Annotated in this window: 47 protein-coding genes, 1 tRNA gene and 2 pseudogenes (1 of these 50 cut by a window edge); 24 read left to right on the top strand and 26 right to left on the bottom strand. The window is 65.6% G+C overall.

The genetic code is table 11. The features are described from left to right. From MKI84_RS20455 to MKI84_RS20430, 6 genes are all read right to left on the bottom strand, one after another. Positions 1-703, bottom strand: partial view of an aspartate aminotransferase family protein gene (locus tag MKI84_RS20455; protein WP_241622119.1) — the 5' portion only. Its footprint begins 683 nt before the window's first position; 703 of the gene's 1,386 nt are visible here — the first part of the coding sequence; it begins with the start codon at positions 701-703; its stop codon lies beyond the left edge, outside the window. A 449-nt stretch (positions 704-1,152) separates the two neighbouring features. Further along, positions 1,153-1,716, bottom strand: a complete 564-nt coding sequence (locus MKI84_RS20450; protein ID WP_241622118.1) for a cytochrome b — start codon at positions 1,714-1,716, stop codon at positions 1,153-1,155. Beyond that, positions 1,713-2,798: a catalase family peroxidase gene (locus MKI84_RS20445; protein ID WP_241622117.1), complete on the bottom strand. Its 1,086-nt coding sequence runs from the start codon at positions 2,796-2,798 to the stop codon at positions 1,713-1,715. Before MKI84_RS20445 ends, MKI84_RS20450 begins: the two co-directional genes overlap by 4 nt. Positions 2,799-3,111: 313 nt before the next feature. Beyond that, positions 3,112-3,990 (bottom strand): choline kinase family protein, encoded by an 879-nt coding sequence (locus MKI84_RS20440; protein ID WP_241622116.1) that lies wholly within the window; start codon positions 3,988-3,990, stop codon positions 3,112-3,114. Positions 3,991-4,125: 135 nt separating this feature from the next. Then, positions 4,126-6,576, bottom strand: coding sequence for a GcvT family protein (locus MKI84_RS20435; RefSeq protein WP_241622115.1), 2,451 nt, complete (start codon positions 6,574-6,576; stop codon positions 4,126-4,128). Positions 6,577-6,688: 112 nt separating this feature from the next. Further along, positions 6,689-7,450 carry a DeoR/GlpR family DNA-binding transcription regulator gene (locus MKI84_RS20430; RefSeq protein ID WP_241622114.1) on the bottom strand — a complete coding sequence of 254 codons (762 nt, stop codon included), beginning with the start codon at positions 7,448-7,450 and terminating at the stop codon, positions 6,689-6,691. Positions 7,451-7,830: 380 nt separating this feature from the next. On the opposite strand from MKI84_RS20430, the gene MKI84_RS20425 reads away from it, so the two are divergent. After that, complete coding sequence (locus MKI84_RS20425) at positions 7,831-8,955, top strand: aminomethyl transferase family protein (protein ID WP_241622113.1); 1,125 nt, start codon at positions 7,831-7,833, stop codon at positions 8,953-8,955. Positions 8,956-9,186: 231 nt separating this feature from the next. Here MKI84_RS20425 and MKI84_RS20420 read toward each other — a convergent pair whose 3' ends face one another. Both MKI84_RS20420 and MKI84_RS20415 read right to left on the bottom strand, forming a co-directional pair. Then, positions 9,187-11,454 (bottom strand): trimethylamine N-oxide demethylase, encoded by a 2,268-nt coding sequence (locus MKI84_RS20420; RefSeq protein WP_241622112.1) that lies wholly within the window; start codon positions 11,452-11,454, stop codon positions 9,187-9,189. 28 nt (positions 11,455-11,482) lie between these two features. Beyond that, positions 11,483-12,841, bottom strand: a complete 1,359-nt coding sequence (locus MKI84_RS20415; RefSeq protein ID WP_241622111.1) for an NAD(P)-binding domain-containing protein — start codon at positions 12,839-12,841, stop codon at positions 11,483-11,485. A gap of 334 nt (positions 12,842-13,175) precedes the next feature. Here MKI84_RS20415 and MKI84_RS20410 point away from each other — a divergent pair, with 334 nt between their 5' ends. From MKI84_RS20410 to dmeF, 9 genes are all read left to right on the top strand, one after another. After that, a complete protein-coding gene (locus MKI84_RS20410) occupies positions 13,176-13,793 on the top strand; it encodes a dimethylamine monooxygenase subunit DmmA family protein (RefSeq protein ID WP_241622110.1) in 618 nt (205 codons plus the stop codon). Further along, on the top strand, positions 13,790-14,740 hold the full coding sequence (locus MKI84_RS20405; protein ID WP_241622109.1) for a PDR/VanB family oxidoreductase: 951 nt from the start codon (positions 13,790-13,792) through the stop codon (positions 14,738-14,740). Before MKI84_RS20410 ends, MKI84_RS20405 begins: the two co-directional genes overlap by 4 nt. Before the next feature lie 83 nt (positions 14,741-14,823). Further along, positions 14,824-15,891: a heme-dependent oxidative N-demethylase family protein gene (locus MKI84_RS20400; RefSeq protein WP_241622108.1), complete on the top strand. Its 1,068-nt coding sequence runs from the start codon at positions 14,824-14,826 to the stop codon at positions 15,889-15,891. Between the two features lie 7 nt (positions 15,892-15,898). Further along, on the top strand, positions 15,899-16,627 hold the full coding sequence (locus MKI84_RS20395) for a helix-turn-helix domain-containing protein (protein ID WP_241622107.1): 729 nt from the start codon (positions 15,899-15,901) through the stop codon (positions 16,625-16,627). Positions 16,628-16,774: 147 nt separating this feature from the next. Continuing rightward, on the top strand, positions 16,775-17,707 hold the full coding sequence (locus tag MKI84_RS20390; protein WP_241622106.1) for an ABC transporter substrate-binding protein: 933 nt from the start codon (positions 16,775-16,777) through the stop codon (positions 17,705-17,707). 157 nt (positions 17,708-17,864) lie between these two features. Beyond that, positions 17,865-18,941, top strand: coding sequence for a quaternary amine ABC transporter ATP-binding protein (locus tag MKI84_RS20385; RefSeq protein WP_241622129.1), 1,077 nt, complete (start codon positions 17,865-17,867; stop codon positions 18,939-18,941). Beyond that, positions 18,938-20,926 carry an ABC transporter permease gene (locus tag MKI84_RS20380; protein WP_241622105.1) on the top strand — a complete coding sequence of 663 codons (1,989 nt, stop codon included), beginning with the start codon at positions 18,938-18,940 and terminating at the stop codon, positions 20,924-20,926. The genes MKI84_RS20385 and MKI84_RS20380 overlap by 4 nt, the downstream gene beginning before the upstream one ends. An 80-nt stretch (positions 20,927-21,006) precedes the next feature. Next, positions 21,007-21,276, top strand: a complete 270-nt coding sequence (locus MKI84_RS20375; protein ID WP_241622104.1) for a metal/formaldehyde-sensitive transcriptional repressor — start codon at positions 21,007-21,009, stop codon at positions 21,274-21,276. Beyond that, the gene (gene dmeF / locus MKI84_RS20370) at positions 21,273-22,235 is read left to right on the top strand and encodes a CDF family Co(II)/Ni(II) efflux transporter DmeF (protein WP_241622103.1); all 963 of its coding nucleotides are present in this window, start codon (positions 21,273-21,275) and stop codon (positions 22,233-22,235) included. Before MKI84_RS20375 ends, dmeF begins: the two co-directional genes overlap by 4 nt. 25 nt (positions 22,236-22,260) lie before the next feature. Here the strand turns inward: dmeF and cysN are convergent, their stop codons facing one another. From cysN to MKI84_RS20335, 7 genes are all read right to left on the bottom strand, one after another. Continuing rightward, the gene (gene cysN, locus MKI84_RS20365) at positions 22,261-24,195 is read right to left on the bottom strand and encodes a sulfate adenylyltransferase subunit CysN (RefSeq protein ID WP_241622102.1); all 1,935 of its coding nucleotides are present in this window, start codon (positions 24,193-24,195) and stop codon (positions 22,261-22,263) included. Further along, a complete protein-coding gene (gene cysD / locus MKI84_RS20360; RefSeq protein WP_241622128.1) occupies positions 24,195-25,088 on the bottom strand; it encodes a sulfate adenylyltransferase subunit CysD in 894 nt (297 codons plus the stop codon). The genes cysN and cysD overlap by 1 nt, the downstream gene beginning before the upstream one ends. A gap of 20 nt (positions 25,089-25,108) precedes the next feature. Beyond that, a complete protein-coding gene (cysQ, locus tag MKI84_RS20355) occupies positions 25,109-25,945 on the bottom strand; it encodes a 3'(2'),5'-bisphosphate nucleotidase CysQ (RefSeq protein ID WP_241622101.1) in 837 nt (278 codons plus the stop codon). Between the two features lie 197 nt (positions 25,946-26,142). Further along, complete coding sequence (gene clcA, locus MKI84_RS20350; RefSeq protein ID WP_281063271.1) at positions 26,143-27,555, bottom strand: H(+)/Cl(-) exchange transporter ClcA; 1,413 nt, start codon at positions 27,553-27,555, stop codon at positions 26,143-26,145. 181 nt (positions 27,556-27,736) lie between these two features. Next, positions 27,737-28,942 carry an NAD-dependent formate dehydrogenase gene (locus MKI84_RS20345; RefSeq protein ID WP_241622099.1) on the bottom strand — a complete coding sequence of 402 codons (1,206 nt, stop codon included), beginning with the start codon at positions 28,940-28,942 and terminating at the stop codon, positions 27,737-27,739. A 293-nt stretch (positions 28,943-29,235) separates the two neighbouring features. Then, a complete protein-coding gene (locus MKI84_RS20340; protein WP_241622098.1) occupies positions 29,236-30,132 on the bottom strand; it encodes a LysR family transcriptional regulator in 897 nt (298 codons plus the stop codon). A 32-nt stretch (positions 30,133-30,164) separates the two neighbouring features. Continuing rightward, positions 30,165-31,085 (bottom strand): CHAD domain-containing protein, encoded by a 921-nt coding sequence (locus MKI84_RS20335; RefSeq protein WP_241622097.1) that lies wholly within the window; start codon positions 31,083-31,085, stop codon positions 30,165-30,167. Between the two features lie 157 nt (positions 31,086-31,242). On the opposite strand from MKI84_RS20335, the gene MKI84_RS20330 reads away from it, so the two are divergent. Beyond that, a tRNA-Met gene (locus MKI84_RS20330) sits at positions 31,243-31,319 on the top strand. Here the strand turns inward: MKI84_RS20330 and MKI84_RS20325 are convergent. The 5 genes from MKI84_RS20325 to MKI84_RS20305 form a co-directional block, all read right to left on the bottom strand. Next, positions 31,276-32,973: a recombinase family protein gene (locus tag MKI84_RS20325; protein WP_241622127.1), complete on the bottom strand. Its 1,698-nt coding sequence runs from the start codon at positions 32,971-32,973 to the stop codon at positions 31,276-31,278. The genes MKI84_RS20330 and MKI84_RS20325 overlap by 44 nt on opposite strands. Positions 32,974-32,998: 25 nt before the next feature. Beyond that, positions 32,999-33,424 (bottom strand): hypothetical protein, encoded by a 426-nt coding sequence (locus MKI84_RS20320; protein ID WP_241622096.1) that lies wholly within the window; start codon positions 33,422-33,424, stop codon positions 32,999-33,001. Between the two features lie 10 nt (positions 33,425-33,434). Continuing rightward, positions 33,435-33,689, bottom strand: a complete 255-nt coding sequence (locus MKI84_RS20315; protein WP_241622095.1) for a type II toxin-antitoxin system prevent-host-death family antitoxin — start codon at positions 33,687-33,689, stop codon at positions 33,435-33,437. 596 nt (positions 33,690-34,285) lie between these two features. After that, positions 34,286-36,547, bottom strand: coding sequence for a hypothetical protein (locus MKI84_RS20310; RefSeq protein WP_241622094.1), 2,262 nt, complete (start codon positions 36,545-36,547; stop codon positions 34,286-34,288). Between the two features lie 643 nt (positions 36,548-37,190). Then, positions 37,191-37,406, bottom strand: coding sequence for a transcriptional regulator (locus MKI84_RS20305; protein ID WP_241622093.1), 216 nt, complete (start codon positions 37,404-37,406; stop codon positions 37,191-37,193). Between the two features lie 157 nt (positions 37,407-37,563). Between MKI84_RS20305 and MKI84_RS20300 the strand changes: the two genes are divergently transcribed. Then, positions 37,564-38,229, top strand: a complete 666-nt coding sequence (locus MKI84_RS20300) for a hypothetical protein (protein ID WP_241622092.1) — start codon at positions 37,564-37,566, stop codon at positions 38,227-38,229. Here MKI84_RS20300 and MKI84_RS20295 read toward each other — a convergent pair. Next, positions 38,219-39,118 carry an HNH endonuclease gene (locus tag MKI84_RS20295; protein WP_241622091.1) on the bottom strand — a complete coding sequence of 300 codons (900 nt, stop codon included), beginning with the start codon at positions 39,116-39,118 and terminating at the stop codon, positions 38,219-38,221. The genes MKI84_RS20300 and MKI84_RS20295 overlap by 11 nt on opposite strands. Before the next feature lie 178 nt (positions 39,119-39,296). On the opposite strand from MKI84_RS20295, the pseudogene MKI84_RS20290 reads away from it, so the two are divergent. Then, positions 39,297-40,175 (top strand): annotated as a pseudogene (locus MKI84_RS20290) (tyrosine-type recombinase/integrase). Positions 40,176-40,187: 12 nt separating this feature from the next. Next, entirely contained in the window at positions 40,188-41,408 is a 1,221-nt protein-coding gene (locus MKI84_RS20285) for an IS91 family transposase (protein WP_241622090.1), read from the top strand. A 490-nt stretch (positions 41,409-41,898) separates the two neighbouring features. Here MKI84_RS20285 and MKI84_RS20280 read toward each other — a convergent pair whose 3' ends face one another. Continuing rightward, positions 41,899-43,338: an NAD-dependent succinate-semialdehyde dehydrogenase gene (locus MKI84_RS20280; protein WP_241622089.1), complete on the bottom strand. Its 1,440-nt coding sequence runs from the start codon at positions 43,336-43,338 to the stop codon at positions 41,899-41,901. A gap of 138 nt (positions 43,339-43,476) precedes the next feature. On the opposite strand from MKI84_RS20280, the gene MKI84_RS20275 reads away from it, so the two are divergent. The 10 genes from MKI84_RS20275 to MKI84_RS20230 all read left to right on the top strand — a co-directional run bounded on the left by MKI84_RS20275 (position 43,477) and on the right by MKI84_RS20230 (position 53,914). Continuing rightward, complete coding sequence (locus tag MKI84_RS20275; protein WP_241622088.1) at positions 43,477-44,241, top strand: IclR family transcriptional regulator; 765 nt, start codon at positions 43,477-43,479, stop codon at positions 44,239-44,241. 19 nt (positions 44,242-44,260) lie between these two features. After that, positions 44,261-44,638 carry a nuclear transport factor 2 family protein gene (locus tag MKI84_RS20270; protein ID WP_241622087.1) on the top strand — a complete coding sequence of 126 codons (378 nt, stop codon included), beginning with the start codon at positions 44,261-44,263 and terminating at the stop codon, positions 44,636-44,638. Positions 44,639-44,709: 71 nt separating this feature from the next. Further along, on the top strand, positions 44,710-46,305 hold the full coding sequence (locus tag MKI84_RS20265) for a phytoene desaturase family protein (RefSeq protein ID WP_241622086.1): 1,596 nt from the start codon (positions 44,710-44,712) through the stop codon (positions 46,303-46,305). Positions 46,306-46,360: 55 nt separating this feature from the next. Continuing rightward, the gene (locus tag MKI84_RS20260; protein WP_241622085.1) at positions 46,361-46,741 is read left to right on the top strand and encodes a cupin domain-containing protein; all 381 of its coding nucleotides are present in this window, start codon (positions 46,361-46,363) and stop codon (positions 46,739-46,741) included. 39 nt (positions 46,742-46,780) lie between these two features. Next, the gene (locus tag MKI84_RS20255) at positions 46,781-47,911 is read left to right on the top strand and encodes an extracellular solute-binding protein (protein ID WP_241622084.1); all 1,131 of its coding nucleotides are present in this window, start codon (positions 46,781-46,783) and stop codon (positions 47,909-47,911) included. Between the two features lie 134 nt (positions 47,912-48,045). Beyond that, positions 48,046-49,122 (top strand): ABC transporter ATP-binding protein, encoded by a 1,077-nt coding sequence (locus tag MKI84_RS20250; protein WP_241622083.1) that lies wholly within the window; start codon positions 48,046-48,048, stop codon positions 49,120-49,122. Continuing rightward, the gene (locus MKI84_RS20245) at positions 49,119-49,982 is read left to right on the top strand and encodes an ABC transporter permease (protein WP_241622082.1); all 864 of its coding nucleotides are present in this window, start codon (positions 49,119-49,121) and stop codon (positions 49,980-49,982) included. Before MKI84_RS20250 ends, MKI84_RS20245 begins: the two co-directional genes overlap by 4 nt. Further along, positions 49,979-50,806, top strand: a complete 828-nt coding sequence (locus MKI84_RS20240) for an ABC transporter permease (RefSeq protein ID WP_241622081.1) — start codon at positions 49,979-49,981, stop codon at positions 50,804-50,806. The genes MKI84_RS20245 and MKI84_RS20240 overlap by 4 nt, the downstream gene beginning before the upstream one ends. 102 nt (positions 50,807-50,908) lie before the next feature. Continuing rightward, the gene (locus tag MKI84_RS20235) at positions 50,909-52,612 is read left to right on the top strand and encodes an amidohydrolase (RefSeq protein ID WP_241622080.1); all 1,704 of its coding nucleotides are present in this window, start codon (positions 50,909-50,911) and stop codon (positions 52,610-52,612) included. Positions 52,613-52,795: 183 nt separating this feature from the next. Beyond that, complete coding sequence (locus MKI84_RS20230) at positions 52,796-53,914, top strand: PLP-dependent cysteine synthase family protein (protein ID WP_241622079.1); 1,119 nt, start codon at positions 52,796-52,798, stop codon at positions 53,912-53,914. A 295-nt stretch (positions 53,915-54,209) separates the two neighbouring features. On the opposite strand, the gene bhcD is transcribed toward MKI84_RS20230, so the two are convergent. The 4 genes and pseudogenes from bhcD to MKI84_RS20210 form a co-directional block, all read right to left on the bottom strand. Then, positions 54,210-55,172: an iminosuccinate reductase BhcD gene (bhcD, locus tag MKI84_RS20225; protein WP_241622078.1), complete on the bottom strand. Its 963-nt coding sequence runs from the start codon at positions 55,170-55,172 to the stop codon at positions 54,210-54,212. Further along, positions 55,172-56,347, bottom strand: a complete 1,176-nt coding sequence (gene bhcC / locus MKI84_RS20220; protein ID WP_241622077.1) for a 3-hydroxy-D-aspartate aldolase BhcC — start codon at positions 56,345-56,347, stop codon at positions 55,172-55,174. The genes bhcD and bhcC overlap by 1 nt, the downstream gene beginning before the upstream one ends. A gap of 25 nt (positions 56,348-56,372) precedes the next feature. Next, positions 56,373-57,320, bottom strand: coding sequence for a beta-hydroxyaspartate dehydratase BhcB (gene bhcB / locus MKI84_RS20215; protein ID WP_241622076.1), 948 nt, complete (start codon positions 57,318-57,320; stop codon positions 56,373-56,375). 21 nt (positions 57,321-57,341) lie between these two features. Further along, positions 57,342-57,445: pseudogene (locus tag MKI84_RS20210) on the bottom strand (2-hydroxy-3-oxopropionate reductase); the annotation flags it as partial.

Below are 57,445 nucleotides of genomic sequence, written 5' to 3'. Positions count from 1 at the left end.
GAACGATCACCCCGCCGCCGCCCATGACCGGCTCGCCGATGAACGCCGCGATGGTCTCCGGCCCTTCAGCGAGGATCAGCGCCTCCAGTTCCTCGGCGAGGCGGGTGGCGAATGCGCTTTCGCTCTCTCCCGGCAGGGCGTTGCGATAATGATCCGGCGCGGTGACGCGCAGCACGCCATCGAACACCAGATCGAAGCCGCGATGGTTGCCCGGCAGGCCTGTCAGGCACGAGGCCGCGGCGGTGAGACCGTGGAAGGCGCGCTCGCGGGCGATGAACTTCTTCTTCTCCGGCTGACCCATGGCGTTGGAGCGGTACCAGACCAGCTTCATCACCGTGTCGACCGCCTCGGAGCCGGAATTCGTGAAGAACACCTTGCTCATCGGCACAGGTGCCATTGCGATCAGCTTTTCGGCGAGGTCCACCACCGGTCCGTGCGAGCGATGGGCGAAGGTGTGATAATAGGGCAGCGTCTTCATCTGCTTGTAGACCGCATCGGCGACGCGATCGTCGCTGAAGCCCAGCCCCGCGCACCACAGGCCCGCCAGCGCCTCGATATATTTCCGACCCGAGGCATCAAAGACATGGATGCCCTCGCCCCGCTCGATGACGAGCGGCCCGGCCTCCAGATGCTTCTTGGCATTGGTCGCCGGATGCAGATGAAAGGCGATATCACGCGCCTCGACCGAGTTGGGGATAGGCATATTGGCTCCTCGACGGATTGCCCTGCAAAGCGGCAGACGCAGCATGCAGAGCGGTTAAATTGTGATCACAGCAATCTGAAATGACTGAAATACCAACGAAATTTCCTGAAAGCCGGCGTCGGTTTTCATTTATTTCACGCAGATAGTCGGATTTAAGAGATAATGTGATCACAGATTATAGCGTTAATCTCCAGTAGCTTGTGCTCGTGTTCGAGCTAAGAACATTCCTCGCAAAAGCCGTTCCACTTCGCCCGGATCGCGATCCGTCTTTCGTCTCGATGGCGGAAAATGATTGCGGCAAAGGTCTAACCCGGGGGCAGACAGCGGGGCGCGGGGCGCCGGCACGTCACTGGACGCAAACGCAAAATCGCCGCGCCCAGCCATGAACCGGGCGCAGCGCAGCGTTAGAAGGTCGCAGATCGGAAAGGCGGGTCCGGCCGCCCTACGGGCTATTCGCCGGGGGCGATCCCCCGGTCGGAGCGCACCGAGGCCATGCTCTCAAGCACGCCGTCGCGCCGTACCAGGCCGTGGAACAGCGCCGCAGACAGGTGCACCAGCACCAGCGCGAACAGGGCGAAGGCCAGATAGACATGTGCGCTCCACAGCAGTGTGTGCAGTGCATCGCTTTGGGGCACGATCGCCGGCAGCCGGAAGCCCCCGAGCAGCACGATCGGGTAGCCGCCAGCGGACAGCATCGCCCAACCGATCAGCGGCATGCTGATCATCAGGGCATAAAGCGCGTAATGTGACAGATGGGCGGCGAGTTTCATCGGCACGGGCAGGTCGGCCGGCAGCGAGGGCGCGCCCTGTACGAAACGCACCGCAAGCCGGACCACCGCAAGTAGCAGAATGGCGATGCCGAGAGTCTTATGGGTCGCGAGCAGCGGCACATAGGCCGGCATCACTGTCGAGACCATGCCGACCCCGATGAACAGCATCGCCAGTATCGCCACGGCCATCAGCCAGTGAAGCGTGCGCTGCAGAAGGGTGAACCGGCTCGCATCCTGGCTCATGGCGTGGCAGCTCCGGACTGGGAGGAGGCGGCGGCCGCAGCCGGCTGACGGGGGTAGTCCTTCGCTTCGGCCGTGCGCAGATTGAAGGAGCGCGCATAGGCTGCCGAGCGGGCGGCGGGGAACGGGTCATCCGAGACCGCGATGCCGTCCGGCAGGATGGTCGGGTCGAAATTGACGTCGCGGCACGGTCCGTCGGCCTCGGCCTCGATCCGATCGACCACCAGCGTTCCGGCCTCGACTGTGCGACGTTCCGCCGGCCAGGCCTTGCTCGGGTCACTGGTGGGATCGCCGGGCTCGGCGACCGTTAACAACAGCTTCCAGCTCTGCGGCGCGGCCGTGACGCGCGTGGCGATCTCGTTTTCCAGATGATCGGGTCCAAGCGCGGCGAGTTGCGCGTCGGTGAGCGGGGTCACCAGCGCGTCCGGCACAAGCGCCCAGCGCACGGCATGGGTCTGGCCCTGCGCATTGCTGAACAGGAAGGCGTTCAGGCTGTGAAACGCATCCTCGGCATAGCTGGCCGTGTAGGGCGCGCTCTTGGCCCAGGCCACGAAGTTGGGAAATTCCGGGTGGGCGGCGATAAAGGCCGGCATCGCGCCCGCATCCTTGCTGTGCGACGCGGTCAGCAGGGCATAGAAGGCCTCCGGTGTCGCCACCGGAAACACGGGCGGGTCGATCATCGCCGCCCGCCACACCTGCCCGTCCGGCGCGGTGATCTGCAATCCCATGCCGCGCACCCGCACCGTGGCGTCGGGCGCGTTCGGATCCGGCGTGCCCAGATTGAAGCGGCCGAGCACCGGAAAAGTCCCGCTTGCCAGCATCGGCGCCCGCGACAACGAGGCTGCATCTCCGGTCGAGCGGAACTCGCCGGTGAAGCAGATACCCTTGGCATGATTGCGCCGGTGGCCGAGCGCGGGACCTCCGGGCGGCGCCAGCGCCCCGACCAATCGCGTCGGGGTCAACCGGTCCGGCGACAGGAAGCCACCGGTATAGGCGAAGGCGCCAGCACCTAGGGCCACGACCCCGCCGATAAGCGCGAGGGAGGCCAGCACGGCGGGCGCCGACGGTGGCGGTCGTTCGGCCATGGACGTCTCCGTGAGCCATCGACCCGCCGCCCGGAGGGCGACTGCCGACTTCCTGACTTCAACCTAAAACGCAGCCTTGCTGGGAGATTACCGGAACGCACGGCCTTTGCCTATTCTACGTCGCGCGGCGTCGGTCAGCACCTGATCTTGAGCAGAGCCCCCCGCATGCCCGCTACCCAGCTATTCGCGGCGCGGGTACGGGGGAGAGAGCCATGGCGTCGAGGAGGCTCGGAAGATGGCGTGCTCCTCAAGCGCGATCCCTAGGGAACCGTCCAAGCGCCCGCGCCGACCGAGGGAAACCACGCCGGCCGGTTCAACGCTCCATCGCGTCGAGTTCCGCAGCCGCGCGCGCCAGCCGCGCGAGGTTCTCTGCCGTATAGGCGCAGTAGTCGAAATCGATGGTGGAATGCTGCTCCGAGACCATGCTCCACAACGATTCACGCAGGAGCGAGGCGACCAGCATCGCCTGCAGCCTGACCCGAAGCGCGTCATCCGGCGCACGGCCGTAATAGAGACCGAGCATCTCGTCGCGCTGGGCCGCGTCGAAGCCGTTGTTGGAGGCGAGCCCACCGAGATCGAACAGCGGCATATTGAACCCGCCGTAATCCCAGTCGATCAGCCACAGCCGCGCGCCGTCATCGATGAAATTGGCCGGAAGCAGGTCGTTATGGGTGAACGCCACCTCGCTCGGCCCCACCCGCGCCTCGACCCGCTCGGCGAGCGCGGCAAAGCCCGGCAGATCATCCGCCAGCCGATGGCCGCCGTCGCGCAGCGTGTGGAGGTAGGCGCGAAGGACATGGAAGGTCCAGAACGCCAGCGCCGGCCCACGCAACTCGCGCGTGACCTCGACATGAGCGCGGCGCACCAGTTCGACCACGCGAGGGAGATTCGCGCGCACATCCGCCTCGCCATAGGTGCGGCCCTCGATGAAATCGATGATCAGCAGCCCCGGCTCGGCGTGGCGCAGCGCCGGTGAAATGCCGGCCGCTTCGGCCGCCCGCGCCGCCGCCAGCTCGTTGAAACGCATGACATTGTGCAGCGGGATGTCGTCGCCCAACCGCACCACATAGGTCGCCCCGGCATCCTCCACCACGAAATTGGTGTTGGTGATGCCGCCACCCAGCGGGCGCGGCTCAACCTTGGTGCGCCACAGTGGAAGAGCGCGGATGCGATCGGCGGGGCTCTGCGACATGGCGGCTATCCGTTGGGCGGCAAGGAGGCGTGGTGCCGGCAGACAAGGCAATGCGCGTGCCGCCGCCACGCGCACCATCGCGCCGTCATGGCGGGCCCGGCGCCCTCTCTGGATCGAGGAGAGGGCATTGCCGCCTCACCCGAACATCCGCGCATTATCAGGGTCATACAGCGCCCCGAGATGGATCGTCGCCGGGACCCGCTCCATGGCGACCTCCAGCTCATAGCTGCCGGACAGCAGGAAATCGTCATCGAGCCCGCCTTCCGCACGGCGCACATAGCCGTGGCCGATCGGCAGCCCGACCGTCGGCCCGACGCCGGCGGAGGACAGCCAGCCCATGCGCTCGCCATTGCGATAGATGGTCTCGCGGCCGAGCAGGATGACGTTCGGGTCCGCGACCGTGAAACCGGCGAGACGCTTCTTCAATGGCTGGCCTGCCTTGGTCTCCAGCGCGGCGCGCCCGATGAAATCCCGGCCCGTGCCCGGCTGCACCGCCCAGCTCAGGCCCGCCTCGAACGGCGTATGGTCCGGCCCGACATCCGAGCCAGAGGCCCAGTAACCCTTTTCCAGACGCAAGGTTTCCAGCGCGCGATAGCCGATATTGGTCATCGCGAACTCCTCGCCGGCCGCCATCAGCGCCTCATACACCGTCAGCGCGAATTCGGTGGGCAGGTGCAGCTCATAGCCCAATTCGCCGGCATAGGTGAGCCGCAGCGCCCGCACCGGCGCGCCGGCCAGGCGGATCTCGCGAAGGCTCGCATAGGGGAAGCCGGCATTCGACACGTCGTCGCGCGTGAGCTTCTCCAGCAGCTTGCGCGAGTTCGGCCCGATCAGCGTCAGCACCGCATAGGCGGAGGTGATGTCGACCAGGTGGGCATCGAGGCCGGCGGGGATATTCCGGCGGATCCAGTCGAAATCATGGGTCGCCGCGCCGGTGCCGGCGATCACGTAATAGGAAGTGGGCGACAGCCTTGCGACGGTGACGTCGCATTCGATGCCGCCGCGTTCATTCAGCATCGGCGCGTAGGTCACGCTGCCCTCGGGGCCGGAGACGTCCGCCGCGCTGATAAAGGACAGCGCCGCCTCGGCATCGCTTCCGACCAGCAGGAACTTGGCGAAGGAGCTTTGATCGAGGATGGCCAGAGAAGCCCGCGCCGCGCGGTTCTCCCGCGCCACCGGGTCGGACCAGTTCGGACGGCCATAAGTATAGATGTCGCGAGCTTCCTCGCCCTCGGCGGCGAACCAGTTCGGCCGCTCCCAGCCGAGCTTCTCGCCGAATACCGCGCCCTGCGCCTTCAGCCGGTCATAGAGTGGGGAGCGGCGCAGCGGGCGGCCGGAGGCATGCTCCTCATGCGGCCAGGCGATGGTGTAGTGCTTGCCATAGGCTTCAAGCGTGCGCGCACGCACCCAGCCGACATCCTGATGGTTACGCCCGAAGCGCAGAATATCCACCGGCGACAGGTCGTAGGGCGGCCGGCCATTTCCCGCGATCCATTCCGCCAGCGCCTTGCCCGCCCCGCCGCCGGAGGCGATGCCGAAGGCGTTGAAGCCGGCGCCGACATAAAAGCCGGTCAGCTCGGGCGCCTGCCCGAGGATGAAATTGCCGTCCGGGGTAAAGCTCTCCGGGCCGTTGATCAGTTCCTTGATGCCGGCGGTCTCCAGCGCCGGGACGCGGCCGAGCGCCAGCTCCATGATCGGCTCGAAATGATCGAAATTTGAGGGCAGCAGCTGGAAATTGAAGCCCTCCGGGATGCCGTCTGCCGCCCAGCCGATCGGGTTCGGCTCATAGCCGCCCATGACGAGGCCGCCGACCTCCTCCTTGTAATAGGTCAGCCGGTCCGGGTCGCGCAGCGTCGGCAGGTTGGGGGTCACGCCCTCGATGCGTTCCGTGATCATGTACTGGTGCTCGACCGACACGAGCGGAACGTTCACGCCGGCCATGGCACCGATCTCGCGAGCCCATTGCCCGGCGCAGTTCACCACGATCTCGCAGGCGATCGACCCGCGCGAGGTCTCGACGCTGACCACCCTTCCGGCCTTCACCGTCAGCCCTGTAACCAGCGTATCCTCATGAATTGTAACGCCTTTCATCCGCGCGCCGCGGGCAAGCGAGGCGGTGATATCGGAGGGGTTGGCCTGCCCGTCGGTCGGGAGGAAGGCCGCACCGACCACGTCGGAGATGTCCATCAGCGGCCACAGTTCCTGCGCCTCCTTCGGGGTCAGCAGGTGCATTTCGAGGCCGAAGGAGCGGGCGGTGGTGGCCTGGCGCTTGACCTCGGTCCAGCGCTCCTGATTGCAGGCGAGACGCAGGCCGCCATTCATTTTCCAGCCGGTCGCGAGCCCGGTCTCTTCCTCTAAGGTACGGTAAAGCTTGACGGATTCGCCGAGTAGCTGGGTGATGCCGGCATTGGAGCGCAGCTGCCCGACGAGGCCCGCGGCGTGGAAGGTCGAGCCCGAGGTCAGCTTGTGCTTCTCGATCAGCACTGTGTCGAAAAAGCCAAGCTTGCCAAGATGATAGGCGGTCGAGGCTCCGATGATTCCGCCGCCGATGATGACGATCTGGGCCTGGGTGGGGAAGGCGGACATCTGGCGGCTCCGAAAAATCAGGGCATGAAGGACGGCAGCGAAGGTCAGCGGGCGGGCGGCGACATGTCAACAGATTTCCACATAATGACACATTTTATGTGGCTCTTCGCGCTCATTCCTGCGGATAGATGGTCCGCACCCCCGCCTCGCGGCACTGCGCCTGGAAGCTTTCCGGCGGCGGGCCGTCGCTGATGATGGCGTTGACCGCCTTCAGCGGGCACACCTTCACCGACGCCTCGCGGCCGAATTTCGTGCGGTCGGCGATCACCCAGGTCTCCTGCGCCTGCGCCATCGCCGCGCGCGAGAACTCGGCCTCGAAGAGGTGGAAATCCGCCAGTTCCCCGGCCCGCGTGATCGCGCCCACCGAGAGCAGCGCATAACGCAGCTGGAACTGGCCGATGAAGGCGAGCGCCGAGGCGCCGAACGCCGCCGCATCCTCCCCGCCCAATTCGCCGCCGGCCATGAACACGCGATTGCCGTTCCGCGAGGCCAGCCGGAACGCGATCTGCGCGGAATGCGTGACCACGGTGAGCCTTGAGCGTGCCGCCAGCGCGTCCGCGACATAGGCGGAGGTGGTGCCATTATCGAGGAACAGGCTGTCGCCATCCTCGATGCGCTCGCGCACCAGCGTGGCGATCGCCCATTTCGCCTCCTTGTTCACCTGCATGCGGCGCTGGAACGGCGGCTCCTCGGCGAGGTCGGGCATCATGATGCCGCCATGGAAGCGCAGCAGAGCGCCCTCCTCGATCAGGGGCTGGATGTTGCGCCGCACCGTCTCGGTGGAGACGCCGAGCCGCGCCGCCAGCTCGACGATCGAGCAGCTTCCGCTGGCCTGCACCACCCGCAATATGTCGCCACGGCGCTTGATGGACATGGAGCCGCCTCCCCGAACGTGCCAGGCACAAATCAACGAAACTCCACATTTTCTAGCAGAACTTCCGCAGTTTGCGAGGGGCTCCCGGCGCCGCGCGGCGCCGATACGCCGCGCCGATAGGCCGCCGATGGCCATGATCGGCGGGAAATCGGCGCAAATCGGCGCGCCGCTTCATGGGAGAGAAAACACGTTTCCTACGAAGAAATTTTATTGACAGGAAAAACGCTCGGTGCGAGCTTTTCGTCTCAAGGCCACGGCGCGCACCCGCCGCCTGTCGTGACGGGTGGTCCAGCTTTACGCGTTCGCCGCCGCCGACATCGTGACCGCCGCGTTCGCCACCATTTCATCTCAGGCTAGCAGAACCAGGGTTTCCATCGCTCATGAACGCCGTGTTTCCCCGCAACTCCATTCTCAACGAGCGGCATGTCGCGCTCGGCACCAAGTTCGAGTCGTCGTGGAACGGCATGCCCCTGCCGCAGTTCTACGCCAGCGATCCCTATGACGAGGTGACGGCCGTGCGCTCGCGCGCCGGGCTGATCGACGTGTCGTCGCTCCAGCTGGTCAACGTCACCGGCCGGGAAGCCGTGGCACTGCTGAACGAGATCCTGACCTCGGATGTCGCGAAGCTCCAGCCGGGCCAGTCGGCCATCAGCAATATCGTCGATGAGAACGGCTCGCTGATCGACGACGTGCTGGTCTATTGCAACGGCCCGGAGGATTTCCGCCTGTCGCACGGCTCGGGCAAGCTGGAAGAGGTGCTGGCCGAGTTCAGCCCCGGGCGCGACGTCACGGTGGCCAGCGATGGCGACACCCATATCCTCTCGCTCCAGGGCCCGGCCGCGCTCGACATCCTGAAGCCGCACGCCTCGATCGACCTTTCCACGCTGGCCTATTTCCAGCACGCGCCGGCCACCCTGTTCGGCAAGCCGGTGACGCTGGCGCGCGGCGGCTATTCCGCCGAACGCGGCTATGAAGTGTTCGCCAGCGCGGCCGACACCGTGTTCCTGTGGGACGCGATCCTGGAGGCCGGCAAGCCGTTCGGGGCCATCCCGGTGTCGTGGCAGAGCCTCGATATCGTGCGGGTGGAAGGCGCGCTGCTGTTCTTCCCTTACGACATGCCCAAGGGAGACGAGACGCCTTGGGAAGTCGGCGCCGACTGGACGGTGGACCTCGACAAGCCGTCCTTCCGCGGCAAGGAGGCGCTGGTGCGCCGCAAGGGCGAGCAGCGCGTGGTCCAGCGCGGCATGGAGATCGACCATCACGAGCAGATCGAGCCCGGCGCCAAGCTGTTCAAGGACGGCAAGGAAGTCGGCTCGCTCAATTCCTCGATCTATAGCCGGCATCTGATGCGCTCGATCGCGCTGGTGCATGTGCTGCCGGAACTCGGCGGCTTCGGCACGGAATTCGAGGTGGTCGGCCCGCAGGGCAGCTTCACCGGCCGGCTGGTGAAGACCCCGTTCTACGACCCGCTGCGCCTGCGCACCCACCCGCTCGACGAACGCTGAGGGTGCGGCCCGAAAGGATCGGGCGGGAGCTTTGGCGATATAGTCTGCGATCACCGTCATGCCCGGGCTCGTCCCGGGCATAGTCGTTTCGGCGGGATGGAAGACGGGCGGCCCTGCGACCTTAAGTGAAGGGCAAATGCCGTTACAGCCTCATCCGAGCCGTGGAACGCACATATGAAAAGGGCCGGAGCGGCATGGCTCCGGCCCTTTTCGATTCCGGCGAAGGAAGCCTTACGCCCGCACGCGGCTCTTGGTCGGGTCGTAATGCGGGAAGCCGACAATGGTGGCCGTCAGCCGCTTCTGGTGGCCGTCGAGCTTGCCGACCTCGACCTCGCCGCCGATCTCCGCCGCGCTGACATCGAGCCGCGCCAGCGCGATGATGTGGCCGAGCGTCGGCGAGCGGGTGGCGCTGGTGACGACACCGATCTGCGCGCGGCCGTTGAACACCGGGTCGCCATGGTGCACCGGCTCGTTGGCCTCGAAGGCGAGGCCGACCAGCTTCCTGCCCGGATGCGCGCGGCGGCGGGCCAGCGCTTCCTTGCCGACGAAGTCGTCAGTCTTCGATTCCGGCACGGTGAAGCCGATGCCGGCCTCGAAGGGATCGGTCTGGTCGCAGAATTCATAGCCGGCAAAGGCAAGCCCGGCCTCGATGCGCACCATGTCCAGCGCGAGCAGGCCGAGCGGTTGCAGGCCGAACGGCTCGCCCGCCGCCATCACCGCGTCCCACACCTCCGGCGCGCGGGACGGGTGGCACCAGATCTCGAAGCCGAGCTCGCCGGTATAGCCGGTGCGCGAGACCATGACCGGCACGCCGGCGATCTTGCCGATGGTGAAGCGGAACCATTTCAGCTCGTCCGCGCTGGCCTGATGCGCCGGCGTTTCGAGGATGGCGCGCAGGATGTCCCGCGACTTCGGCCCCTGCAGCGCGACATTGTGGAGCTGGTCGGTGGAGGATTTCACGAAGGCGTTCAGCCCGTGCTTCACCGCCAGATCGCGCAGCCAGACGCCGCAATAATCATCGCCGCACACCAGGCGGAAATTGTTGTCGGCGAGGCGGAACACCGTGCCGTCGTCCAGCATGCCGCCATGGTCATAGGTCAGCGCGGTATAGACCACCTGCCCGACGGCGAGCTTGCGGATGTCGCGCGTCACCGCGAGTTGCACCAGCGCCTCGGCATCGGGGCCGAGCACCTCGAACTTGCGCAGCGCCGACAGGTCCATGATCACCGCGCGCTCGCGGCAGGCCCAGTATTCCTCGATCGGCCCGGCGGCCGAGAAGCAGTCGGGCAGCCAGAAGCCGCGATACTCGACGAATTTGCGGGTGAGCGCGGAGGTGCGCGGGTGGAAGCCGGTTTCGCGCGTCAGCCGCGGGGCGGATTCGGGCGTCATGCGGTGGGCGATCCCCTTGGAGAAACTGTTGGAGCCGTCATAGACCCGGACATGGATGTCGGTCGGGTGCCAGGCATTGGAGGCGTCGATGTCGTCGGCGCAGGAGGAGGAGGCGCAGACGAGATCGGTGAGCGCGCGCAGCAGCACATAGTCGCCGGGCCGCGACCACGGCTCGTCCATGCCGATGCGGTCGCCCGGCGAGACGAAGGTGTTGTAGAAGAAATTGATCGCCGGCCAGCCCATGCGCGGGCGGATGTCGTAGGGCGCCAGCGCACGGTTGAAATTGTCCGTGCAGTTGTCGTGGCCGGGATAGCCCATGTCGTCGTAATATTTGGCGTTGCAGGCCAGCATGAAGGTGTCGTGCCTGCCCACCGTGTCGCGGATCACCTCGACCAGCGCGGTCTGGTCCTCGTCGAAATATTTCGAGTGCAGGCCGGGGCCGGGACTGGCCGAGCCCATCAGCGTGCGCGTCGTGGTCGGGTCGAGCCCGCATTCGCGCCCACCGCGCAGCTTGGCGGCGTCGAAAGCGAGGAAGTCCGAGCACTGCTGGCCGTCGACGTCGATGATCTGGATATAGTCGCCCGCTTTCACCTCATAGGCGCTGGCCGAGGCCGCGCGGATGCGCAGATCGAGCTTGGGTTCGGCGAGCGGGGGCGGCACCGTGCCCGCGCTCGGCGCCGCCGGCTCGATCTCGACGATCAGGTCGGTCGGCGCGTCCTGCCCGGCCGGGTCCATCGGCCCGCCCGGCGCCACCAGCACGCAGCGCAGAAGCGCCGGCGCGGTGAAGCGCGCGGTGGCACCGGGCGCGCCCTCGGCACCGAACAGCTGGACGCCCGCGATCACGCCCTCCCCGAGAAGCGCGCGCGCCGCCTCGGGCAGGTCGTCGGCGGGGAGCGGGCCGCCGAGCACCAGGTCACTGAGCGGCGTCTCAAGCCCGGCGACATAGAGCGCGCCGGGCTGGCGTCCTTCGGGATCGACGACATGGACGCGGTCGCCCGGCTTCAGTTCGAATCCGACGAAGCTGCCGCCGGGCGCGACATGGCGCAGCCGCGCGGGAGTGAGCCGCACCGCGCCGGCCTTGGCGCCGGGACTGCCGAGCTGGATGTTCATGCCGTCCTCCCCTCGCGCGGCGCGCGGACTATTCGGCCGCCGCCGCCGGCTGGTTGATGAAGGCCTCGAACGAATCGTCCAGTGCTTCCAGCCATTTGGTGTGATGCTTCGGCGCCATGTTGCCGGTCATGATCGAGGCATAGGAATTGTCGCGATAGCCCATGATGTCGCGATCCTTGTCATGTTCCCACACCTTGAACAGGTCGGCCACGGCGTCGAGGTCGAACATCGGATAGTCGGTGGCCGGGATGATGTCCTTCATGTAGTCGGTCTGGAAATCGATTGCGTCGAAGGCGGTCTCGATGGCGCCTTCCTTCTCCAGCCACTTGGCGATGTCGGCGGCGATCTCCTCGCTCGACGGCGGCACGATGCGCCCGAGGATGATGTCGCGCACGTACCAGGCCTGCGCGTCGAACATGTTGAAGGTGTAATACTGGTCCTGCGGGCCGACATAGAACAGCTTGTGATTGCCCTCCCACATCACGCCCTTCCACAGGTCCGGCGGGTTCATGCGGTTGGCGCTCTTGAGGCGCAGCTCGTCGGCCAGGAACGGGTAGTGGTGCAGATAGCCGGTGCACAGGATCACCGCGTCGACTTCCGACACCGTGCCGTCGATGAAATGGGCGGAGCGGCCTTCCAGCTTCTCCATCAGCGGCTTCTCGGTGAAGCAGCTCGGCCATTTGAAGTTGGAGCGGCGGGTGCGATAGCTGAAGGTGATCGACTTGGCGCCATATTTGTAGCACTGGCTGGCGATGTCTTCCGCCGAATAGGACGAGCCGACGATCAGCAGGTCCTTGCCGACGAATTCGTCGGCGGCGCGGAAATCATGGGCGTGCATGACGCGGCCCGGAAACATCTCGATGCCAGGGAAATAGGGCACGTTGGGCGTGGAGAAATGGCCCGAGGCCACCACGATGTAATCGAACTCCTCGTCGTAAAGCTCGTCCTTGACCAGGTCCTTGGCGGTGAGAGTGAATTTGCCCGTGGCGTCGGAATATTCGACCCATTTCACCGGCGTATTGAAGCGCACCGACGCGCGGAGCCCGGCCTTCTCCACCCGGCCCATGATGTAGTCGTGCAGCACGGCGCGCGGGGGATAGGACGGGATCGGCCGGCCGAAATGCTCCTCGAAGGTGTAGTCGGCGAATTCCAGGCACTCCTTCGGGCCGTTCGACCAAAGATAGCGATACATGGAGCCGTGGACCGGCTCGCCATACTGGTCGAGGCCGGTGCGCCATGTATAGTTCCAGACGCCGCCCCAGTCGGACTGCTTCTCGAAGCAGACGAACTCCGGCACCTGCGCGCCGGCTTTCTGCGCGGACTGGAAGGCACGAAGCATGGCCATGCCCGAAGGGCCGGCACCGATAATGGCGACGCGGATGCTCATTTGCGTTGTTCCCGTGGTCCTTGGAAAGGCAGGCCGGCGCGCCGCTTCCTCGGACGGAAAGCTTGTTCGACCGGCATTTGAGCGAAGCCTGTCACTAATTTCCTGCTTGTCAAGATAGTTTCCTGCAAAGAATTCGCGACAGCTTTTGCCGCTGCGGGCGGCTTGCCTAAAAATTCCGCAATCGGGCTGCTTGACGGCAAAAGTTTCCTGCTGGACACTCAATTTTATCACGGAGAAACTTTCGGCGCGGACCGCGTCGGACCTCCGGGATCGCCGCATGTTCAAGCTTATTGCCGTCCGGTTCGCGCCGGACTGACCTGTTGAGACCGGCACCATGCTCATTTCGGACATCAAGAGTCGGCCCGTCTATGAGCGGCTGAGCGTCGATGCCAGCGGCCGGCGCCATCTCGTCCTCAGCGACGCGCCCCGCCCGCTGGCGGATGTCATCGACGGCGCGGAAGCCGCGCAGGCGCCGCTCGCCTATTGGTATGTCGCCTCCACCAGTGCGGTGGACGGCAAGCCGAGCGCCGCGCCGGACGCCGCGGGCGAGGCCAGCAACTACGCCCCGCACGAGACCCGCGCCTTCCGCGCCATTCCTCATGTGATGGACCGGCTTTCCCACCGCCTCGCACGGGAAAGCGTCGGACTCCGGCTCTATGTCATCGGCGAGGAAGGCTTCGTCTGGGACGTGGTGCGCCTCGCCCGCGAGGCCGGCATGGAAGAGAGCGAGTGCCGCACCGCCCATGCCGGCTCGCTGCGCCGCAAGGTGTTCTGCGTTCACTGCAAGACCATCACCCATAACGTCACCACCAGCCTCGCCACCTGCGAAGGCTGCGGCGCGAGCCTCGTGGTGCGCGATCATTTCTCGCGCGGGCTGTCCGCCTTCATGGGCGTGCAGGCCGATGCCGAAGTGCCGGGCGAACTGCCCCCGGTCGAGGAGATGTTTCCATGAGCCAGCCCACCGTCGCGCTGCGGGTGACGGCGGCGGTGCCGCTGTCGCCGCTGCTCAAGGGCTTCACCTTCGAGCCGGCCGATGGCGGGCGGGTCGCCCCCTCCGGCCCCGGCGCGCATCTGCGCCTGTTCCTCAAGCCCGGCGACCGGGTGCACAAGAACGCCTATTCGCTGATCTCCAACCCGGAAGACCGCAGCCACGCCTCGATCATCGTGCGCCGCACCGCCGATTCCAAGGGCGGCTCGGCGTTCCTGCATGAGGGCGTGCGCGAGGGCGACGTGATCGAGGCCGGGCTGCCGGCGAACCTGTTCCCGGTGGCGCGCACCGCGCGCCGCCATCTCATGGTCTCGGGCGGCATCGGCGTCACCCCGTTCCTCGCCTATATCGCCGCCTTCGAGGCCGCCGGCACGCCGTGGGAACTGCATCATTTCTGCCGCGCCGACGAGGCCGGCGTGTTCGAGGCGCTGCTGGCGCCCTACCCGGCCTCGCGCATCCACATCCATGCCGGCCCGGTGTTCGGCGGGCTCGACGAGGTGCTGGCGCGCCAGCCGCTGGGCACGCATTTCTACACCTGCGGCCCGGCGGTGATGATGGACGCGGCGCTGGAACTGGCGCGCGCGCTGGGCTGGCCCAGGGCGCGGCTGCACTCGGAATCCTTCGGCGGGGCGGGCGAAGGCGGGATGCCGTTCATCGCGGTGCTGCGCCGCTCCAATCTCGAAATCGCGGTCGGCGCCGAGACCACGCTGCTCGACGCCATCGAGGCGGCCGGCGTCGATGCGCCCTGCCTGTGCCGGGGCGGCGCCTGCGGCCAGTGCCTCACCGAAGTGGCGGAGGGCGAGCCCGAGCATCGCGACCATTTCCTCGACGCCGAGGAACGCGCGTCGGGCCGCGTGATCATGACCTGCGTGTCGCGCGCCAGGACCGCGCGCCTCGTGCTCGAACTCTAGGGCGTGTTCAGCGCAGGCCGACCGGCCCTCGCGACCCGAACATGCGCCGACACATTGACATGACAGCCGGACCGGAGAGCGCCGTGACCATCCAGTTCAAGCCGGACGAGACGTTCCGCGACGATTTCAGCTACGCCAACTCGGATGCGGCGGTGCTGCGCTTTCCCTTCCCGTTCCCGGAAGACGCCTACATGTACTCGGTGAACATCGAGCCGCATGTGCCGGGCGGGCCATCGCCGGCCTTCGACAACCCGTTCGATGTCGACGAGCATTATGTCGCCGAGTGTCGCGAGCGGGCGAAGGTGCTGGAGCAGGACCCCAGCCGCTGCAAGGTGCTCCCGCACATGATGGCGGCGGAATGGGACACGCTGGAACTCATCATGGAGAGCTTCGCGACGTCCTATCCCGAGCACTTCACCCTGACCCGCGAGGGCACAGCCTGGACCTGGGAGAACCGCCCGCTCGGCATTCGCGACAGCTTCATCTTCGGCGACGCCTCGACCCTGCCGCTGCCGCCCTTCGAGTACATCACCCGGCAGGCGCAGGGCGACTTCACGCTGCAGGACCAGCGCGACGACAACCTGTTCATCGACGGCGGCATGGTGACGACGCAGGCCGACTGGTCGCTCGACTTCGATGTCGGCATGAGCTTCCACCAGTGGCACGGCCCGGTGCCGCTCGCCCACCAGAAGGGCGTGTTCGACCGCGCGCTGAAATTCCTGCTGCGCCTTCAGTACGGCGCGCCCGTGCGCCGGCTCAACTGGACCCTGACGGTCAATCCCCGGCTCGACACCTCGCCGGAGAATTACCCGCAATGGGGACCGGACCGCACCACGCTGACGCCCGAGAACATCGCCGGCACGCTGCATCTGCGCGTGGAGTTGCAGTCGCTGTTCCGGCTGCCGCGCTCCAACGCCATCCTGTTCGGCATACGCTGCTATCTGTGCAGCATCGAGGACCTCGCCCGCGTCGAGATCTGGGGCAAGCGCCTGCACCGGGTGCTGCGCGACCTGCATCCCGAGATCGCCGACTACAAGGGCACGACCCGCTACCGCGACATGGCGGTGGCCTGGCTCTCGCGCTTCGACGACGGGGCGGAGTTGCCCGTGGGCACCGCCCCGCGCCAGACCTCGCTGCCGCCGAAGCGGTGAGGCCGGCATGCGCATGCCCCTGAGAGGGCTCTCCCAGACCTCGATCCGCGCCCTCGCGGAGACGGTCGCGGGCGAGCCGCCGGCCACCTCGCCGCCGGTGCCGCTACCCGGCGCGGCCTTCGCGCCGGAGAGCCTCGCGACCGGCTCCAACGCGCCGCGCGCGGCCAATTTGTCGATCGAGCAGGTGATCGGCACCCAGATCCGCCAGCAACGCAAGCGCCTCGACATCACCAGCGCCGAACTCGCCGCCACGGCGCGGATTTCCCCCGGCATGATCTCCAAGATCGAGAACGGGCAGATTTCCTCCTCGCTCGCCACGCTCACCGCCATTGCCGGCGCGCTGAACGTGCCGATCGCCTCGCTGTTCGCCGGCTATGACGACCAGAGCGAATGCTCGCTGGTGAAGGCCGGACAGGGCGCGATCATCGAGCGGCGCGGCACGCGCTCCGGCCATGTCTATGAGCTGCTCGGCCAGTCGCCGGGCGCGGACCGCACCATCGAGCCGTTCCTGATCACCCTCACCGAGAACGCCGCGCCCTATTCCGGCTTCCGCCATTCCGGGGTGGAGCTGATCTACATGCTGACCGGGCGCGTGGGCTATCGCCACGCCGACAAGGTGTACGACCTCGAGCCCGGCGACACGCTGTTTTTCGATGCCTCCTCCGAGCACGGGCCGGAGGATCTGGTTTCCGTGCCCGCCACCTACCTGTCCTTCATCGTCTACCCGAAGCCGTGATCGCCTCTCGCGCTTCCACACTTCGGACGAGCTTACCATAATACCGTAGTGCTGGCCTGTTTATTGCCTGTGAAGAAACAGATGTTCCTCAAAAGGACATTTTCACTCGACGTGCCGCCTCACGCGAACCACCCAGGGGAAAAGCCGATGCGCGTTCAAGGTCTCATCAAGTCACTCGCCGTGTGCGGCCTGCTCGGCGGCATGCCCGCCGCCGTGCAGGCTCAGGAATCCAAGGATCCGATCATCATCGCCCTGCATGACTGGACCGGACAGCACATCACCTCGCATGTCGCGGGCGAGCTGCTGAAGGCCAAGGGTTACAAGGTCGACTACGTCACCATCGACTACCTCACCGGCCTCACCGCCATGGAGAATGGCGACGTCACCTTCATGTCCGAGCTGTGGCAGACCACGGCGCAGGACGCGATGGACGCTTCCGACAAGACCGGCAAGACCGAACGCCTCGGCCCGCTCGGCCCCAAGGCCAAGGAAGAATGGTGGTACCCGGCCTATATGAAGGAGAAGTGCCCCGGCCTGCCGGACTGGAAGGCGCTGCTCAAGTGCGGCGAGGCGTTCTCCGCCCCCGAGACCGCGCCCAAGGGCCGCTATCTCGGCATGGAAGCCACCTGGGGCGGCCATGATCCCGAGCGCATCGAGGCCCTCGGCCTGCCCTTCGTCGCGGTCGACGCCGGCACCGAGGCCGCCATGTTCGCCGAGCTGAAGTCGGCTTACGAGCGCAAGGCGCCGATCATCCTGTGGGTGTACTCGCCGCACTGGGTGCCCTCGGTGTTCGAGGGCGAATGGGTCGAGTTCCCGGCCTATGAGGCGGCCTGCTACACCGACCCGAAATGGGGCACCAACCCCGACAAGGCCTATGATTGCGGCAAGCCGTTCGGCGAGATCTTCAAATACACCTCGGCCGACACCAAGAAGAAGTGGCCCGGCGCCTATGAGGTCCTGAAGAAGCTCAATGTCGACGGCAAGGAGCTGAACCTCATGGTCAAGGAAGTCGACGTCGACGGCAAGCCGCTCGACGAGGTTGTCGCGGCCTATGTGACCAAGCACAAGGGCGAGTACTGAGTCCCGGCGGGTACCGAGACCGGGCAAAGAGGGAGGCCGCGTTCCGCCGGCCTCCCGTTCCCCCGCCCTCCCCGGCGCCCGGCGCCGGCCCGCGCCGCCACCAACCGTGGCGGCGCCCCGCCTTTCCTGCCGATCTTGAGCGTGAGGGTCGATGACCATGGTTTCGCTTGCGCCCGTCGAGGCCGCCCCACCGTCCAAGGCGGCACCCGCAGCCGACGCGCCGGCAGCCCTGATCTGCCGTAATCTCTGGAAGGTCTACGGGGCCAATGCCGAGGCGTTCCTGCGCGAACATCCCGAGGCGACCACCGCCGAAATCCGCGCGGCCGGACTGTTCGCCGCTGTGCGCGACGCCACGCTGGAAATCCGCCAGGGCGAGATCTTCATCATCATGGGCCTGTCGGGCTCGGGCAAATCCACACTGGTGCGCTGCCTGTCGCGCCTCGTCGAGCCGACCGCCGGCGCCGTGTTCTACGAGCACCAGAACCTCTTGCGCATGACGCCGGCCGAGCTGATCGAGCTGCGCCGGCACAAGATGGGCATGGTGTTCCAGAACTTCGCCCTGCTGCCGCACCGCACCGTGCTCGGCAATGTCGCCTTCCCGCTGGAGGTGCAGGGCATCGGCAAGGCGGAGCGCGAGGAGCGCGCGCTGGAGGTGATCGAGCTGGTCGGCCTCGCCGAGCGCGCCGGGCACTACCCGCGCGAATTGTCCGGCGGCCAGCAGCAGCGCGTCGGCATCGCCCGCTCGCTCGCCGCCGAACCGGCGCTGTGGTTCCTCGACGAACCGTTCTCCGCGCTCGACCCGCTGATCCGCCACGAGATGCAGAACGAGTTCCTGCGGCTCCAGCGCATGCTGTCCAAGACCATCGTGTTCATCACCCATGATTTCGACGAGGCGATCCGCCTCGGCGACCGCATCGCGATCATGAAGGACGGCGTGATCATCCAGGTCGGTACCGCCGAGGAGCTGATGCTCAACCCGGCCTCGGACTACGTCTCGGAATTCACCCGCCATGTCGCGCGCGCCAAGGTGCTGACCGCCGGCGGCGTCTGCGTGCCGGTCACGCCCGGCGAGGCGCTCGGCCCGGCCGTTCCCGCGCGCAGCCGCGTCGCCGATGTCGCTCAGATCGTCATGGCCGCCGACGCGCCCGCCGCCGTGGTCGACGCCGACGGCGCCGTGCTCGGCAAGCTGGAGAAAGCGGCGGTCATCGACATTCTGGTCGGAGGCGCCCGATGAGCGACATCGCGCTCGACGACGCCGAGCCCCGCACGCGCCCTTCCACCGGCTGGCTGGTGGCGCTCGCCGTCGCGCTCGCCGTGCTGCTGCCCTATGTGGCGCCCGGTCTGTTCGCCTGGGCCAAGAGTTACCCGTCGGCGTGGATCGTGCCGGTCAGCGACTGGCTGAAGGCGTTCCTGTACTGGCTGGCGCGCGACGCGACCTTCGGCCTGTTCACCTTCAAGGAGATGACGCGCTTCATCTCCGGCCTGTTCGGCTATGCGCTGGACGTGCCGAAGGCGCTGCTCTCCACCGGCATCAATCTCGGCGAGGACGGCGCCGCGGGCCATATTCCGCGCCTGTCCTGGGCCGGGATCATCGCGGCGGTGACGATCTGGAGCTATCTGCTGGGCGGCCGGCGCCTGGCCATGCTCGGCTTCATCGGCTTCGGCTATATCGCGCTGTTCGGGCAATGGGACAGCGCGATGGTCACGCTCTCCCAGGTCATCCTCGCCGTGGCGGTGGGCGTCGCCGGCGGCATCGGGCTCGGCATCCTCGCCTATCGCGTGCCGCGCATCGAGGGCGCGGTGGTGGCGATGCTGGATTTCATGCAGACCGTGCCGACCTTCGCCTATCTGGTGCCGCTGGTGTTTCTGGTGGGCGTCGGCCCGGTCTCGGGCATGCTGGCCACCATTCTCTATGCCATGCCGCCCATGGTGCGCGTCACCATGATGGCCTTGAAGCGCGTGCCGCCGGAGCTGGAGGAACTCGCGCGCATGACCGGCTGCGAGCCGCGCCAGTCGCTGTGGAAGGTGCTGGTGCCCTCCGCCCGCGACGGGCTGCTGGTGGGCGTCAACCAGGTGATCATGCTCACGCTCAACATGATCATCATCGCCGCGATGATCGGGGCCGGCGGCCTCGGCTTCGACGTGCTCAACGCGCTCAGGCAGGCCAACGGGCTCGGCAAGGGACTGGAGGCCGGGCTCGCCGTGGTCGCCATGGCCATCGTGCTCGACCGCATGAGCCGGGCACTGGTGGAACTGCGCCCGGTTCATGGCGACGCGGCGGCGCGGCGGCGTCGGCTGTTCTGGGTCGGCATGGCCGCGCTCATCGGCTTCACCGCGCTGTCGCTCGCGGTGCCCGAGCTGGAGCGCCTGCCCAATGAATGGCGCGTCTCCACCGGCAATATGTGGTCGGACGTGGTGTCCTGGGTGAACCTCAACCTGTTCTCCACCGCCGACGCGATCCGCACCTTCCTGCTGATCTATCTGCTGGTGCCGGTGAAGACCTTCATGATCGGCTTTCCCTGGCTTGGCCTGCTGGCGCTGGTCGCGGGCGGGGCCTGGGCGCTGGGCGGCTGGCGCTTCGCGGTCGGCATGGCCGCGCTGATCGCCTTCATCCCGATGGCGGGGCTGTGGGAACGCGGCATGACCACGATCTATCTGTGCTCGATCGCGGTGGTAATCGCGATGCTGATCGGCCTGCCGCTCGGCTTCCTCGGCAGTCGCTCGGAGCGCATGCACAATTTCCTCGGCGCGATGTGCGACACGCTGCAGACCCTGCCCTCCTTCGTCTATCTGCTGCCGGTGGTGATGCTGTTCCGCATCGGCGACGTCTCGGCGCTGGTCGCCATCGTGCTCTACGCCATGGTCCCGGCGATCCGCTTCACCGATCACGGCCTGCGCGGCGTGCCGGCGAACCTGAACGAGGCCGGCACCATGGCCGGCTGCACCGGCGCGCAGCGTCTGGCCAAGGTGCAGCTACCCTATGCGCTGCCGGAAATCATGCTGGGCGTGAACCAGGTGATCATGATGGCGCTGTCCATGCTGGTGGTGTCGTCCTTCGTCGGTACCAATGATCTGGGCAAGCAGATCCAGGTCGCGATCAGCCAAGCCGATCCCGGCAAGGGCCTCTCGGCCGGGCTGGCCATCGCCTTTCTCGGCATCTTCGCCGACCGCATGATCGGGCGCTGGGTGGGCGCACGCCGCGCGCGCATGGGCATGTGACGCCTCCGCGCCCCGCCGCCCTCGCGGGGGCGGTTTCGGGGCGTTGAGCGCGTGACCAATATAGGGTACACCCCTATCCTATGAGCCACACCATCCGCCAGAAGGCGAAGCTGCTCGCCCGCGTCCGCCGGCTCAAGGGCCAGATGGAGGCGATCGAGCGCGCGCTGGAGAATGAGGCGCCCTGCGCGCAGATCCTCAACCAGGTCGCCTCGGTGCGCGGCGCCGTGAACGGGCTGACCGCCGAACTGATCGAGGACCATATTCACGAGCATGTGGTGCATGCCGATGGGGCGGCGCGCGAGGAAGGCGCGGCGCAACTCGTCGAGGTGATCAGGACCTACATGAAATGAGCGAGAAGCCGCGCCTGTCGAGCCCGCACGCCCATGTCTTCCTCGGCGCCGACCATGCCCGCAACGAGCGCCGCACCTGGCTGGTGATCGCGCTGACCGCCGCGATGATGATCGGCGAGATCGCGGCGGGAACGCTGTACGGCTCGATGGCGCTGGTGGCCGATGGCTGGCACATGGCGACCCATGCCGGCGCGCTGCTGATCGCGGCGCTGGCCTATCTCTATGCCCGCCGCCATGCCGGCGATCCGCGCTTCACCTTCGGCACCGGCAAGCTTGGCGACCTCGCGGGCTTCGCCAGCGCCGTGGTGCTGGCGCTGGTCGCGCTGCTGATCGGCTGGGAGAGCCTGCAGCGCTTCGCCAGCCCGGTCTCCATCGACTTCCCGCAGGCGATCGCGGTGGCGGTGCTGGGCCTTGCCGTCAACCTCGCCTGCGCGTGGCTGCTGCGCGACGACCATGGCCATCATCATCATGGGCACGGGCACGGGCATGCACACGATCATGCACACGACCACGACCATGATCACGAGGCCGGGCGCGACCTGAACCTGCGCGCGGCCTATCTCCATGTGCTGGCGGACGCGCTGACCTCGGTGCTCGCCATCGCCGCGCTGGCGCTGGGTAGCCTTTACGGCTGGCTGTGGCTCGATCCCGCCATCGGCCTGCTCGGCGCGGCCATCATCGCGCGCTGGTCGTGGAGCCTGATCCGCGAGGCCGGCGGGGTGCTGATCGACTACCTGCCGCCGGGCGAGGACCTGCCCGACGAAATCCGCGCGGCGGTCGAGGTGGACGGCGACGAGATCACCGACCTGCATGTCTGGCAGCTCGGGCCGGGGCACCACGGCGCCATCGTCGCGCTGCGCAGCGCCACCCCGCGCCCGCCGGCGCATTACCGGGCAAAGCTCGCCCATATTGGCGACCTCTCCCATGTCACGGTCGAGGTCGAGCCGCGCGCAGCCTGAAAGCCCGCCCGGCCCGGCGGCGGCGTCAGATGCCGATGCCCTCGCTCCAGACATCGGTGTGCCGGGCTTCGAGATAGCCGTGGCCGGCGAGATAGGCGACGATGTCCTCCGCCATCTCCTCCGCCGTGCGCTCGGCGCCGTGCAGGTGGATTTCCGGGGCTTCCGGCGCCTCATAGGGGCTGTCGATCCCGGTGAAATTGCGAATCTCCCCCTCGCGGGCCCGCTTGTACAGCCCCTTGGGATCGCGGGCCTCGGCAATGGCGAGCGGCGTGTCCATGAAGACCTCGATGAACTCGCCCTCCTCCACCATCTCGCGCGCCAGCTGCCGCTCGGCACGGAACGGCGAGATCAGCGAGGCGATGACGATCACGCCGGCGTCCACGAACAGCTTCGCCACCTGTCCCACCCGGCGGATGTTCTCCACCCGGTCGGCCTCGGAGAAGCCGAGATCCCGGCTCAGCCCGTGGCGGATATTGTCGCCGTCGAGCAGATAGGTGTGGCGCGCCAGCGATTGCAGCTTCTTCTCGACCAGATTGGCGACGGTCGACTTGCCGGAGCCCGACAGGCCGGTGAACCACAGCACCACCGGCTTCTGCTGCTTGAGATCGGCGCGCGAGGCCTTGGAGACCTCCAGCGCCTGCCAGTGAATATTGGTGGCGCGGCGCAGCCCGGCCTCGATCATGCCGGCACCGACCGTCAGATTGCTCATGCGGTCGATGACGATGAACGCCCCGGTCTGCGGGTTGCGGTCGAACGGGTCGAAGGCGATCGGGTGCTGGGTGGCCAGATGCACCACGCCGACCTCGTTGAGCGCCAGCCGGTCGGCCGGCTGCTGCTCGAAGCTGTTGACGTCCACCTTGTGCTTGATCGCGGTGATGCTGGCGCTCACCGTGCGGGTGCCGATCTTGATGAGATAGGGCCGGCCGGGCAGCAGCGGCTCGTCCTGCATCCAGATGACATGCGCCGCGAACTGGTCGGAGACTTCGGGCCGCTCGTCGGCGGCGGCGATGATGTCGCCGCGCGAGATGTCGACCTCGTCCTCCAGCACCAGCGTGACGGCCTCGCCGGCCTGCGCCTGCCGCAGATTGCCGTCCTTGGTGACGATGGAGCGCACACGGCTGGTACGCCCGGAGGCGGCGACCGCGATGGCATCGCCCGGCCGCACCGTGCCGCTGGCCACCGTGCCGGAAAAGCCGCGGAAATCGAGATTGGGCCGGTTGACCCATTGCACCGGCAGGCGGAACGGACGCGCCAGCGCGTCATCCTCCACCGCCACGGTCTCCAGATGCTCCACCAGCGTCGGCCCGGTGTACCAGGGCGTGTGCTCGCTGCGCTTGAGCATGTTGTCGCCGAAGCGCGCCGAGAGCGGCACGGCGAGGAAGCTCTCGAACTTCAGGTCGCGGGCAAACGCCCGATATTCCGCGACGATCTTGTCGAACGCCTCCTGCGAATAGCCGACCAGATCGATCTTGTTCACCGCCAGCACGACATGGCGGATGCCGAGCAGCGAGGCGATGAAGGAATGGCGCCGGGTCTGGGTGAGGATGCCCTGCCGGGCGTCCACCAGAATGACGGCGAGGTCGGAATTCGAGGCCCCGGTCGCCATGTTACGGGTGTACTGCTCGTGGCCGGGCGTATCCGCGACGATGAACTTGCGCCTGTCGGTGGCGAAGAAGCGGTAGGCGACATCGATGGTGATGCCCTGCTCGCGCTCGGCGGCGAGCCCGTCGACCAGCAGCGCGAAGTCGAGATCCTCGCCCGCCGTGCCGTATTTGCGGGAATCGCTGGAGAGCGTGGCGAGCTGGTCCTCGAACAGCAGCTTGGTGTCGTAGAGCAGCCGCCCGATCAGGGTGGACTTGCCGTCGTCCACGCTGCCGCAGGTGAGGAAGCGCAGCAGGCTCTTGTGCTCCTGCTGGCTGAGATAGTCGGCGACGTTGGCGGCTTCCGCGAGCGCGTTCATCAGAAATATCCCTCGCGCTTCTTCATTTCCATGGAAGCGGCCTCGTCATGGTCGATCAGGCGGCCGGCGCGCTCGGAAGTGCGGGCGATCAGCATCTCACGCACGATGTCCTCAAGCGTGGTGGCGTCGCTGTCGATCGCGGCGGTGAGCGGGTAGCAGCCGAGCGTGCGGAAGCGGACCTGGCGCATCTCCGGCGTCTCGCCGGGATGCAGCGGCATGCGCGCGTCGTCGACCATGATCATCTGCCCGCCGCGCCACACCACCGGGCGCTGGGCGGCGAAATAGAGCGGCACGATCGGGATGCGCTCGGCGAGGATGTATTGCCAGATGTCGAGCTCGGTCCAGTTCGAGAGCGGGAAGACGCGGATGGATTCGCCGGGCTTCACCCGCGTGTTGTAGAGGTTCCACAGCTCCGGGCGCTGGCTCTTGGGGTCCCAGGCATGGCTCTGGGTGCGGAAGGAGAACACGCGCTCCTTGGCGCGGCTCTTCTCCTCGTCGCGCCGCGCCCCGCCGAAGGCGGCGTCGAAGCCGTGGAGCGTCAGCGCCTCCTTCAGCGCCTCGGTCTTCATCACATTGGTGTAGAGCGAGGAGCCGTGGTCGAACGGGTTGATGCCCTGCGCGAGCCCCGCCTGATTGGAATGGACGATCAGATCGAAGCCAAGCTCGCGCGCCATGCGGTCGCGGAACGCGATCATCTCGCGGAACTTCCACGTCGTATCGATGTGCATCAGCGGGAAGGGCGGCTTGGACGGATAGAACGCCTTGGCCGCCAGATGCAGCATCACGGCGGAATCCTTGCCGATGGAATAGAGCATGACCGGGTTTTTGAACTCGGCCGCGACCTCCCGGATGATGAAGATCGATTCCGCCTCAAGGCGGCGCAGATGGGTCATACGATCAGCCGACACGCTACTCACCTCTTCCCGTCGACAACCGCGGCGCCTTTGACGAGGCGCGTGTCGCCATAGGCGACGAAATGCGGATTGGCGAAATCAACGTCATGGGCCTGCCCGCGCTTGCCATAGGCGAGCGGGGTGCCCTCCAGCGTGGCCACCACGCCGCCGGCCGCGCGCAGCACCGCGTCGCCGGCCGCCGTGTCCCATTCCATGGTGCGGCCGAGCCGCGGATAGACATCGGCGGCGCCCTCGGCGACCAGGCAGAACTTCAGCGAGGAACCCGCGCTGAGAAAGGAACAGGACGGAAAGCGCGCCAGCCATTCGGCGGCGGCTAGCGCGCCGTGCGAGCGGCTGCCGATCGCCGCGACCGGCTCCGCGGCCGGGCGCACCGAAATCGGCACGATGGCGCCGAGCGAGGTGCCGGCGACGCTCGCCTTGAAGGCGCGGCCATCCGCCCCGCCATACAGCACGCCGAGCGCGGGCGCATAGACCACGCCCAGCACCGGCACCCCGCCGCGCACCAGCGCGATGTTCACCGTGAACTCACCATTGCGGGCGAGAAATTCGCGCGTGCCGTCCAGCGGATCGACCAGGAAGAACACGTCGCCGATGGCGGGAAGGCGCCCGGCGGCGGCTTCCTCCTCGGCAACCACCGGGATGCCGGGGGCAAGACGGCGTAGCCCTTCGAGGATCACCGCCTCGGCGCCCACATCGGCCTCGGTCACCGGCGAGGCATCGGCCTTGGCGCGGGCGACGAAATCGGTGGCGTAGACGTCGAGGATCACCTCGCCGGCCCTGAGAGCCAGTTCCACGAATGGCAGGAGGTCCTGCCGGTCGGTCCCGTCCGTCGTCATGCTGCTTGCGCCGTCCCTGTCGCGCCGCCAAAGGCGTTCGCTCATACAGGCGAAGCCATTCCCCCGCAATATACGTCGCACGACGGGAGAATGCTATATTGTCATATTATCGTGTTTTTTATGAAATTGAACATTCTAGATTTGTATATTTAGGGATCACGACCCCGCAGGATACCATGCGCCCCAGGCAGGCGCGGCTAGCTCTGGGTGGGCGGCACGTTGGAGGCGGCTTCGGCCATTCCCGAGGATTGCGCCTCAAGCGCCAGGGTGCGCTCCAGCAGCACCTCGTAGATCGGCCGCCCGCCAAGCGCCTGCGCCACGATGTTCGAGACCAGCGTGGTGACGATCACCGGCAGCAGCACGGTGTAGGCACCGGTCAGTTCCGCCACCAGCACCATGCCGACCAGCGGCGCGCCAATGGTGGAGGCGAACAGCCCGCCCATCGCCGCCACCGCCAGCGCCGTGACCATGCCGTCCGGCAGCGGCATCACCACATTGAGCGCGGTGCCATAGAGCAGGCCAATCGTGGTGGCGAGCGCGAGGATGGGCGCAAAGATGCCGCCCGGCGTGCCTGCGCTGTAGCTCGCCATGGTCATCACGAAGCGGATCACCACGATGAAGGCGAGCACCACCAGCGGCAGGTTCTCCTTGGTGAGCTGCACCGCCAGCAATTCGCCGCCCTGCGTCGCCTCCGGCCGCAGGAACATCAGCGCGCCGATGACGAGGCCGACCAGGGCCGGAAGGGTGTAGAACGACAGGCGCAGCCCGAAACGTCGCGCCTGATCGAGCGACCAGATCAGCCCGTGGTTGAACCCCACGCCGGCGATGCCGAGGATCAGCCCCATCACCGCGAACACCGGAAGCTGCGCCAGCGGCACCTCCACCACCGGCATCATCATGTAGGGAACCGCTCCCGAAAGCGCGGTGGTGACGATGCCGCTCATCGCGCAGGCGAGGCTGACCGCCGCATAGGTGCGCCCGCTATAGGGAAACTGGCGGCGGGTTTCCTCGATCACGAACAGGATCGCCGCCAACGGCGCATTGAACGCGGCGGCAAGGCCGGCGGCGCCGCCGGCCGCGAGCAGGCCATGCATGTCGGCGCCGGTATAGCGCTGCCAGTCCGCGGCGGCCTTGGCGATCGAGGCGCCCATATGGATGGTCGGCCCTTCGCGACCGGCCACGAGCCCCGAGCCGAGCGCCAGCAGGCCGCCGACGAATTTCACCGGCAGCACGCGATGCCAGCGCACCACGCGCATTCCGGCCATCGCGCCCTCGATTTCCTGCACGCCCGAGCCGGCGGCTTCCGGCGCGAAACGCCGCACCAGCCACACGGACAAGACCATGCAAAACGCCGCGAGCCCCGCTCCGGCCGCCAGAAGATAGGGCCCCTCCAGAGTGGTGCTTTCGCGCAGCAGGGCCGGCCACCCCAGCGCCGCCTCGACGCCGAGATGAAACGCCGTGCCGACCACGCCGACAGCCGATCCGATCAGGATGGCGACGATGTAATAGGCCAGGTTGCTCATGCCGCTCGCTCTTTTCTGCCTGATGCCGCCCGCTCGTCGACGGACCCGTCGTCTTGGGTAGCATCGCCCTACCCGCTTCGAAAGCATCAAGCACGCCGTCCGGCGCAATCGAACGGCCAATAGCGACCAGGCGTCGCGGCACTCAGAAAAAACGCTCCCAAATGGGAGCGCTCTGAAGGTCGCCGGGCCGGGACGCGCCGGGAGAGGTGGCGCGGCCCGGTGACGGGGGCAGGGAATCACCGCGCGGGCGGCGTCCCCTGCTGGCGCATCAGCTCGCCTTGCGGAACTTCACCGCCTCTTCCGAGCCGCCCGTGGCATTGCCCTTCGAATAGGAATGCGCGCCGGTGCCGGCGAGGCCGCCGCCCTGCACGATCAGGTACTCGTCGCGGATCGGCCGGCCCTCGAAGAAGCATTCGAGGATCTCGCGCGTGCCCGCGGCGTAACGGGTCTGGGCGGTCAGCGAGGTGCCGGAAATATGCGGCGTCATGCCGTTCCACTTCATGGTGCGCCAGGGGTGATCCTTGGGCGCGGGCTGCGGGAACCACACGTCTCCGGCATAGCCGGCGAGCTGTCCGCTCTCGATCGCGCGGGCGATGGCATCGCGGTCGCACAGCTTGCCGCGCGCGGTGTTGACGATGTAGGCGCCGCGCTTGAACAGCTTCAGCGTCTCGTCATTGATCATGTGCTCGGTTTCGGGGTGCAGCGGGCAGTTCAGCGTCACCACGTCGCAATGGGGATACATCTCCTCGCGCGAGGCGTGCCAGGTGAGGTTCAACTCCTTCTCCTCCGCTTCCGGCAGGCGGTGGCGGTCGGTGTAGTGCAGCTTCACGTCGAACGGCGCGAGGCGGCGCAGCACGGCGAGGCCGATACGGCCGGCGGCGACGGTGCCGACGCTCATCGCCTCCAGATCGTAGGAATGCGCCACGCAGTCTGCGATGTTCCAGCCACCCTTGCGCGCCCAGTCATGGGACGGGATGTAATTGCGCACCAGCCCCAGGATCATCATCACCACATGCTCGGCGACGCTGATCGAGTTGCAATAGGTGACCTCGGCCACCGTGATGTTGCGCTCCATGGCGGCCTGCAGGTCGACGTGATCCGAGCCGATGCCGGCGGTGAGCGCGAGCTTGAGGTTCTTCGCCTTGGCGATGCGCTCGGGCGTGAGATAGGCCGGCCAGAACGGCTGGGAGATCACGACGTCGGCGTCGACCAGCTCTTTCTCGAACACCGAATCCGGGCCGTCCTTGTCGGAGGTCACCACCAGAGTGTGGCCGCCCGCTTCGAGATAGGTGCGCAGGCCGAGCTCGCCGGAAACGCTGCCGAGCAGGGTGCCGGGCACGAAGTCGATCGCCTTGGGGGTCGGCAGGGTCTGCCCGCCGGGATAGTGCTCGATCTTCGGCAGGTCGTCCCGGGCATAGGTCGTGGGGTAACCGTCGATCGGATCGTCGTACAGAACGCACAGAATCTTGGCCATCGCGGCATCTCCTCGTTTCAGGTTGAGCGGGGACGCTCCCGCCGCGGCTGCGCGGCTGGCTGTACGGGCTTCGGTGTCGTCGCTCGCGATCCGGGCCCGCCCTCTGCTCGCGAGGCGGTGCCGCCGGACGTCCTCCGCGCCGGCGGCCTGCGGTTCGTTCACCCGCGCTTCGCCGCCGACATCGCCACTGTGACCGGCTGGCGCGCCGGGCTCAAATTGAAAGGGGGAAACGATTGATAGACGAAAGAAATCGAATGTCCGTATTTAAGAAAAATTCTTGATCAAAACAACGCTCATCCGAACAGCGTTCCGCCCGGGCTGCGCGCCAGCTTCAGGAGCGCGCCGGCTACCGGCGGCAGCGGGTCCCGCTCCGACAGGACAAGGCCGATCGGCTGCACCTCGACCGGCTCGACCAGCGGAATCCCGGCAAGATCGCTGCCCGGGCCGAGCCCCCGGAAGCTCGCCTCCGGCACGATGCTGGTCCACGGCCCGCGCCGCACGAAGGCCCAGATGCCCATGAACGAATTGGTCTCGATCGCCGGCTGCACGCTGGCGCCGGCCTCACGCATCGCGTGGTCGATGATGCGCCGGTTCTGCATGTCCGGCGTCAGCAGGCACAGCGGCGCGGTCGCGGCCTCCGCCCAGCTGAGGCTGCGCCGGCGCGACAGCGGATCGTCGGCGCGGGTGACGAAGACGTAGCGCTCCAGATAGAGATCGACCCGGCGCACCCGGTTCAGCGGCTCGTTCTCGAGATAGGTGATGCCGGCATCGAGTTCGAGTTCGTCCAGCCCGCGCTGGATCGCCGCCGAAGTGAGCGTGAGCATCTGCACCTTCACCTGCGGGTGACGCGCGATGAACGGGGCCAGCAGCGCCGGTGCCGCCGCCGTGACCGCCGGGATCGCCCCGACCCGGAGCGTACCGGACAGAGCGCCGCCGGTGTCGGCCCGCTCCTGGCGCAGGCTGTCATAATCCGCCGCGATCTGCCGCGCCCAGCCGAGCACGCGCTCGCCCTCCGCCGTGAAGCCGAGGAAGCGATGGCCGCGCACCACGATCGGCAGGCCGAGCTCCTGCTCCAGCTTGCGGATGCCGGCCGACAGCGTCGGCTGCGAGACGTGGCAGGCCTCGGCCGCGCGCCCGAAATGCTTCTCGCGCGCCAGCGCGACCAGATAGTGCATCTGCCGGACGAACATCGGCCAATCCCGTTCCCGCTAAAGGGGGTTAGTTATTCCCCATCTGACATAGCTTTCATATAGGCGGCATGGCGCCGGCGGAACGCCTCCGGCTTTTCGGCGAACAGCCGGGCGTGCAGCCGCAGCGCGGAACGGGTGAGCTTCTCCTGCCGCGCCCGCGCCGCCGCGACGACCGGCGCATGCCAGTCGCTGTCGGCGACCTCGCGCGGCAGTTCGGCGAGGCGCAGCAGCACCGCGGCAAGATCGTGATGCTTGCCGAGCTTCTCGCGCAGCCGATGCAACTCGCCTTCCCGCGCGCGGCCCATCACCGGCCAGAGCGGGGTCAGCAGTTCCATGTGGAAGCGATGGGCGATCACCGCCTTGCGCAGCTCGTGCAGTTCCTCGGCGTCGCCGGCATCGACATGGCGCCCGCGGCCGCGCGCCCTGGCATAGTCCGCAAGGATCGCACCGAGCAGCGCCCTGTCGAGCCTGACCTCGCCGAGCAGCGCGCCCGCCGCCCGGCAGGACGCCACCAGCGCGCCGAGCCGCTCGCGCTGCGCGTCGAGCCCGGGCTCCGCCGCCGGCGCCGCTTCCGGCGCCGCCAGCGCGCGCAGCGCCTCATCGCGCCATTGCGGCTTCAGCCCGGCCTTGGCCACCAGATCGTCCAGCGCCTCGCACTGCGCCGCCTGATCGCGGGAGGCGGACAGCGCGCGGGCGCCGTCACCCAGTTCCTCGCGCAGCCGGCGCGCATCGCCGGAATGTGCGCCGCGAACCAGCCGCAGCAGCGCCCGCATGCGCTTGAACGCCTTGCGCAGATCATGCACCGCGCCGTCGCCCTGCCCGGTTTCGAGCGCCGAACCGGCCTCCTCCACCGCCAGAAGCAGCACGCCGCCGAGCATGGGCGAGCGCGAATCCCCAGCCCCGGCGGTGCCACCCGCCACCTTCCCCGGAAAAGTTTCATTTGTCTCGGACACGGCAATTTCCCTTTTCCAGCGGTGAGTTGACGGCCATGTGCCGCCGCCGCGCGACGATCAGGTGACAAAAAATAGCGCCGAGCCCTTTCATTTGGCCATGAGGATTGCTAGATACCCGCCGTCGCCGGACGCCAGTGCGCTTCCAGCCGACCTCTGACGCGGGGTGGAGCAGCCCGGTAGCTCGTCAGGCTCATAACCTGAAGGCCGCAGGTTCAAATCCTGCCCCCGCAACCACTGATACCGACAAACCCGCAGCCTCGGCTGCGGGTTTTGTTGTTTTACCGGTCTTTCCGATGGCCTGGCGCTCGGTCCATTCGAGGATGGTGCGCAGTTCGCCGTGCAGCGCCGCGAACATCTCGCCTCGTTCATTGCCGGGCGTGAGCACGATCCGCTCGATCAGCATCCGCAAGGCCTCCGCTGCCTGAGGCCTCTCCTCTGGCCGATTCAGCGCGTGGGTCAGCGTCGCCACCTTGCTCGCATAGATGACCGCGGCCCTCGCCAGCATGTCCGGCACGTCGTTGGGAACATCGACCAGTAGCGCTGAAAGCTCCTTCTTTCGGGCCTCCAACGCGTCCATCTCAGCCTTCATGCTCTCGTGGAACATTCCAGCCTTGATGGCCTCGATGATGCCCCTGATCTGCTTCTCCACCTTGACCAGCTCTGCTTTCCAGGCGTCGCCATTCGAGCGGCGTTCCCGATTGAGCCGGTTCGTCTCTTCGGCATAAGCACGCATCGCCTCTGCCGCGACCTCAGGTGCCATCATCCGGCCTTTGAGACCGGCCAGCACGCGGCGCTCCAACTCCTCGCGTGGGATAGTCCGGCTGTTGGAGCAGCTACCCTTGCTGATGTGGTTTGAGCAGGCGAAGCGGTCGGATCCGCGCATCGAGTATGGGCCACCACAGCAGCCGCAGAATATCAGCCCCGAGAGCAACGATTTCGGCCGGCGTCCCCCGTTCAGTCGATTCTTGGTATGGTGATCACGGATCGCCTCGGTGACATTCACGTACTTCTCGTTGATCTCGCCTTGCCGCTCGCGCACGGCTTGCCACAGCTCGTTGTCGACGATGCGGAGCTCGGGGACGTCCTTGACGATCCACTCCGAGCGCGGATTCATTCGCGAGACGCGCTTCCCGGTTGACGGGTCTTTGACATATCGAAGCCGGTTCCAGAGCAAGCGGCCGACATAAAGCTCATTGTTCACGAGGCCGGTTCCGCGCTTGACGTGACCGCGGATTGTTGTGTCGCTCCACAGTTTGCCGCTCGGGCCGGGTATGCCCTCCTCGTTCAGTCGGCGCGCAATTGTGCGCGGACCTACACCATCCGCGAACTCGCGAAACACACGTCGAACAATATTGGCTTCGACCTCGTCGATCTCACGGTCTCCCCGAACGGGATTGCCGTGTGTGTCGAGCTTCTTCACCACCCTATAGCCGTAGCAGAGCCCACCGCCCGACTTGCCGTCCTCGATGCGACCACGGAGGCCGCGATGCGTCTTGGCGGCAAGGTCCTTGAGGAAAAGCGCGTTCATCGTGCCCTTCAGGCCGACGTGCAATTCGCTGATCTCGCCTTCGGCCAATGTGACGATCGGCACCCCGGCGAATTTGAGGTGCTTGAACAGCGTCGCTATATCGGCCTGGTCGCGGCTGATGCGGTCCAGCGCCTCGGCCATCACCACATCGAATTGTCCCGCCTGCGCGTCCTGCAACAGCATCTGGATGCCAGGTCGCAGGATCATGCTGGAACCGGAAATCCCTGCGTCCTTGTAAGTGGCGACCACGTTCCACGTGTCGCGTCTCGCCTGCTCCCGGCAGAGGCGAAGCTGATCTTCGATTGAGGCTTCCCGCTGATGATCTGAGGAATAGCGGGCATAGAGCGCGACGCGGGTCATCGACCTTCCTTTCGTGTCTCCATGGTCAGCGGCGGACGGCACCACTCTTCTTGGCTCGTGCCAGTTCGAGGAAGCTGGCCCTGATTCTCGTGAACAGCCCTGGCGGGATGAATCCGTAGCTGAACTCACCCGGCTTGCCAGGAACCGGCGACAGCCCGCTATTCGGCCATTCGTCGATATTGTGCTCCGATACGATCACCCAACTCGGCTCGCTGTCGAGGCCGATAGCCTCTTTCACCTTCGCCGGAATCTCGATCCCCACCGTATCGCCGGACGGCGGCGTATGGGTGATCGGCAGCAACACTACATAGCGAGGGCGCGCAAGGGAATCGGTCGCGGCGACGAGGCAGGTCGGGCGATCCTTGCCTTGATCGCGGCCGGCAGCTGCCTCGTGCGTCCAGAGGTAGTCATAGCGGAGGATAAGGCCGGGCTTTGGCTCGGGAAACGCCACGGCGAACGCCTTACTTCAACAGGTCGTTCAGGTGCGCGTGCTCGGCATCCATCTCCGCACGCTCCACCGCGTCGATTACCACATCGATGGCGGCGGCCGTGCGGTGGGTTCGCTGCGCGGCGGCCCGAAGCCAGTCATAATGGTCAGCCGACATCAGCACGAACTCGCGGCGTCCGTGCCGCGTGATCTCCACCGGCTCGCGCTGGGCCTGATGCTGGAACTCGCCGAACTTACGCTGGAATTCGAGGGAGCCGACTCTCGCCATGGCAGGCATCCTTTCATATCGAATGCCAGAATTATACGTATAATTTGTCTATGAGCAAAGCTGGAATTACACCTCTTCATCCGTCGACCGTTTCCTCCGCACCCTCCGCTCCAACGCGGTGTACCGATCAAACTGCTCGCGGGCGATCTGGCGACCGATGATCCGGGCGAGAGTCAGAACCGCCTCTTCAGCACTTTTGGCGCGGGCCAGCGCCGTCTCCTGTCCGGCTATCGGTCCGAATGCCTTGGGGTTGTTCCTGTGCCGCTTGAGAGTCATTGCGTCCGAGAAATCGGTGCCGGAAAGGTCCGGGAATGACCGAAGACCTATCGGAGCGCATGGGAAAGCCCCAAACGACAGTCGTGCGGCGAATAGGACGCCATCGCGTACAAATGGGACGCCTTGTCTGAGATGTTACAAACGCCGTAGCCAGAGCAAGGGCGTCGGATCCACCGTTTCTGTCCCGAATGGGCGGCTTATCATTCCGCGCCGCTCGGCGCTGTCCGCCTCTACATTGCTGCGGGAGCGGGTTGCGCATGAGAGAATACGCCATCGCGCAGAGCGGGCGGCGTGAGATTCGCGCATGGGGCGTTCCACCCTCACGCCGCCTCCCACACCTTGTTGAGAATCTGCGCCGCGAGGGCCGCCTTGTCCTGGGGCAGGAAGCGGCCGTAGTGCTTGGCGACCATCTCTGGGGTGTCCTGGATGGCGTAGCTCGCCTGCTCATAGGAGCCGGTCTTCTTGAGGATGTGCGTCGCAAGCACGTCCCGGACATTGTGCGGGCCGTGCGGGAGCAGGCCCTTGATGGCACCGCGGCCGGTATAGGGGTTGTGGATGCCATAGCGCTGGATCGCCAGGCGCCAGGCCTCGTAGAAGGTGTTCTGGCAGTACGCGGCATCCTTGCTGGTCAGCTTCACCGTCTTGACGAACAGCGTGCCCGGATCGGCAGCATGTTTCAGCAGCACACGCTGGTGCCGGTCGATATAGGCCTCCAGATAGTGATAGAGGCCGCCGAGGTCCGGCAGGATCAGCCGGAACGGCTTGCTGCCGAAGAAGGATGAGTTCGCGTTCTTGAAGGCGACGGAGGGGATAAGAACCTCCCATCCCTGGTCGCGCTCGCTCCAGCGCAACTCGCCACGTTTCATCTCCGTGAGGCGGCGCTCCGAGGTCGGCAGCCGGCCGCGCGGACAGACGAGGAGCTGACGCAGGTTCTTCTGGCGGAGTCCGAGATGCAGGCCGAGCCGCAGCATGAGGAAAGCCCGCACCGCCTCGGCCGCAGCGCGCGGGTAGCGCTTCTCGTCCGGCATCAGCCGCAGGATCTCCTCGGTGATTTTGCGATACTCGGCGACCGGGCTGTCCGCCTCCAGCACCACCATGATCGGCTCGAAGGGATCACGGTGGATGCGGGCCACGCGCTGCACCTCCCGTGCGCGGGCGAGGCCATGGCGATGCATCTGCTCGCAGGCCGCGTCCCAGTCAGCACGGGCGGCGGCAACGTCGCGCTCGGTGATCAGATTAGGAATGGGGCGGATGCGTTCCGCCAACTGCGGGTTCTGCCGCAGCCAGCCTGTCTCGGCGCGGGTGAGCGCGGCAGCGATGCGCAGCATGTCGACTTCCCATGCGGTGTAGAAGCCGCGTCGACGCTCGCGCCATTGGATGTACCAGTCCCACACGATCGGGAAGACCAGCAGACTGAAACTCAGATTCTCCAGCGGCACCCCGAAGCCATGGACCGCGCCGCTGGGTGAAGCTGCCAGCGCACCGAACATCAGACCGAGATGTTCGACCTTCTGGGATGCCGTCTCCTCACCCCAGACACCGTTGCGCTGATAGCCGAAGGCGGTCAATGTCGCCGTCTTGAACCGGACGAGATCGGCCATCTCCTCAGTTAGCTGGGGCGGCGCATCGAGCGCCGCGCTTGCCAAGTCCGGATCCGGCAGCGATCCATCCTCCTCCCGGCAAAACCGATAGAGCCCGCGCGGCCGGGAGGATTGGTCGAGCAGGCCCGGAAAGCGGATCGAGTAGCGCTGCTTCATGGCGGCAGCCTGGAAGCGCCGATAGTCGGTCGTTCCCGTGATCACCACGCGCTGCACCCACTCAAGGATCTCCTCCCGCTCCTTCAACGGGCGTCGATCAAAATCATGCGGTAGATGCCAGGCGAGGCGTCGTCGCTCGGCTCGGCTGACGCCGGCAATGGTCCCTGCCGACGTGCAGCGGTCTCCGTTCGGCAACTTGGATCGGAAGTAGCCCAGCGGCAGACGGTAGCGCCGCTCGATAAGCTCCAGCGCTGCGAGACTTCGGGAGGAGCGCGGCACCTTCACGCCGCGGCGCCACAGATTGAGTGCCGTCGCATCGACCTGGGTCGCGCTCGCCTCAAGGACACGGGCGAGATGCTTCGCGGTGTCGCCATGGCGGCGCATGTGAAGATCGAGCGCATCGGCGAATGAGGGCGGGTCCGTCCAAGGCCGGCCGTCGCTTTCGGGGAACTCGATGATGGGCTTCGCACGCGGACCGCGTCGACGCGGCGTAGCTTCTAGGCGGTCGGCATCACGATGGAGCGCGCCCCGTTTGGAGCCGGACGGTGCCCGGCGCGCCGCGGCACGCTTCACCGTGACGTGGCCGCGGCGCGCCAACTCACGACGTAAGGCATCAAGGCCAGGCGCGAGCACACGGCAGGCGCGCTGCAGATCGGTGTGATCCACATCATAGGCGTGAGCGATCGCGTGCCAGTCATAGTCGCGCTCCGTCAGGGGCGGTGGCACGCGCGCAGCGAGGAGATCGAGCAGCCAGTTCTGGAACAGGTCGGCATCGCGGGGCGAAAGGACAGTCGGTGCACGCTGCTGGCAGAACTTCACCAACATGCGCGCGAAGCTCGTACGGGGCATCGGCGGTCAGTGCAGGCACGTTGTGGAGAGGCGGCTCGCCTCGGTCAGGGGCGGCGTTTCTGCCGAGAAGCCGTTCGTTCGGCTACGCCCCAGAAGTGGCAGCACTCGCGATCCAAAACTAAGGGGCGATGGCCTTCAGCGGGCATCAGACGATGCCAATGTGCGGCTAAGCGTTCAGTCAACAAGATTCCCGAGGAGCGCCCACATTGCAGACGAGCAGCGCAATGTGTCGAGCTCCACCAAATATTCTACGAAATCAACGATCCAACCGCCGCGCAATGTGCGCGCTTTTATCCTGCCCTCAATCTGCCCTGCTTCGCCGGACACAAATGAGAGCACGTCACATCGCTGATATACTATGACAGAGCGGCAGAAAACGCGCCGTGGGCGCTGAGCGCTACCGGCTGTTCGTCAGACCCGCCGGAAATGCGACGCGAGGCAGGTGCAGTGGTCGCCACATGGGCAGCGACGTCGCCATTCACCGCCTTGCCTAGCGCGAAGCGGCTGTCGGCGCCCCGCTCAAGACCGGCGGTCGCGGTGCAGAAAAGCCGCAAAGGACGTGCAGCCGAACCGCCCCCAAGCCGCAGCGATATTGCAGACGAGTTACGGTCACTGAGACCTATGCCAACGCTGACGGCTTGCGGAAGCGCACACCGGCGCCGCCGCCATTCTCAGGGATGAACTCGATGCCAGCGGCTTCGAATGCCGCTCGAATGGCCAAAAGCGTGCTCGCGTGAGCGGCGTAGTCGTTCTCGATCCGTGTCACCGTCGCAGCCGTTATGCCGGCATGGTTGGCGAGATCACGCACGCCCCATCGCAGCGCTGCGCGCGCCATTCGAACCTGTTCTGATGTTAGCAAATTTATACCTTGACATAATTTCTAGGCGATTCAGACTCGTCTTCTTCGCGGGCTTTTCGCGAAGCGGCCAAGCAGAGCGCTTGCAACACTCCACTTGGCCTGACCACAACCCAAGCTGTCTGGAGCTCGGATCATGGCTGATTCTGAGATTAGCACGAGTCTGTCCCGACCATCCCGGAGGGACGTTCTCTCTGCCGCCCTGATGACGATCGGCGGCACCTCCTTCAACAATTCCGCTGCAGCTGCGCCGCAGGATGGCGGCGCAACGGATGCGGCTGTCTTTGCATGGGAGGCGTGGCGCGTCGCGCATCGGCGCACACTAGCTCTGTGTCGGAAGCAGCAGAGTCTGGAGTCCGAACTCGCGCGGACGATCGGCTTTCCGCATGCGGTTCTGGCTGCAGCCGAACTGCCGTCACCGATGCGGATTAGCTCCATGCGGCAGTTCGATAGGCTTGCGGCCGGTTTGCCGTCACTTTGCGCGCGCCGTGACGAAGTGGCTGCCGCGCTGCGCTCGCATCAACTGCGCTGGGACGACGCAGATCGTGCCATCGGTTACACCGCCACTCGGAAGGAAGAGGCGGCGGCTTCCGACGATGAAGAGCGATTGATCGCGGGACTATTTGCAGCTGACGCCTCCTCTCTGCGCGGCCTCTCGGCGAAACTCGATGTGCTGATCGCCGTCGGCGCGGATGGCGCCGAGGGGCGGCATTTCCCATGGCCCGAGCTGCGGCGCATCCGCAGGGATGTTGCGCGCTTGATGCAGCTGCAGCGTCGCGATGCCGGCGGCCTCACTGCTTGAAGCAGTGCTCCCGATGCCAACGCAGGAAGTGCGGATGCGGGCGCTCGAATGCCCGTTGCGGGGCAATGGCGCGTCCGCTGCGATTGATGAAGGCGCGCACGCCATCGGGATCGTTGGCGTGCCGGGAGATCATCACGTCGAGATCGTCCGTCAGACTGATCAGCCCCCGGTCGAACATCCAGTGCGCCGTACCTGACAGAGCCAATCCATTGCTGACGATATCCGGACCGTTCGCCTGAACCGGCTGGATGTGCGCCGCCGCGACTTCGGCCCGCCCGCCGCCATTGATGAGCTTCAGCCCGCTGATAGCGCAGCGCTCGTCATAAGCGCGCAGCACGATGCGGCGGAAGACGTGATCACGCACGATCCGTGACGAAAGATAGCTGACGCGCTCCCGACTCTCCTCGAACACAAAGGGAGCCTGTTCTTCGCTGAATCCGTTCGGGAGCACATCCGTATCCGTGCGCGGAAGCAGCGGCGCGCGGTCATCGAGGCCGCGCGCGACGATGCGGTCGAAATCACTCGGGGAGAGCGGTCGAACCGCGGCCTGGGCACGGCCGGAGATCCGCCCATCCTGGTTCAGAACGCCGCGCTCGATGACGCTACCCTCGTCGCTAAAGCGCACCGGGCTGGCAAAGTCGAGATAGCTTCCTGACTCTATCAGCGCGAGAAACATCCCCGGCGTCGTCGGATCGGGTACAACGCGCTCCACCTTGGCAATGGCAAAATAGCCGCGTGTCTCGACCACCTTCCGGGGCTCGTAGTAGACGATCCAGTCGCCAACGCAGGCCTCGACGCGAGTGAGATACTGCCGGGGGAACTGGTACCGTTCCGCCGGGCTGTCCTCGTAGATCGAATCTGTACGGTGGATGAAAACGCCGAATCCCATGACGCGATCTTACCGCGCTATCCCGCAGGAGCGAGGGCGCTCTGGGCGGGGTTGCGCCAATGGACTAAACCGCTGCCGCGGTAACCGCGCTGCATGACGGGCAGTTGGATATTTTCGATGTGGCGTCCGGCATAGGCGGGCGGACGATCACGGGGTTTCTCAACCTTTGGAGAGCCCCATGGACCATCAGGAGCACCCCGACACACGGCCGACCATCAGCCCGCTGCGGCAGCGGATGATGGAGGACATGACCATCCGCCGGTTCGGCGACCATACCAAGCGCGATTACATCCGCCAGGTCGCAGAGTTCACGGCTTTCCTCGGCCGCTCGCCCGACCAGGCGGAGGCGGAGGACCTGCGGCGCTACCAGCTTCATCTGGCCAGCCTCGGCGCCAGCTATGCTCGCATGAACCTCGCCTGCACGGCATTGCGCTTCTTCTTCCACATCACGCTGGGGCGGGCCGGCTTCGGCGACCGGATGGCCCGCATCCCGACGCCGGAACGCCTGCCCGTGGTACTCAGCACCGAAGAGGTGGCGCTGCTGCTCGCCCATGCGCCGAACCTCAAGTATCGCGCTGCGCTGAGCATCGCCTATGGCTGCGGCCTGCGGGTGTCGGAGGTGACCCACCTCAAGGTCGCCGATATCGACAGCGCGCGGATGCTGATCCGCGTTGAGCACGGCAAGGGGCGCAAGGACCGTTATGTCATGCTCGCGCCCGATCTGCTCGACCTGCTGCGCCGCTGGTGGAGGGAGCGGCGGCCGCAGGGCTGACTGTTCCCGGGCCGCGATCCCGGCCAGCCCATCACCACCCGCCAGCTCGACCGGGCCTGCAGGACGGCAGCCTCCGCCGCCCGGCTCGACAAGCGCGTGTCCATGCACACCCTGCGGCACAGCTTCGCCACCGATCTGCCGGAGCGTAAGACTGATATCCGCGTGATCCAGGTGCTGCTCGGGCATCGCAAGCTCGACACCACGGCCGTCTACACTCGCGTCGCCCTGAAGACCCTGCGCGAGGTGGAGAGCCCGCTCTCTTTGCTGACGCCGCCGCCTTTGTAGGCCGGCCGGTTCATGGCGCGGCCTGCGCTGGAGGTCGCGGATATTCTGAACGCCCATGGCGACGCCTATGAGAGGGCGCACGCCGGGCATCTCAGCCGCGGCCAGCTGAAGGTGATGTGGGCGATCCGCTCCTGCCGCACGGCGGTGCTCGGCGGGCATGTGGCGTGCTGTGCCGACTGCACCCATCTGGAGATCGCCTACAACTCCTGCCGCAACCGGCATTGCCCCAAGTGCCAGGGAGCAACGGCACGGGACTGGCTCGCCGCCCGCCAGGCCGAGTTGCTGCCCGTGCCCTATTATCATCTCGTCTTCACCCTGCCGGCCGCGATCGGTGCCGTCGCCTACCAGACCAAGGCGGTGGTCTACGACCTGCTGTTCAAGGCCTCGGCCGAATCGCTGGCCACCATCGCCGCCGATCCGAAGCATCTTGGCGCGCGCATTGGCATCACCGCCGTGCTCCACAGCTGGGGATCCGCGCTCACCCACCATCCCCATATCCATGCCGTGGTGCCCGGTGGCGGGCTTTCGGCTGACGGCTCCCGCTGGATCGCCGGGCGGGCCCGCTTCTTCCTGCCGGTGCGGGTGCTGTCCCGCCTGTTCCGGCGGCTCTTCCTCGACGGCCTTCGCGCCCTCCACGCCGCTGGCCGGCTCGCCTTCCTCAGTGATCTCGCTTCGCTGGCGGAGACGCCAGCGTTCGAGGCGATGCTGGCACCTCTGCGCCGGGCCGAGTGGGTCGTCTATGCCAAGCGCCCGTTCGCGGGCCCTGCGGCGGTGCTGACCTATCTCTCGCGCTACACCCATCATGTGGCGATCTCAAACAGCCGGCTCCTCTCCATGGATGAGCGCGGCGTCACCTTCCGCTGGAAGGATTATCGCGCCCGGACCAAGGCCACGGGGGATGGCTGGATCAAGGCCATGACGCTCTCGGCGGACGAGTTCATCCGCCGCTTCCTGCTCCACGTCCTGCCCGACGGCTTCCACCGCATCCGCCACTACGGCCTGTTCGCCAGCGCGGTGCGCGCCGCCAACATCGACAGGATCCGTGCGCTCCTCGTAGACCAGCAGGAACGCGCTTCACCGGAGATAGCCCCGCCTGCCGAAACGATACCACCGGAGGCCACGCTGCGCTGCCGGTGCTGCGCCGGCATCATGACCATCATCGAGACCTTCGCCTGGGGCTCGGCGCCGAAGACCTGGCCCACCCGTACTTCCATCAGGATCGACACCTCATGAGCAGCGATCTCGTTCGCCAGCACCAGGGTCTCGCCACAAGCAACGTCGTCTTCGGCATCAGGGCTGTATGCGCCCAGACATCGGCAAGGCCGCGTCCATCATCGTCGCCGCACCGGAAAAATGTCGCTGCTCGGGCGACCTCGCACCAGATTGAGCGGGTCAGTCTCATCGGTCGAGGCTGCATCTGCCGGCGATCCAGCTTCTCTCCGGCCAGCGCTACACTCAAATCCCCATAGCAACGCCAAGATCTCGATCGTCGCGCAGTCGAACCGCGGTTTCCTCCCCTGGAGGCTTTCCGACGCCGGTCCGCCTGCGCGTCGCCACCGTCGTGATCGGGCCGACATCCGAAACCCTTCACAGAAGCGGACATTGAATGACAGCTCGAAAGCGGAAATTGCGCAGCCGATCGTCCCGAACGGCCGGCCCTTCAGTCATCGATATATGACGAGGCGGTTCGGGACGATGGGTTGGAAGAGGGTGGATCGTTAGCTCACTGGCCGTTGGCTGCCGTGAACAGGCGGGTGTCGAGATAGGCTTCGATGGCTTCGGAGCCGCCCTCGGAGCCATAGCCGGAATGCATAATGCCGCCAAAGGGCAGTTCGGGGATGCCGAGACCGAGATGGTTTACGGACATCATCCCCGCCCTGACCGACTTCAGCGCCTCCTGATGTGCGGCGGAGCGCGTGTAGGCGTAGGAGGCGAGTCCGAAACGTAGCCGGTTGGCCTCGGTTATGATCTCGTCGCGCGAGCCGTAGCGGTTGATGATCGCGATGGGCCCGAACGGCTCGTCATTCATGATTGCCGCATCGGTCGGCACCTCGGTCAGCACGGTAGGCTGGAAGAAGTAGCCCTTATTGCCGATCCGCCTTCCTCCCAGAGCGACTTTGGCGCCGCGATCGACGGCATCGGCGATCATCGCTTCCAATGCGAAGATCCGGCGATCATTGGCTAGCGGGCCCATCTCGACGCCCGGCTCGGATCCGTCGCCGACCACGACTTTTCCGGCAGCCTCGACAAAGCCCTCCATGAATTTATCGGCGACACTCTCCGCGACAAGGAAGCGCGTGGGCGAGACACAGACCTGACCGGCGTTCCGCAACTTGTGTGTCACAAGCTGCGGGATGGCGAGGTCGAGATCGGCGTCCTCCATCACGATGGCCGGCGCATGACCTCCCAGTTCCATCGTCGCACGCTTCATATGTGCGCCCGCCAGCGCCGCCAGATGCTTGCCGACCGGCGTCGAGCCGGTGAAGGATATCTTGCGTATCGTCGGATGGGCGATCAGGTACTCGGAAATCTCGGCGGGGTTGCCATAGACAAGCCCAACCACGCCAGCCGGCAGGCCCGCATCGAGGAAGCAGCGGATCAGTTCGGCTGGGGAAGCCGGTGTTTCTTCCGGCGCCTTGACGATGATCGAGCATCCTGAGGCAAGTGCGGCCGAAAGCTTGCGTGAAATCTGGTTAATCGGGAAGTTCCACGGCGTGAACGCCGCAACCGGGCCGACCGGCGTCTTGAGCGCGAGTTGCGTGATCCCGGCACCACGCGCAGGAATGACACGGCCATAAGCGCGCCGCGCTTCCTCGGCGAACCAATCGATCGTGTCAGCGGCGCCGAGAGTCTCGGCCTTGGACTCGGCGAGCGGCTTACCCTGTTCCAGAGTCATGATTGCCGCGATCTGATCCGCGCGCTCGCGCAACAGTTCCGCAGCCCTACGCATCAGCTTCGACCGCTCGAATGCCGAGGTCGCCGACCAGACAGCGAAGCCGCGCTCCGCGGCGGCCAGAGCCCGTTCGAGGTCTCCCCGGCTCGCATGGGCAACCTGGCCGATGACGCCTTCGGTCGCGGGGTTTACGACCCCGATTGTCTTGCTCGTTGCGCCTGCGGACCAGGAGCCGTCAATCAGGAGTTTCGTGTCGGGGTATTCGAACATGGCCGGTGCTGCTCCGTTGATAGGCAGGTCGATCAAAATGTTTCCACTGTGCGGAATCTAATTTTCGTAGAGAGGAAATCGATTGACAAGACATAGGTGGGGCTCTTAGCGTTAAAAATGAAAATAGGTTTTCGCTACATGGAAAATGAAGACAAGTCGGGCAGTGAAGACAAGTCGGGCGTGCGCTCCGTAGCTCGGGCGCTGGCCCTGCTTTCCGCGCTGGATCGGAGAGGGAAAAATCTTTCCGAAATGGCGGCCGCGGCGAATATCAGTGTCAGCACCGCGTCCCGGTTGCTCGGGACGCTGGTGACACATGGCTTCGCGGCTCAGGGAAGCAATAACCGCTATGTCGCAGGGTTGGCCCTGACGACGCTGCTGCACCAGACGGATCGCTGGGCGCCGCTGCGTATGCTGGCGGCGGAGTCGACCAGCGCTCTCTGCTCAGAGTTGGACGAGACATCCGCCTTCTTCGTGCAAATGGGCGATGAGCGCCTTTGCATCGATTCCGCCGAATCCAGCCAGTTGGTGCGGCGTGTCCGCCTTACTGGCGAGAAGGGAAAGATTTACCGCGGTGCGGCGGGAAAGGCGTTGCTGGCGTTCAGTGACGAGGCCGTCGACGACATTCTCGGTGATCTCAAGAGCTTCGAGATTCCCGGCCAGCGGGACCGGACTGTCGAGGAGCTGAAGGCGGAGTTGGCGCTGACCCGGACGCAGGGCTACGGCTTCAGCCACCATGAATCCACCGGCGGCTCATGGTCGGTCGCGGCTCCTGTCTTCATCCGGGGCAAGCTAGTCGGCGCACTCGCCGCCGTCATCCCCGATCACCGTTTCGATCAGGATCGCCTGACCGGTGTGATCGAGGCGACCAAGCGCGTCGCCGCCGAATTTTCCGAAGCCTCCTAGAATGTACGGAAGTAATGACATGGCCCGCATTTCCGAGATCGACCGAACCGATATCACCGACATCCTCCACAAGGTCGCCTACATCCTCGATTCCAAGGAATATGACCGGATGGGCGAGGTTTTTGCCGAGGACATCCAGTTCAGCAATCCGGGGCGGCTCACCGCGAACGGGCTGGAAGAGCTGAAGACGGCGTTCAAGGGGTTCCCGGCCCCGTCGCTCAGCCACCACATCACCAATCTGCTGCTGTCCGGCAGCGAGGACGGCACGGTCAAGGCGCTTTGCAAGGCGCTGTCGCAGCGGGCGGACAAGTCGATGGCCGCCGCCGAGTACACCGACATTCTGAAGAACACCTCTGAGGGCTGGCGTATCGCCTCGCGCACCATCAGGCCGTTGTAATCGATCGAAGTTTCGCGCGTTCCGACAAGGCGGCTGCTCCGGCGGCATTCCCGAGATTGAGACGGACAGAAATGTCGAAATATGACGTGATTATCGTTGGCGCTGGCCATAGCGGGCTGGTCGCGGGTTTTTATCTCGCGCGGGCGGGCCTGAAGGTGCTGATGCTGGAGCGCAGCCATCAGGTCGGCGGCACCTGCGTCACCGAAGAGGTGTTCCCAGGCTATCGCGGCAGCAGCATCGCCAATTCCTGCCATAGCCTCGATCCGCGTATCGCCGGCGACATGGAACTGGAAAAGCACGGTTTGCGGCTGACCCACCCCGACCTCAACTCGCTGACGCTGTTCTCCAACGGTGACGCTTTGGTCATGTGGCCCGAGCGCGAGCGGCGTCGCGCCGAGATGGAGCGGCTGGCCGAGCCCGGCGACATGCAGGGCTTCTCCGACGTCATGCAGTTCTACCAGAACGTGGCGAAGAAGATGGGCGTGTCATTCTACGACCCCGCACCCTCGCTCGAGGAAGTTGCTGCGCGCTTTGTGGAGCCCGCCGACAAGGAAGCCTTCAACCTCGTCATGTTCGGCAGCGTCGGCGACGTGCTGGACCGCCATCTGAAGTCGCCATGGCTGAAGTCCTTTATCGCCGGCACCGCGATGGCGACCAATTTCGTCGGCCCTCGTACGCCGGGCAGCGGTTACATCCTGCTGCAGCGTCCGTTGCAGGAAGAGTCGATGCGCCGTAGCGGCGTGGTCTTCGAGAGCAACGAGCTCATGATGAAGAACGCCTCGCCGATCGGCGGCGTGGGCGCCGTCACGCAGGCCATGGCCCGGGCGAATGAGAGCCTCGGCGTCGAAATCCGTCTTGAATCCCCGGTCCGTGAGTTGCTTTGCGACAACGGCAAGGTGAAGGGCGTGGTGCTCGAAAGCGGCGAGGAAATCGAAGCCGCCCGGGTGCTGGCGAACGTCAATCCCAAGACGGTATTGACCAAGCTGGTGCCGCCAAACCAACTGCCGCGCGAGGTCGAGGATCGCGCCAGAAAGCTGGCCATGCACGGCTCCTCGTCCAAGGTGCACCTCGCCCTCAAAGGGACGCCGCGCTTCAACCGTGCCGAGAGCGACGAGGAAAACACCCAGTTCCTCGGCACCAATTTCCGCGTGGTTCCCAGCATCGACGTGCTTCAGGAGAGCTACAACGAAGCCACCATGGGCCGCTGGTCGCCACACGTGACGATCTCGGGCGTGGTCTCCTCGGCGGCCGATCCTGACATGACCCCGCCCGGCTGCCACTTCATGAGCCTGAGTGTTCGTGGCACGCCCTATCATCTGTCCAATGGCAGCTGGGACGACCAGCGCGAGGCGCTCGGCAACGCCGTTGTCGAGACGCTCAGCCGCAACATCGGCAACATCAAGGACATCATCGAGGGGATCAGCGTCTACACGCCGGTCGATCTCGAGCGGAACTACGGCATGGCCGAGGGCAATGGTGCCCATGGCGACATTGTGCCGGGCAAGATCTTCGACGCTCGGCCGATGCCGGGTTGCTCAAACTACACCACCCCGATCGAGGGGCTTTTCATGTGCGGCGTCGGCAATTGGCCCGGTAACTTCATGAGCGGTCTGACCGGCTACAACGCCAGTCGGAAGATGCTCGGCGACTTCCGCCCGACGCACTAGTTCGGCTGTCCGCAGGGCCTAACCCTCCAGGGCGAAAATTGCAAAGGAATCAAACATGTATCATGGGAAAGCCATTCGGAACGGTGAGCCGTCCGGTCTTCGCTCGGCGACCAATACCGGCGATGTCTGGTCCGACATCCTGCTCAATGCCGGCAATGCGCGGGCAATCAACATCATGTTCCCGCCGGGCGCGCGCACCCACTGGCACACCCATGAGGGCGGGCAGTTCATCTACACGGTTTCCGGCGAGGGCTGGATCCAGGAACGCGGCGGCGAGCGCGTCATCCTCAATCCCGGCGATGTCGTCTGGACCGAACCGGGCGTCGAGCACTGGCATGGCGCCAGCGAGACCGGCCTGGTCACCCAGATCGCCCTACATTTCGGCAACGTCGACTGGCAGAGCGCCGTGACCGACGAGGAGTACGTCACCGAGTAACACCGTGCGCAAGCACCAGCAGGGGAACGGAATACTTCAATGAACGACAAAAAACCTTCTTCCTATATTTCGAAGACGAGGCTGCACCTGTGCGGGCTTTCGGCGGCGCTGGTGCTCAGCGCAACCCATGGCGTGCTGGCCCAGGATGCGGGCGATGTCCGTCGCTTTGCCGGCCAGAGCATCTCGTTTGCGGGATACTCTAGTGCGTTCAATGACAAGTGGGCTGCCAGCTTCGGGAAGTACTTCACCGACCGCACCGGCATCACCATCAACTGGATTCCGTCCAGCCCGTCCAAGAACATCACCAGCATTCGCGCCTCCGGCGGCAATCCGGATATCGACGTGATGCTGATGGATTCCGCGAACCTTGCGCGTGGCATTCAGGAGGGGGTCGTCGGCACGGTCGATCCGGCCAAGATCCCCAACATGAAGAAGGTGCCGGAAAGCCTGCAGATCAAGGCGGGCATTCCCAGTATGGCCTACCGTTACGGCAACTGCTACCGGACCGACAAGTTCGCGGAGCTGAAGCTGGATACGCCCCACGACATCAAGGTCTGGTCGAATCCGGCGCTGGCGGGACGCGTGATGTTCCCCTCGACCACGGCGGCCCAGTGGCTGATCAACGCCCCGGCCATCGCGCTGTCGGCGGGCGGCAGCTACAGCGACGTGTCCGGCAGCATCGAGAAGCTGTCGTCGCAGGTGAAGGCCTATGGCTTTTTCAACTCATCCGGCGACATGGATGCGGCGATGTCGGCGGGCGACGTGTGGCTGACGGTCGGCAATAATCAGGGCCGCTGCCTCGCGCTGAAGAAGCAGGGCATCCCGGTGGCCTATGCTCACTGGACCATCAACGCCGACGGCAAGGAATATTCCGACCTGATCAACCCGGACAATCTCGTTCTTGTGGCCAACTCGCCCAAGAAGGAGCTGGTCGAGCTGATGATGAACGAGTTCCTGTCGGACGAAGCTGGCAAGGCGTCGGTTCCGCTGTTCATGTTTATCGCCGGCACGCCGCCGACCGCCGCCGCGATCGACGCCGTGATGGCCGCCGATGCCTCGGCTTCCGAGTGGATCATCAAAGACCCCTCAAAGCTGTTCCTGCCCGACTACCCGGCCTTCCTCGCCAACCTGCGCGAGTGGACCACGCAGTGGGCGAACATCCTTCGCTGATGATCCGCTGAGCGGCAACGGGCAACCTGACATTGCTGTCCGTTGCCGGCTCCGACCCTGAAGACCCGTAAACGCACGCCACCCGAACGTTTTGGCGACCCTGAGCAACAAGCGCATCCGACGAGGGCGTGGCAATGAGCAGACTTGAGATCGATTCCCTGAAGATCGCCTATGGCGGCTGGGTTGCGATCGACGACCTCAACCTTACGATCGAGAAGGGGGAGCTGGTGTCGCTGCTTGGCCCGTCCGGGTCCGGCAAGACCTCTCTTCTACGCGCCATTGGCGGCTATCTGAAGCCGGCCGGTGGATCGCTGCGGATCGACGGCAAGGACATCACCTCCATTCCTCCGCAGTTCCGGGACATCGGCATGGTGTTCCAAAATTTCGTGCTGTTTCCCCATCTGACCACGGTCGAGAACGTCGAGTTTGGGCTGCGCACGCGAGGCGTCGCCAAGGCGGAACGCCGTAAGCGTGCCATCGAAGCGCTCGCCATGGTGCAGATGGACACCTATCTCGAACGCTACCCGTTCGAGCTCAGCGGCGGCCAGCAGCAGCGCGTGGCGCTGGCACGTGCCATCGTCATCCGCCCGACCATGCTGCTGCTCGACGAGCCGATGGGCGCGCTCGACACTAAGCTGCGCGAACGCGCGCAGGAAGAGATCCGCGCACTTCAGCAGGAATTGCAGCTCACCACGGTTCTGGTGACTCATGACCAACGTGAGGCCATGGCGATGTCCGACCGGATCATCGTCATGCGCGGCGGCGCGATCGTGGATGCCGGCGATCCCTGGCGGCTCTACCACTCGCCGAAGACCGCCTTCACCGCCGAGTTCCTTGGCACGACCAACCTGCTGCCGGTTGAGGTGCTGATGCGCGACGGCAACCGGGCGCGGGTGCGCATGACCAATACCGGCCACGAGTTCGAGGCAGAGGGCAATCTCGCCGGCGCGAGTGCTGGCTTTGTGTCGCTGCGCCCGGAAGACATCACCTGCACCTCGCGATCCGAGCCGGGTGCACTGCCGGCCAAGGTGATGAAGCGCATGTTCTACGGCGTGAACACCCATCTGCGGCTGGAAGCCCAGGGTCTGGGTTCCCTGCTCGCGGTCCAGCACCGCCATGCCGTATTCGAGGAAGGTGCAGACGTTTTCGTCAGCTTCCAGCCGCAGGATGCACGCCTGCTGCCGGCGGATCTGCCGGGGGGCAAGCAATGAGTTCCTCCTCGTCCTCGCTTTACCGGCTCGGGATACTCCCGCTCGCTTTGTTCTTTGTCGTGTTCTTCGCCTACCCGGTGCTGCATTTCCTCTGGGGCAGTCTTACCGCCAATGCGGGTGGTGCTTCCTCGCTGTCGCTTCGCAACTTCAGCGACGCCTTGCAGTCGGCCTCTGTTCTGCGGTCGCTGTCGACCACGCTGCTCTTGAGCATTCTGACCGGCGTCGTCTCGCTCGTCCTTGGCTATATGCTCGCCTTTCAGGTCGTGCGCCGGCGCCCCATCATCGGCAAGATCATCTTTGTCGCGGCCATCGCCTCGCTGTTCACCAGCACTATCGCCCGCGCTCTTGGCTGGCGCGTTCTGCTGGGGTTCGAAGGACCGATCAACAAAGTGCTGATCGGCTTGGGGATCGTCTCGGAGCCGTTGCAGCTCATCAATAATTTCACCGCGGTCGCAATCGGGATGATCCACATCCAGGTTCCGGTGGTGATGGTTGGGCTCATTCCGGTAATCGAGGCTCTGCCGCGTGACTTCGAGCGGGCCGCCATCGGGCTCGGTGCCTCGCGCTGGAAGACATTCCTGACCGTTCACCTGCCGATGACATGGATGAACGCGGTTCCTGTCGGCCTTATCGCGATCATGGCCACCGCCGCGTATTTCACCACGCCGGTACTGCTCGGCGGCGGGCGGGTCAACGTCATCGCCATCCAGATCCAGCAGGCCTCTCAGGTGCTGTTTGACTTCGGCTACGCCGCGACGCTGTCGGTCATGCTGGTGGCGATGATCAGCGCCGTCGCGATCGGCATCCTTCTGCTGACCCACTGGCGCCGCAACATCCGAGCGAGGGGTTCGTCATCATGAAGAACATGATCTCACGCGTCGTGGACACGTTGCTCTGCGGTGCAATGCATGCGCTGACCGTGCTGGCCGTCGCTTTTCTGGTGCTGCCGCTCTTCGTGGTGGTGATCGTCTCGTTCAACTCGACAACGGTAATCTTTCCGCCGCGGGACTGGTCGCTTGCCTCCTACATGCAGATCCCGCCGGTCGCCGTCGATACCTTCCTGCGAAGCCTGGTGCTTGGCCTCTGCTGCGCGACCCTGTCGGCGTTGCTCTGCGTGCCGGCGGCAATCGCGATGGTGAAGAGCAATCTGCGCGGCAAGGCGCTCATCGAGGCGGCGCTGCGCAGCCCGCTGCAGTTCCCCGCGATCATTCTCGGCGTCGCGATCCTTCAGTACTTCTATTTCTGGCAGGGCATGCTTGCACTTCCGCTGGTCGGCACTTTCTACGGATTGCTGATCGCCCACACGATCTACACCTTTCCTTTCGTGCTGGTTCCGACGATCGCGCGGCTCTCCGCACTGAGCGGCCAGTATGACGAGGCAGCGGCAGGTCTTGGCGCGGGATCGCTGACCACGCTGATCCGGGTGATCATCCCGCTGATGCGGCCGGGCATCGTCGCCGGGATGTTCATGAGCTTCATCATGTCCTTCGAGGATGTCGCGGTAACGATGTTCCTCGCCGGCTCCAAGATGACGACCTTCCCGGTCTATCTGTTCGGCAGCGCCGAGGTCTCCAACACGCCCGGCCTTTATGCCGTGGCCAGTCTCGGCTCGCTCACGGCTCTCTGCCTCGTGCTGCTGGTGGAGCGTTTCATCGGCATCAGGACCGTTCTCAGCAAAGGCTGACACGACTTAAGCGCGGACAATCGGGCGCCCGCGCACATCCATCCAAATCAGGCCACTGCACCGGAGCCTCTCCGGCAGATCTGGTCCAAGGAGAACTGACTCATGAGCAACCCAGATATCGCCAAGCTGACCACCGCAGAGGCGAAGGGCGTGTCGGCCGGCAAGATCCTTGTCACCAACGCGACGATCCTGACCATGGACGATGCCGAGACCACGGCGAGCTCGCTGCTGATCGATCAGGGTAGGGTCGTCGCGGTGAACCCGACCGGCGAGCAGGCGGAGGGTGCCGCTATCGTCGACATGGGTGGCAAGACAATCGTTCCCGGCCTGATCGACGCCCACACTCATATGGAAATGATCGCCTATGGCTGGAGTATCGCCGTCAACGTCAAGCCGCCACTGGTGAAGTCGATTGACGACATGGTCGAGCGCCTCGCCGAGAAGGCGGCAACCCTGGCCCCGGGCCAGTGGGTTCTCGGCCAGGGCATGCACTATCAGAACCAGCACATTGCCGAGGGGCGCTATCCCAATCGCTGGGATCTCGACCGTGTCAGCACCGAGCATCCGGTGGTGGTCCGTTTCAGCTTCCACATCAACGTCTTCAACTCCAAGGCCCTCGAAGTTCTGGGCGTCGACAAGAACACCCCCGACTCCGATGGCGGCTATCTGGAGCGTGACGCCGACGGTGAGCCGAACGGTGTTTCCAACGACATGTGGCACGCGCTGAACGCGCCGGACTGGCCCTATGAGGAAGTCGGCCCGGCCCTCGCAAACGCTCAGGCGAGTTTCCTTGAGAACGGCGTCACCGCGATCACCGAGTTCACGCTGTTCCGTGGCGGCGTCGATGCCTATCTGGAAATGGAGCGGCGTAAGGATCTGAAGGTTCGCGTCGCACTCTATCCCAAGGTGCCGTCGGTTTGTCCGCTGGAGGATGCCCTGTCGGGGAAGATCGCCGCGCGCTTCGCCGACGCAGACCCGAGCCGGCTGAAGCTCGGCGGAATGAAGATGTTCATTGATGGCGGCCTGACTTCCCGCGCGGCGGCAATGTACGAGCCCTATTGGGACAGCGACCTAAAGGGCGACCTGTCCTTCGAGCCGGAAGTTTTCTCTGAGATCGTCGGCAAGCTGCATGGTGCGGGCTATCAGATTTGCGTCCACGCCATCGGTGATCTGGCGCAGGACGTGGTGCTTGACGCATTTGCCGCTCTGCCCGAGCGCAAGGCCACGAACGGTGCAACCCACCGGATCGAACACGCTGGCAATTGCCTCTGGACCGATGAACGCGCCCAGCGCTTTGCGGATCTGGGTGTGCTGCCGGTACCGCAGCCGCCATTCATCTTCACCACGGCCGCCGGCTATCGCAAGAATCTTGGCCCGGTACGCGGCGCCGACGTCTTCCCGATGCGCCGCATGGTGATGGACCAGAAGTTTGCCGTCCCCGGCAACTCCGACGCGATCGGCATTCACCCCAAGCAGCATGTTCCGATGTTCGGAATCTGGGCGATGGTGACGCGCGAGATGAACAATGGCGAGACGCTGGCCGACGGCGAGAACCTCGACGTCATGACCTCGCTGCGGATGTACACGCGCTTTGCCGCACGCTCGATCGGCCGTGAGCATGAGATGGGCTCGCTCGAGCCGGGCAAGTTCGCCGATTTCGTCGTGTTTGACGATAATCCACTGACTGTTAGCTCCGACAAGCTGCGCGACATGATGCCGAACCAGACCTGGATCGGTGGCGAGCAGGTGTTCGCGCGTGACGCCGCCAAGACCGGCCAGACGAAGGAAGTCCACATTCCCGCGTAACGTCATCTGGCCCTGCCGCGTCGCGCGACGCGGCAGCCGAGAGCCATGGCCTGGTCGAGCTGATTGGGCCTGGCGGTGCGCCATCTGCCGCGCGCCCGTAAAGCGCCGCATGGCATCGGCAAACATCGGCGATGCCATGCACCTCTACCAAGCACCATCTGGTCTACAGTCTGAGAGCCTGAAATGACGCACTTTGTGCAGGTCTCGCCCCACCCGGCATGTCATTCCAACGCGCAGCCGCGCGACTGGCTGTGCACGGCCATCCAGCGCATCGAGGCGGACATCAACCGCTCCGCCGATACGCATCTCATCCACGTGCCGCTGCCCGCGCTACCCGGGATCACGTTGTATCTGAAGGACGAGTCGAGCCACCCGACCGGCAGCCTCAAGCACCGGCTGGCGCGTTCGCTGTTTCTCTATGCGCTGTGCAATGGCTGGATCGGGCCGCAAACCCTGATCGTCGAAGCGTCCAGCGGATCGACCGCGGTGTCGGAGGCCTATTTCGCCCGCCTGATCGGCCTTGATTTCGTAGCGGTGATGCCGCGCACGACCTCGCCGGAAAAGATCGCGGCCATCGAGTTTCAGGGCGGGCGCTGCCATCTCGTCGACAATCCCAAGACGGTCTATGGTGAGGCCGCCGAACTCGCCCGTAAGTCAGGTGGCTTCTATATCGACCAGTTCACCTTCGCCGAGCGCGCGACCGACTGGCGCGGCAACAACAACATCGCGGAATCGATCTTTGCCCAGATGTCGCACGAGCCCGATCCGGTGCCGAGCTGGGTCGTGACCGGCGCTGGCACCGGCGGCACTTCGGCGACAATCGGCCGCTATATCCGCTATCAGCGCCACAACACCCGGCTCTGCGTCGCCGACCCGACGGAATCGGTGTTCCACCGCCACTATAAGGATCGCTCGATACTGGAGGTCGACCACTGCCGATCCGTGATCGAGGGCATTGGCCGCCCGCGTGTCGAACCTTCATTCATTCCCGATGTAGTCGACCGGATGATGACGGTCCCCGACACGTTCTCAGTAGCTACCATGCGAGTGATCAGCGGCATGCTCGGCCGCCGCTGCGGCGGCTCGACGGGAACCAACGTCTATGCGGCGCTCAAGCTCGCCGAGGAGATGGCGGCTTCCGGCGAAACCGGGTCGATCGTCTCCATCCTGTGTGACTCGGGCGAGCGTTACGCTTCCACGCTCTACAATGACGCCTGGCTTGCAGCCCGCGGTATCGAGATCACGTCGCCTATGGTGCAATTGGAGAGCTTCCTGAGCGGCAAAGGCGGCCTTTGTCCGTAGATTTACTCCGCGTTATGTCGGTTTCGCGAGAAGGTTGTTTCAGTCTCCTCCCTAATGACTGACGTTGAACGATGGACGAGCGCTTGAGTACCAGCCCATCGCGGAGTTGATGCTCCAGAGCCAGACATGGCAGGCGTCTCCTTTGGGTCATATGCCGCGAACTCGGGGGCGACGCTCCCAAGTTGGAACGTACGGCGATCGGCCCAGGCCTGGCGATCGTATCTCCATACCTACTGCTGCCCACGGACCTGCATGGCCTGAGGCCTTTGCTCTGGCTGGATCAGCGCAACGCCCCTCAGATCGCGACTTCCTGCGCGATGCCCTTCTGCTGGGCGAGCTCGACGACGGCGGCGGCGACGGCAAGGTCCTGAAGACCGACGCCGGTGCCGTCGAAGATCGTGACCTCAGCATCGCCGCGGCCCGGATCGTCGCCATTCACCACCGCGCCGAGCTGGACGATGGCGCTCTCCGCGACCAGCCCTTGCTGTACGGCATGCTGGAACTCGCCGATGGTGACCGACTGCGCGATCTCGTCGGCGAACAGCTTCGCGCGCGCCACAAGAGCGGGGTCCAGTTCCTGCTTGCCCTTGGTGTCGGTGCCCATCGCCGCGATATGGGTCGGCCCCTTCACATGAGCGTCCAGCAGCAGGGGCGCGAAGGCTGAGGTGATCGAGATGATCACGTCGGCTTCGCTGCCCAGCCGATCGAGTTCCACCGCCTCGAACGGCAGGCCGATCTCCGCGGCGGTGTCCTTCAGCCGGCCCAGCATCTCGGGATGCGGGTTCCAGCCGATCACCTTCTCGAACGGGTGCACCTTCGCCACCGCGCGCAGCTGGAACGCCGACTGGTGCCCGGCGCCGATCATGCCCAGCACCTTCGCGCCCTTCGGTGCGAGATATTTGATCGACACCGAGCTTGCCGCCGCCGTGCGTAGCGCGGTGAGCAGATTGCCGCCCACCGCCGCGCTGACGCGGCCGGTCTCGGGATCGAACAGGAACACCGTCGACTGATGGTTGATCAGCCCGCGCTCCAGATTATGCGGCCAGTAGCCGCCGGCCTTGAGCCCGAGCGTCAGCCCGGCGGCGTCGAAACCGCCCTTGAAGCCGTAGAGCGCGTCCTGGTGGCCGATCGCCTCGCGCACCACGGGGAAGTTATAGGCCTTGCGGCTCGCCATCGCGGCGAACACCGCCTCGATGGCGGTGAACGCGGCTTCCGGCGTCATCAGGCCGGCGATATCCTTTTCGGCGACGACGTACATCAATAGCCCTTTCCGCGCGCCGAGACCGGCCACACCGCCTCGACCTTGCCGCCGCGCACGCCGACATACCAGTCATGGACGTTGCAGGTCGGGTCGCAATGGCCCGGCACCAGCCGCAGCTTTTCATTGACGTTGAGCACGTGGTCCTTGTCCTCGATCACGCCGTGCTCATCCGAGCACTTGATGTATTTCACATCGTCGCGGCCATAAACGAAGGGCAGGCCGGTATCCACCGACTGCGCCTTGAGGCCGGCGTCGCACACCGCGAGGTGCGGCTTGGCGTGGCTCATCACCGAGGTGAGGATGAACAGCGCGTTCTCCCACTCGCCCCTGTCGATGCGCTTGCCGTCCTTGTCTTGGATGCGACCGTAATCGGCGTCCATGAAGGCATAAGAGCCGCACTGCAGCTCGTTATAGACGTGCGAGTTGGACTCGAAATAATAGGAGCCGGTGCCGCCGCCCGAGACGAATTCCGGCTTGAGCCCCGCCGCTTCGAGCGCCGCGACCGCGTCCTTCACCTGCGTGATGGCCGCGTCGAGCTTTTCCTTGCGCGCCTCGTAGCTGTCCATGTGCTGCATCGCGCCCTGATAGGCCTGGATGCCCTTGAAGGTGAGGTTCGGCGCCGCCGCGGCGGCCTTGGCGATCTCGACCACCGCCTCCTTGGTGGTGACGCCGCAGCGCCCGGCGCCGCAATCGATCTCGACGAAGATGCCGAGTTCGGTTCCGTGCTTCACCGCCGCCGCCGACAGGTCGGCGATGTTCGCCACATCGTCGACGCACACCGTGACGGTCGAGCCGAATTTCGGCAGCCGGGCGAGCCGGTCGATCTTGGCCGCCTCGCGCACCTCGTTGGTGACGAGGATGTCCTTGATGCCGCCGCGCGCGAAGGCTTCCGCCTCCGCCACCTTCTGGCAGCAGACGCCGACCGAGCCGCCGAGCTTTTCCTGCAGCTTCTGCACGTCGACCGATTTGTGCATCTTGCCGTGGCTGCGGTGGCGCATGCCGTGCGCCTTGGCATAGTCGCCCATTTTCTTGATGTTGCGCTCCAGCGCGTCGAGGTCGAGGATCAGGCAGGGCGTCTGGATCTCCGCCTCGTTCATGCCCGGGACGGCGGGAATATCGTAGCCGACTTCATAGGCCGAGAAGTCGGGAGTGATGTCCGTCTTGGCGTTCATGGCAGCGTTCCTCGGTTCCAAGGCTTCAGTTCCACGGCAGCTTGTCGAGATCGACATTGCCGCCGGTGATGATGACGCCGACCCGCTGGCCGGCGAAGATGTCCGGATTCTTGATGATGGTGGCCAGCGGCACGGCGCTGGAGGGCTCCATCACGATCTTCATCCGCTTCCAGATCAGCTTCATCGCCTCGACGATCTCGTCTTCCGTCGCGGTGAGGATATCGGTGACGTGGTTTTGCACGAAGTGCCAGGTCAGCTCCTTCAGCGGCACCTTCAAGCCATCCGCCACCGTGTCCGGCGCGTCGTCGGCGATGATGTGGCCGGCGCGGAAGCTGCGCGCGGCATCGTCCGCGTTCAAGGGCTCGGCGGCGTAGATCTTGATGGAGGGCGCGAGGTTGGAGAGCGTCAGGCAGGTGCCCGACACCATGCCGCCACCGCCGATCGGCGCGATCACCGCGTCCAGCCCCTCGACCTGCTCGATCAGCTCGGCCGAGCAGGTGGCCTGCCCGGCGATCACGCGCGGGTCGTTATAGGGGTGGACGAATTCCGCGCCGGTTTGTGCCACCACCTCGGCGAACACCGCTTCGCGCGAGGAGGTCGAGGGCTCGGATTCCACCACGCGCCCGCCATAGCCGCGCACCGCGTCCTTCTTGGCCTGCGGCGCCGTGTGCGGCATCACCACGGTGCAGGGAATGCCCCGGCGTCCGGCGGCATAGCTCAGGCAGGTGCCGTGATTGCCGCTGGAATGGGTGGCGACGCCCTTGGCCGCCTGCTCGTCGGTAAGGCCGAACACCGCGTTCGACGCCCCGCGCGCCTTGAAGGCGCCGGCCTTCTGCAGGTTCTCGCATTTGAAGAACAGCTCGGCGCCGGTCAGCTCGTTCAGCATGCGCGACGTCAGGACCGGCGTGCGATGAACATAGGGCTCGATGCGGGCACGCGCCGCGATCATGTCCTCAAGGGTCGGGATGTACATGACTCTGCTCTCTCAACTCTCTCACGCGTCGGGGGCGACGGTGTGGTCGGCCATGATCTCCAGCGCCTTCACCAGCGCCGAGTGATCCCAGGCCGAGCCGCCATTGGCCGCGCAGGTCGAGAACA

The sequence above is a fragment of the Ancylobacter gelatini genome (assembly GCF_022601675.1).
Taxonomy (GTDB): domain Bacteria; phylum Pseudomonadota; class Alphaproteobacteria; order Rhizobiales; family Xanthobacteraceae; genus Ancylobacter; species Ancylobacter gelatini.
This window is presented reverse-complemented; position numbering and strand designations above follow the sequence as displayed.

Excerpts from the sequence above, each read along its gene's own strand:
- MKI84_RS20235 (WP_241622080.1), top strand. The coding sequence starts at position 50,909 with ATGAGCAACCCAGATATCGCCAAGCTGACCACCGCAGAGGCGAAGGGC.
- MKI84_RS20230 (WP_241622079.1), top strand. The coding sequence starts at position 52,796 with ATGACGCACTTTGTGCAGGTCTCGCCCCACCCGGCATGTCATTCCAAC.
- MKI84_RS20435 (WP_241622115.1), bottom strand. The coding sequence starts at position 6,576 with ATGTCCGCCTTCCCCACCCAGGCCCAGATCGTCATCATCGGCGGCGGA.
- dmeF (WP_241622103.1), top strand. The coding sequence starts at position 21,273 with ATGAGCGAGAAGCCGCGCCTGTCGAGCCCGCACGCCCATGTCTTCCTC.
- MKI84_RS20410 (WP_241622110.1), top strand. The coding sequence starts at position 13,176 with ATGCTCATTTCGGACATCAAGAGTCGGCCCGTCTATGAGCGGCTGAGC.
- MKI84_RS20375 (WP_241622104.1), top strand. The coding sequence starts at position 21,007 with ATGAGCCACACCATCCGCCAGAAGGCGAAGCTGCTCGCCCGCGTCCGC.
- MKI84_RS20340 (WP_241622098.1), bottom strand. The coding sequence starts at position 30,132 with ATGTTCGTCCGGCAGATGCACTATCTGGTCGCGCTGGCGCGCGAGAAG.
- MKI84_RS20345 (WP_241622099.1), bottom strand. The coding sequence starts at position 28,942 with ATGGCCAAGATTCTGTGCGTTCTGTACGACGATCCGATCGACGGTTAC.
- MKI84_RS20420 (WP_241622112.1), bottom strand. The coding sequence starts at position 11,454 with ATGAACATCCAGCTCGGCAGTCCCGGCGCCAAGGCCGGCGCGGTGCGG.
- MKI84_RS20445 (WP_241622117.1), bottom strand. The coding sequence starts at position 2,798 with ATGGCCGAACGACCGCCACCGTCGGCGCCCGCCGTGCTGGCCTCCCTC.
- MKI84_RS20245 (WP_241622082.1), top strand. The coding sequence starts at position 49,119 with ATGAGTTCCTCCTCGTCCTCGCTTTACCGGCTCGGGATACTCCCGCTC.
- MKI84_RS20430 (WP_241622114.1), bottom strand. The coding sequence starts at position 7,450 with ATGTCCATCAAGCGCCGTGGCGACATATTGCGGGTGGTGCAGGCCAGC.
- cysD (WP_241622128.1), bottom strand. The coding sequence starts at position 25,088 with ATGACCCATCTGCGCCGCCTTGAGGCGGAATCGATCTTCATCATCCGG.
- MKI84_RS20390 (WP_241622106.1), top strand. The coding sequence starts at position 16,775 with ATGCGCGTTCAAGGTCTCATCAAGTCACTCGCCGTGTGCGGCCTGCTC.
- bhcB (WP_241622076.1), bottom strand. The coding sequence starts at position 57,320 with ATGTACATCCCGACCCTTGAGGACATGATCGCGGCGCGTGCCCGCATC.
- MKI84_RS20270 (WP_241622087.1), top strand. The coding sequence starts at position 44,261 with ATGGCCCGCATTTCCGAGATCGACCGAACCGATATCACCGACATCCTC.
- MKI84_RS20380 (WP_241622105.1), top strand. The coding sequence starts at position 18,938 with ATGAGCGACATCGCGCTCGACGACGCCGAGCCCCGCACGCGCCCTTCC.
- MKI84_RS20275 (WP_241622088.1), top strand. The coding sequence starts at position 43,477 with ATGGAAAATGAAGACAAGTCGGGCAGTGAAGACAAGTCGGGCGTGCGC.
- MKI84_RS20415 (WP_241622111.1), bottom strand. The coding sequence starts at position 12,841 with ATGAGCATCCGCGTCGCCATTATCGGTGCCGGCCCTTCGGGCATGGCC.
- MKI84_RS20265 (WP_241622086.1), top strand. The coding sequence starts at position 44,710 with ATGTCGAAATATGACGTGATTATCGTTGGCGCTGGCCATAGCGGGCTG.
- MKI84_RS20240 (WP_241622081.1), top strand. The coding sequence starts at position 49,979 with ATGAAGAACATGATCTCACGCGTCGTGGACACGTTGCTCTGCGGTGCA.
- clcA (WP_281063271.1), bottom strand. The coding sequence starts at position 27,555 with ATGCTTTCGAAGCGGGTAGGGCGATGCTACCCAAGACGACGGGTCCGT.
- MKI84_RS20425 (WP_241622113.1), top strand. The coding sequence starts at position 7,831 with ATGAACGCCGTGTTTCCCCGCAACTCCATTCTCAACGAGCGGCATGTC.
- MKI84_RS20295 (WP_241622091.1), bottom strand. The coding sequence starts at position 39,118 with ATGGGATTCGGCGTTTTCATCCACCGTACAGATTCGATCTACGAGGAC.
- MKI84_RS20315 (WP_241622095.1), bottom strand. The coding sequence starts at position 33,689 with ATGGCGAGAGTCGGCTCCCTCGAATTCCAGCGTAAGTTCGGCGAGTTC.
- MKI84_RS20395 (WP_241622107.1), top strand. The coding sequence starts at position 15,899 with ATGCGCATGCCCCTGAGAGGGCTCTCCCAGACCTCGATCCGCGCCCTC.
- cysQ (WP_241622101.1), bottom strand. The coding sequence starts at position 25,945 with ATGACGACGGACGGGACCGACCGGCAGGACCTCCTGCCATTCGTGGAA.
- MKI84_RS20305 (WP_241622093.1), bottom strand. The coding sequence starts at position 37,406 with ATGGCGCGCGCAGCGCTGCGATGGGGCGTGCGTGATCTCGCCAACCAT.
- MKI84_RS20310 (WP_241622094.1), bottom strand. The coding sequence starts at position 36,547 with ATGTTGGTGAAGTTCTGCCAGCAGCGTGCACCGACTGTCCTTTCGCCC.
- MKI84_RS20260 (WP_241622085.1), top strand. The coding sequence starts at position 46,361 with ATGTATCATGGGAAAGCCATTCGGAACGGTGAGCCGTCCGGTCTTCGC.
- MKI84_RS20250 (WP_241622083.1), top strand. The coding sequence starts at position 48,046 with ATGAGCAGACTTGAGATCGATTCCCTGAAGATCGCCTATGGCGGCTGG.
- MKI84_RS20255 (WP_241622084.1), top strand. The coding sequence starts at position 46,781 with ATGAACGACAAAAAACCTTCTTCCTATATTTCGAAGACGAGGCTGCAC.
- MKI84_RS20325 (WP_241622127.1), bottom strand. The coding sequence starts at position 32,973 with ATGACCCGCGTCGCGCTCTATGCCCGCTATTCCTCAGATCATCAGCGG.
- MKI84_RS20385 (WP_241622129.1), top strand. The coding sequence starts at position 17,865 with ATGGTTTCGCTTGCGCCCGTCGAGGCCGCCCCACCGTCCAAGGCGGCA.
- MKI84_RS20280 (WP_241622089.1), bottom strand. The coding sequence starts at position 43,338 with ATGTTCGAATACCCCGACACGAAACTCCTGATTGACGGCTCCTGGTCC.
- bhcC (WP_241622077.1), bottom strand. The coding sequence starts at position 56,347 with ATGAACGCCAAGACGGACATCACTCCCGACTTCTCGGCCTATGAAGTC.
- MKI84_RS20440 (WP_241622116.1), bottom strand. The coding sequence starts at position 3,990 with ATGTCGCAGAGCCCCGCCGATCGCATCCGCGCTCTTCCACTGTGGCGC.
- MKI84_RS20405 (WP_241622109.1), top strand. The coding sequence starts at position 13,790 with ATGAGCCAGCCCACCGTCGCGCTGCGGGTGACGGCGGCGGTGCCGCTG.
- MKI84_RS20450 (WP_241622118.1), bottom strand. The coding sequence starts at position 1,716 with ATGAGCCAGGATGCGAGCCGGTTCACCCTTCTGCAGCGCACGCTTCAC.
- bhcD (WP_241622078.1), bottom strand. The coding sequence starts at position 55,172 with ATGTACGTCGTCGCCGAAAAGGATATCGCCGGCCTGATGACGCCGGAA.
- MKI84_RS20300 (WP_241622092.1), top strand. The coding sequence starts at position 37,564 with ATGGCTGATTCTGAGATTAGCACGAGTCTGTCCCGACCATCCCGGAGG.
- cysN (WP_241622102.1), bottom strand. The coding sequence starts at position 24,195 with ATGAACGCGCTCGCGGAAGCCGCCAACGTCGCCGACTATCTCAGCCAG.
- MKI84_RS20285 (WP_241622090.1), top strand. The coding sequence starts at position 40,188 with ATGGCGCGGCCTGCGCTGGAGGTCGCGGATATTCTGAACGCCCATGGC.